The sequence below is a fragment of the Sphingomonas sp. GM_Shp_2 genome, from assembly GCF_026540875.1.
Lineage (GTDB): Bacteria > Pseudomonadota > Alphaproteobacteria > Sphingomonadales > Sphingomonadaceae > Sphingomonas > Sphingomonas carotinifaciens.
Map to the genome: position 1 here is coordinate 1 of NZ_JALNUQ010000031.1, position 45520 is coordinate 45520.

47 protein-coding genes and 1 pseudogene are annotated in these 45520 nt (G+C 68.3%); 9 read left to right on the forward strand and 39 right to left on the reverse strand.

Annotated elements, in window-relative coordinates; genetic code table 11:
- The 3 genes from OXR08_RS11520 to lptG form a co-directional block, all read left to right on the forward strand.
- The coding region (locus OXR08_RS11520; RefSeq protein WP_346731903.1) for a response regulator at positions 1-355 on the forward strand (355 nt) is incomplete at its 5' end.
- An 85-nt stretch (positions 356-440) separates the two neighbouring features.
- On the forward strand, positions 441-1664 hold the full coding sequence (gene lptF, locus OXR08_RS11525; protein ID WP_205411666.1) for an LPS export ABC transporter permease LptF: 1224 nt from the start codon (positions 441-443) through the stop codon (positions 1662-1664).
- A complete protein-coding gene (gene lptG, locus OXR08_RS11530; RefSeq protein WP_112383475.1) occupies positions 1661-2758 on the forward strand; it encodes an LPS export ABC transporter permease LptG in 1098 nt (365 codons plus the stop codon). The genes lptF and lptG overlap by 4 nt, the downstream gene beginning before the upstream one ends.
- 318 nt (positions 2759-3076) lie before the next feature.
- On the opposite strand, the gene OXR08_RS11535 is transcribed toward lptG, so the two are convergent.
- Positions 3077-4174 (reverse strand): fatty acid desaturase, encoded by a 1098-nt coding sequence (locus tag OXR08_RS11535; RefSeq protein ID WP_267349973.1) that lies wholly within the window; start codon positions 4172-4174, stop codon positions 3077-3079.
- A gap of 141 nt (positions 4175-4315) precedes the next feature.
- On the opposite strand from OXR08_RS11535, the gene OXR08_RS11540 reads away from it, so the two are divergent.
- Positions 4316-5494: an N-acetyltransferase gene (locus OXR08_RS11540; protein WP_267349974.1), complete on the forward strand. Its 1179-nt coding sequence runs from the start codon at positions 4316-4318 to the stop codon at positions 5492-5494.
- Here OXR08_RS11540 and OXR08_RS11545 read toward each other — a convergent pair.
- The 9 genes from OXR08_RS11545 to glnE all read right to left on the reverse strand — a co-directional run bounded on the left by OXR08_RS11545 (position 5484) and on the right by glnE (position 13320).
- Complete coding sequence (locus OXR08_RS11545) at positions 5484-5723, reverse strand: hypothetical protein (RefSeq protein WP_267349976.1); 240 nt, start codon at positions 5721-5723, stop codon at positions 5484-5486. The genes OXR08_RS11540 and OXR08_RS11545 overlap by 11 nt on opposite strands.
- A complete protein-coding gene (locus tag OXR08_RS11550; protein WP_149681858.1) occupies positions 5720-5989 on the reverse strand; it encodes a hypothetical protein in 270 nt (89 codons plus the stop codon). Before OXR08_RS11550 ends, OXR08_RS11545 begins: the two co-directional genes overlap by 4 nt.
- Positions 5990-6155: 166 nt before the next feature.
- The gene (locus tag OXR08_RS11555) at positions 6156-6944 is read right to left on the reverse strand and encodes a transporter (protein WP_267349978.1); all 789 of its coding nucleotides are present in this window, start codon (positions 6942-6944) and stop codon (positions 6156-6158) included.
- Positions 6926-7696, reverse strand: coding sequence for an exodeoxyribonuclease III (xth, locus tag OXR08_RS11560; RefSeq protein WP_267349979.1), 771 nt, complete (start codon positions 7694-7696; stop codon positions 6926-6928). Before xth ends, OXR08_RS11555 begins: the two co-directional genes overlap by 19 nt.
- A 10-nt stretch (positions 7697-7706) precedes the next feature.
- Positions 7707-8045, reverse strand: a complete 339-nt coding sequence (gene erpA / locus OXR08_RS11565; RefSeq protein WP_112383469.1) for an iron-sulfur cluster insertion protein ErpA — start codon at positions 8043-8045, stop codon at positions 7707-7709.
- Positions 8046-8091: 46 nt separating this feature from the next.
- Positions 8092-9273: a peptidoglycan DD-metalloendopeptidase family protein gene (locus OXR08_RS11570; protein ID WP_267349982.1), complete on the reverse strand. Its 1182-nt coding sequence runs from the start codon at positions 9271-9273 to the stop codon at positions 8092-8094.
- A gap of 116 nt (positions 9274-9389) precedes the next feature.
- Positions 9390-10190 (reverse strand): ferritin-like domain-containing protein, encoded by an 801-nt coding sequence (locus OXR08_RS11575; protein WP_267349984.1) that lies wholly within the window; start codon positions 10188-10190, stop codon positions 9390-9392.
- Positions 10187-10642, reverse strand: a complete 456-nt coding sequence (locus OXR08_RS11580; RefSeq protein WP_267350030.1) for a peroxiredoxin — start codon at positions 10640-10642, stop codon at positions 10187-10189. Before OXR08_RS11580 ends, OXR08_RS11575 begins: the two co-directional genes overlap by 4 nt.
- A gap of 2 nt (positions 10643-10644) precedes the next feature.
- Positions 10645-13320, reverse strand: a complete 2676-nt coding sequence (glnE, locus tag OXR08_RS11585) for a bifunctional [glutamate--ammonia ligase]-adenylyl-L-tyrosine phosphorylase/[glutamate--ammonia-ligase] adenylyltransferase (protein WP_267349986.1) — start codon at positions 13318-13320, stop codon at positions 10645-10647.
- A gap of 93 nt (positions 13321-13413) precedes the next feature.
- Here glnE and OXR08_RS11590 point away from each other — a divergent pair, with 93 nt between their 5' ends.
- Positions 13414-13569: a hypothetical protein gene (locus tag OXR08_RS11590; RefSeq protein ID WP_267349988.1), complete on the forward strand. Its 156-nt coding sequence runs from the start codon at positions 13414-13416 to the stop codon at positions 13567-13569.
- A gap of 54 nt (positions 13570-13623) precedes the next feature.
- Here the strand turns inward: OXR08_RS11590 and OXR08_RS11595 are convergent, their stop codons facing one another.
- The 3 genes from OXR08_RS11595 to OXR08_RS11605 all read right to left on the reverse strand — a co-directional run bounded on the left by OXR08_RS11595 (position 13624) and on the right by OXR08_RS11605 (position 15340).
- Positions 13624-14262: a sigma-70 family RNA polymerase sigma factor gene (locus tag OXR08_RS11595; protein ID WP_112383465.1), complete on the reverse strand. Its 639-nt coding sequence runs from the start codon at positions 14260-14262 to the stop codon at positions 13624-13626.
- 98 nt (positions 14263-14360) lie between these two features.
- Entirely contained in the window at positions 14361-14498 is a 138-nt protein-coding gene (locus OXR08_RS11600) for a hypothetical protein (RefSeq protein ID WP_162844014.1), read from the reverse strand.
- Between the two features lie 41 nt (positions 14499-14539).
- A complete protein-coding gene (locus OXR08_RS11605; protein WP_112383464.1) occupies positions 14540-15340 on the reverse strand; it encodes a response regulator in 801 nt (266 codons plus the stop codon).
- A gap of 270 nt (positions 15341-15610) precedes the next feature.
- Here OXR08_RS11605 and OXR08_RS11610 point away from each other — a divergent pair, with 270 nt between their 5' ends.
- From OXR08_RS11610 to OXR08_RS11620, 3 genes are all read left to right on the forward strand, one after another.
- Positions 15611-15790, forward strand: coding sequence for a NepR family anti-sigma factor (locus OXR08_RS11610; RefSeq protein WP_112383545.1), 180 nt, complete (start codon positions 15611-15613; stop codon positions 15788-15790).
- Between the two features lie 11 nt (positions 15791-15801).
- Positions 15802-17397 carry a histidine kinase dimerization/phosphoacceptor domain -containing protein gene (locus OXR08_RS11615; protein ID WP_112383463.1) on the forward strand — a complete coding sequence of 532 codons (1596 nt, stop codon included), beginning with the start codon at positions 15802-15804 and terminating at the stop codon, positions 17395-17397.
- 335 nt (positions 17398-17732) lie between these two features.
- Positions 17733-17867 carry an entericidin A/B family lipoprotein gene (locus OXR08_RS11620; protein WP_112383462.1) on the forward strand — a complete coding sequence of 45 codons (135 nt, stop codon included), beginning with the start codon at positions 17733-17735 and terminating at the stop codon, positions 17865-17867.
- A gap of 102 nt (positions 17868-17969) precedes the next feature.
- Here the strand turns inward: OXR08_RS11620 and tatC are convergent, their stop codons facing one another.
- From tatC to argS, 8 genes are all read right to left on the reverse strand, one after another.
- The gene (gene tatC, locus OXR08_RS11625) at positions 17970-18746 is read right to left on the reverse strand and encodes a twin-arginine translocase subunit TatC (protein WP_267349994.1); all 777 of its coding nucleotides are present in this window, start codon (positions 18744-18746) and stop codon (positions 17970-17972) included.
- Positions 18743-19171 (reverse strand): Sec-independent protein translocase protein TatB, encoded by a 429-nt coding sequence (tatB, locus tag OXR08_RS11630; protein WP_267349996.1) that lies wholly within the window; start codon positions 19169-19171, stop codon positions 18743-18745. The genes tatC and tatB overlap by 4 nt, the downstream gene beginning before the upstream one ends.
- Positions 19172-19196: 25 nt before the next feature.
- Complete coding sequence (locus OXR08_RS11635) at positions 19197-19433, reverse strand: twin-arginine translocase TatA/TatE family subunit (RefSeq protein ID WP_112383459.1); 237 nt, start codon at positions 19431-19433, stop codon at positions 19197-19199.
- A 124-nt stretch (positions 19434-19557) separates the two neighbouring features.
- A complete protein-coding gene (gene scpB, locus OXR08_RS11640) occupies positions 19558-20145 on the reverse strand; it encodes an SMC-Scp complex subunit ScpB (RefSeq protein WP_267349998.1) in 588 nt (195 codons plus the stop codon).
- Entirely contained in the window at positions 20142-20864 is a 723-nt protein-coding gene (locus OXR08_RS11645) for a ScpA family protein (protein ID WP_267350000.1), read from the reverse strand. Before OXR08_RS11645 ends, scpB begins: the two co-directional genes overlap by 4 nt.
- A 1-nt stretch (position 20865) precedes the next feature.
- Positions 20866-21870 (reverse strand): glycoside hydrolase family 3 N-terminal domain-containing protein, encoded by a 1005-nt coding sequence (locus OXR08_RS11650; RefSeq protein WP_267350002.1) that lies wholly within the window; start codon positions 21868-21870, stop codon positions 20866-20868.
- 41 nt (positions 21871-21911) lie between these two features.
- A complete protein-coding gene (locus tag OXR08_RS11655; protein WP_112383455.1) occupies positions 21912-22640 on the reverse strand; it encodes an SPOR domain-containing protein in 729 nt (242 codons plus the stop codon).
- Positions 22641-24365, reverse strand: a complete 1725-nt coding sequence (argS, locus tag OXR08_RS11660) for an arginine--tRNA ligase (RefSeq protein ID WP_267350005.1) — start codon at positions 24363-24365, stop codon at positions 22641-22643.
- 205 nt (positions 24366-24570) lie between these two features.
- Between argS and OXR08_RS11665 the strand changes: the two genes are divergently transcribed.
- Complete coding sequence (locus tag OXR08_RS11665) at positions 24571-24861, forward strand: hypothetical protein (protein ID WP_112383453.1); 291 nt, start codon at positions 24571-24573, stop codon at positions 24859-24861.
- Between the two features lie 195 nt (positions 24862-25056).
- On the opposite strand, the gene OXR08_RS11670 is transcribed toward OXR08_RS11665, so the two are convergent.
- The 18 genes and pseudogenes from OXR08_RS11670 to OXR08_RS11755 form a co-directional block, all read right to left on the reverse strand.
- Entirely contained in the window at positions 25057-26223 is a 1167-nt protein-coding gene (locus OXR08_RS11670) for a deoxyguanosinetriphosphate triphosphohydrolase (protein WP_267350007.1), read from the reverse strand.
- A complete protein-coding gene (locus OXR08_RS11675; RefSeq protein WP_267350009.1) occupies positions 26220-28388 on the reverse strand; it encodes an SPOR domain-containing protein in 2169 nt (722 codons plus the stop codon). The genes OXR08_RS11670 and OXR08_RS11675 overlap by 4 nt, the downstream gene beginning before the upstream one ends.
- Positions 28389-28604: 216 nt before the next feature.
- Positions 28605-30080, reverse strand: coding sequence for a cell division protein FtsZ (gene ftsZ / locus OXR08_RS11680; protein WP_267350011.1), 1476 nt, complete (start codon positions 30078-30080; stop codon positions 28605-28607).
- Positions 30081-30196: 116 nt separating this feature from the next.
- Positions 30197-31459: a cell division protein FtsA gene (gene ftsA / locus OXR08_RS11685; protein WP_112383449.1), complete on the reverse strand. Its 1263-nt coding sequence runs from the start codon at positions 31457-31459 to the stop codon at positions 30197-30199.
- A gap of 12 nt (positions 31460-31471) precedes the next feature.
- The gene (locus OXR08_RS11690) at positions 31472-32386 is read right to left on the reverse strand and encodes a cell division protein FtsQ/DivIB (RefSeq protein WP_112383448.1); all 915 of its coding nucleotides are present in this window, start codon (positions 32384-32386) and stop codon (positions 31472-31474) included.
- A complete protein-coding gene (locus OXR08_RS11695) occupies positions 32383-33309 on the reverse strand; it encodes a D-alanine--D-alanine ligase (RefSeq protein WP_267350014.1) in 927 nt (308 codons plus the stop codon). Before OXR08_RS11695 ends, OXR08_RS11690 begins: the two co-directional genes overlap by 4 nt.
- The gene (murB, locus tag OXR08_RS11700) at positions 33309-34199 is read right to left on the reverse strand and encodes a UDP-N-acetylmuramate dehydrogenase (RefSeq protein ID WP_267350016.1); all 891 of its coding nucleotides are present in this window, start codon (positions 34197-34199) and stop codon (positions 33309-33311) included. The genes OXR08_RS11695 and murB overlap by 1 nt, the downstream gene beginning before the upstream one ends.
- 4 nt (positions 34200-34203) lie before the next feature.
- Positions 34204-34404, reverse strand: a complete 201-nt coding sequence (locus tag OXR08_RS11705) for a hypothetical protein (protein WP_112383446.1) — start codon at positions 34402-34404, stop codon at positions 34204-34206.
- Positions 34401-35828: a UDP-N-acetylmuramate--L-alanine ligase gene (gene murC, locus OXR08_RS11710; RefSeq protein ID WP_267350019.1), complete on the reverse strand. Its 1428-nt coding sequence runs from the start codon at positions 35826-35828 to the stop codon at positions 34401-34403. Before murC ends, OXR08_RS11705 begins: the two co-directional genes overlap by 4 nt.
- Positions 35825-36970 carry an undecaprenyldiphospho-muramoylpentapeptide beta-N-acetylglucosaminyltransferase gene (murG, locus tag OXR08_RS11715; protein WP_267350020.1) on the reverse strand — a complete coding sequence of 382 codons (1146 nt, stop codon included), beginning with the start codon at positions 36968-36970 and terminating at the stop codon, positions 35825-35827. The genes murC and murG overlap by 4 nt, the downstream gene beginning before the upstream one ends.
- A complete protein-coding gene (locus OXR08_RS11720; protein WP_267350032.1) occupies positions 36967-38190 on the reverse strand; it encodes a putative peptidoglycan glycosyltransferase FtsW in 1224 nt (407 codons plus the stop codon). The genes murG and OXR08_RS11720 overlap by 4 nt, the downstream gene beginning before the upstream one ends.
- 5 nt (positions 38191-38195) lie before the next feature.
- Complete coding sequence (gene murD / locus OXR08_RS11725; protein WP_267350022.1) at positions 38196-39581, reverse strand: UDP-N-acetylmuramoyl-L-alanine--D-glutamate ligase; 1386 nt, start codon at positions 39579-39581, stop codon at positions 38196-38198.
- Positions 39578-40648, reverse strand: coding sequence for a phospho-N-acetylmuramoyl-pentapeptide-transferase (mraY, locus tag OXR08_RS11730; RefSeq protein WP_112383442.1), 1071 nt, complete (start codon positions 40646-40648; stop codon positions 39578-39580). Before mraY ends, murD begins: the two co-directional genes overlap by 4 nt.
- A gap of 3 nt (positions 40649-40651) precedes the next feature.
- A complete protein-coding gene (gene murF, locus OXR08_RS11735; protein ID WP_267350025.1) occupies positions 40652-42022 on the reverse strand; it encodes a UDP-N-acetylmuramoyl-tripeptide--D-alanyl-D-alanine ligase in 1371 nt (456 codons plus the stop codon).
- Entirely contained in the window at positions 42019-42156 is a 138-nt protein-coding gene (locus OXR08_RS11740) for a hypothetical protein (protein ID WP_267350027.1), read from the reverse strand. The genes murF and OXR08_RS11740 overlap by 4 nt, the downstream gene beginning before the upstream one ends.
- The gene (locus OXR08_RS11745) at positions 42153-43574 is read right to left on the reverse strand and encodes a UDP-N-acetylmuramoyl-L-alanyl-D-glutamate--2,6-diaminopimelate ligase (RefSeq protein WP_267350029.1); all 1422 of its coding nucleotides are present in this window, start codon (positions 43572-43574) and stop codon (positions 42153-42155) included. The genes OXR08_RS11740 and OXR08_RS11745 overlap by 4 nt, the downstream gene beginning before the upstream one ends.
- A 10-nt stretch (positions 43575-43584) precedes the next feature.
- Complete coding sequence (locus OXR08_RS11750) at positions 43585-45303, reverse strand: penicillin-binding protein 2 (RefSeq protein ID WP_112383439.1); 1719 nt, start codon at positions 45301-45303, stop codon at positions 43585-43587.
- A pseudogene (locus OXR08_RS11755) lies at positions 45300-45520 on the reverse strand (hypothetical protein); the annotation flags it as partial. The gene OXR08_RS11750 and the pseudogene OXR08_RS11755, both read right to left, overlap by 4 nt.

Here is a 45520-nt window from a genome sequence, read left to right on the forward strand (position 1 = left end):
CGTGCTGGCCGCCACGATGGGCGCGCTGGAGGAACTGGGCCACCACGCCCTGCCCTGCGACGATCCGCTGGCGGCGCCGGCGATGCTGGCTGCCAATCCCGACATCCAGCTCGTCATCTCCGACGTGCTGATGCCGCGCCAGACCGGCCCGGAGATGATCGCGGGCCTGGCCGGCCGCTTCCCCGACCTTGCCGTCCTGTTCGTCACGGGGTTCGCGGGCGAGGCGAATGCGGCGGTGTTCGGCGACCATGAGCTGCTCCGCAAGCCCTTCACCCTGGCCGGGCTGGAGCGCGGCATCGCCGCCGCCATGGCGCGCGCGGCGCACCGCCTGCCCTCCTCCATCGCGGCGGAGTGACGGGCGCGCAGAATTGGGGCTGACGCGCGAGCCTCGCGTTCGTATAGCCAAACTCCCCGCCCGCCCGAGCACCCTTAGCCACCGCATGAAATCCATCGACCGCTATATGGCCCGGCTGATCGCGTTGCCGCTGTTCGCGACGCTGGTCATCGCCGCGATGCTGCTGGTGCTGGACCGCATCCGCCGCTTGTTCGACTTCGTCGCGACGCAGGGCGGGCCGATCAGCGTGGTGTGGCGCATGCTGGCCAATCTGCTGCCCGAATATCTGGGGCTGGGCATTCCGATCGGGCTGATGCTGGGCATCCTGCTCGCCTTTCGCCGGCTCGCCACCTCGTCGGAGCTGGACGTGATGCGCGGCGTGGGCATGAGCTACACCCGGCTGCTGCGCGTGCCCTATATGTATGCGATCGTGCTGGCCGCGCTCAACCTGGCGATCGTCGGCTATGTGCAGCCGATCGCCCGCTATTATTACGAAGGGCTGCGCTACGAGCTGCGCACCGGCGCGCTCGGCGCCTCGATCAAGGTCGGCGAGTTCACCCATCTGGGCGACCGCATGACGCTCCGCATCGAGGAAAGCCGCGACAAGGGTCGCGACCTGTCCGGCATCTTCGTCCATGCGCAGACCGGCAAGGGCGACTGGATCGGCGTCACCGCAGAGCGTGGCCGCTTTCTTGCCACCGACGATCCCAACGTCATCATCTTCCGCCTGACCAACGGCACGCTGATCCACGACCGGCAAAGCTTTCGCGCGCCGCGCGTGCTGACCTTCTCCAGCCACGATCTGCCGATCGACCTGCCCAAGTTCGAGAATTTCCGCCAGCGCGGCGGCCGCGACCTGGAGTTCACCCTGCCGGAACTCGCCCGTCACGGGCAGGAGGCACAGTCGGAGGAAGCCCGCGACGGCAGCCGTGCCGAATTCCACTTCCGGCTGGTCGAGGTGGTGACGATGTTCCTGCTGCCGCTGCTTGCGGTGGCGCTGGGCATTCCGCCAAAGCGATCCACCTCCGCACTCGGCGTCTTCCTGTCGATCGTGATGCTCGTCACCTATCACAAGGTGAACCAGTATGCCGCGGACATCGGCGCGCTGGGCCGTGTCGATCCGCTGATCGCGCTATGGGGTCCGTTCGCGATCTTCGCAGGGATCGTCGGCTGGATGTACTACGTCACCGCCTATGTCCCTGGCGGCCAGCCGATCGGCATCCTGGAGCGCAGCTTCGCCAAGCTGGCCAAACTGTTCACCCGCTGGCTGCCGGGGCCGCGCCGCCGCGCCCGCGAGATGCGCGCGCGTGAAGCGGAGACCAAGGCATGAGGCTGTCCGCCATCTTCCCGTCGCGCACCATCGCCATCTACATGGGCAAGCTGTTCCTGGTCCGCACCTTTGCGATCATGGCGGCACTCGTGCTGGTCCTCCAGGCGCTCGACCTGTTGTCCGAATCGGGCAACATCCTGGCGGTGCCGGGCAATGGCGACGGCGAGGTGTGGCGCTACGTCTCGCTGCGTGCGCCGCAGATCATCTCCTTCGTGCTGCCCTTTTCGGTGCTGCTCGGCACCATCCTGACGCTGATCACGATGAACCAGAATTCGGAGGTCATCGCGCTGAAGGCGGGCGGCCTGTCCGCGCATCAGGTGCTGGCGCCGCTGCTGCTCGCCAGTGCCGGGGTCGCGGTGATCAGCTTCGCGTTCAACGATCGCATCACCCCGCGCGCGACCGCCACGCTCAACGCCTGGCAAAAGGTCGATTACGGCCCGTTGCCGATCGACAGCGGTGACCGCTCCAACGTCTGGGTGCGCGACGGCGACGACCTGTTGCAGGTGGACCTGATCCGCGGCCGCGGCGCCGCGACGCAGCTTGGCGGCGTCACCCTGTACGACCGCACCGGCGGCTCGCTGCGCAGCATCGTGCGTGCACCGCGCGGCCAGCGCGAGGGCAATGCCTGGCGGATCGGCCCCGGCACCCGCTTCGACGTGGCGAGCGGTCAGGTCACCCGCTTCGCGTCCATGGTCGTCGGCAACGGCGTCACCCCCGAACAACTGACGCTGGCCGGCGTCGATGCCGACAGCCTGTCGTTCCGTGGCCTGTCGGAGGCGATCGACGATCTTCAGAAAGCCGGCCGCCCCACCAAGGCGCTGGAAGGGTCGCTGTGGCACAAGCTGTCCGGTCCCCTCTCCGCCGTGCTGATGCCGCTGCTCGGCGCCGTCGCCGCGTTCGGCGTCGCGCGCTCGGGCAAGCTGTTCGTCCGCGCGATCATCGGCATGGCGCTGGGCTTTGCCTATTTCGTCGCCGACAATTTCGCGCTGGCGATGGGCAATCTCGGTGCCTACCCGCCCTTTCTGGCTGCCTGGGCGCCGTTTCTGCTGTTCTTTCTGATCGGCGAAGCGGTGTTGATCCGCACCGAGGAATAGCGGCTGGCCGTGTGAGCCTGTCTGCAGGTCGGTGGCGCACGGCATCATGTCTCTCGATACGCCGTCTCGCTACGCAGCTTCGCTGCTACTCGACGGCTACTCGAGACGAACGGATGTAGATCAGCTCCGCTGCCTCGGCACGTCTCCAAGCTGACGTCGTTTAACCCGAACCCTCCGTTCGTCTCGAGTAGGCACCGAGTAGTGGCGCAGCCACGTATCGAGGTGCCGTATCGAGAGACAGGCCACCGCCGGACCCAGCACGAAAAAAGGGGAGCGGCACCGCCACTCCCCCCGATCAATCCCGCACCGCGACCGCGCTTAGCGGCGAACCGTCATCGTACTGCGCACGATCTTGTTCACCAGTCCCGGCAGTCCCTTGTAGCTCGCCTTGTGATAGGGCGATCCCGGCTCCAGCGCGGCGGTCACCCGGCGGTGCGCCTCGCCCAGATTATGATAGGGCACACCCGGCAACAGGTGATGCAGCGCGTGATAGCGCAGGCCGACCGGCGCCCAGAGCGCGGGCAGCAGCGCCGGCGGCGGCACATTGACCGAGTCGAGATACTGCGCGGTCACCGTCATCGCCTCGCCGTCATTCTCCCACAGATGGGCGACCAGCGTGCGGACCTGATTCACCACCGCCACGCCCGATCCGATCGCCATCGCGATCAGGAAGCCGCGCAGCGGGATCGTGCCGGTGGCCACCATGGTGACGATCGCGATCGCCCAGATGCTGGCCGCGGTCTCGACGCGGTTCCACATCCGCAGCGCCTCGCCCTCGGGCATGCGGCGGCGGAACTGCGGGTTGATCGCCAGGGCCGAATAACGCTCGACCACGACGCGGCGGAAGCCGGGGATCATCAGCGAGAGGGGCGACAGGATCGCGAAACGGATCAGCAGGCCGAGCGGCGCGAGCGCGGACACCAGGATGAACACCGGCAGCGTCCACGGCTTCATCAACGCCAGCGGCAGATATTCCGGATCCTCGACCGTGCCATAGCGCGTCTTGGCATGGTGCAGGTTGTGGACCCCCTCATACATGAAGGAGGGCGTCAGCATCGGCACGCCGACCAGCGCGTTCCAGCCGCCGCGAAAGCGCGGCAGCGCGGCGTGCTTTATGTGGCTGATTTCGTGGATGAAGCTGAGCGCGCGGTAGAGCGCCAGCATCGACACCACGCCCGCCGCGATCACCAGCGCGGTCGAGCCGGCCGTCACCGCCACCGCCAGCGCGCCATAGCCGATCACGACCGAGGCGATCAGGTCGGCCCAATAGACGCCGGCGCGCGGCGCGATCAGGTCGCGCGTCAGCTCCGCCGCGGTCCGCAGCATCGACTTGTCGTCCGCGATACGGTGCAGCGGCACCTTGGTCGCAGCGGCACCGCCAGCGGTGCTCCGGGCGAGGGAAATCGTGGTGTCCATGACCTTTTCCATTGCCACAAGATAGTGGCGGGACCGTGGCATTTACAGCGCCGCGCCGCGGGCGGGCTGGCGGAATCCTCACTCGCTATGATCGACGGATGCGTTTAGGAGGCGCGACACTTATCGATTGCGGGAACGACCATGGCCGACACGTTGACGATCCGACCGGTGCTGACGCAGCGCGACCGCAAGGCGTTCGTCGACCTGCCCTTCCGCCTGTATGCCGGCGATCCCAACTGGGTACCGCCGCTCAAAGGCGAGGCGCTGGGCCTGATCACCCCTGAGAAGAACGGCTGGTACAGCCATGCCAAGGCACAGCTTTTCCTGGCCGAGGAGCGGGGGCGCGTGGTGGGGCGCATTTCCGCGCATATCGATACGCTGGCGCTGACCATGCCTGCCGAACAGGGCTTCGGTCCCGGGATCGGCCAATGGGGCCTGATGGATGCCGAGCGGCAGGATGTTTTCCAGGCGTTGCTGGCGGCGGCGGAAGGCTGGCTGCGCGAACAGGGCATGACCCGGGCGATGGGGCCGGTGTCGCAATCGATCTGGGAAGAACCCGGCCTGCTGGTCGATGGCTATGACCATGCGCCCACGATCATGATGGGCCATGCCAAGCCCGAATATCGCGGCTGGATCGAGGGAGCGGGCTACACCACGATCAAGCAGCTCTTCACCTACGAACTGGACATCACCCAGGAATTTCCGCCCATCGTGAAGCGGATCATCCAGTCGGGCGAGAAGAACCCGCGCATCCGCGTGCGCGAGGTGAACAAGGCCCGGTTCGAGGAAGAGGCCGCGATCATCCTCGACATCCTGAACGATGCCTGGGCGGACAATTGGGGCTTCGTCCCCCTCACCCCGCCCGAGATCAAGGATGTCGGCGTCAAGCTGAAGCCGATCGTGTTCAACGACCTGATCCGCATCGCCGAGCTGGACGGCAAGCCCGTCGCCTTCATGATCACGCTGCCCGACCTGAACGAGGCGATCAAGCCGCTGAACGGCAGCCTGCTGCCCTTCGGCTGGGCCAAGCTGCTGCTGTGGCTGCGCAAGCCGCAGGTGCGCACGATGCGCGTGCCCCTGATGGGCGTGCGCAAGGATTTGCAGTCCTCGCGCATGGCCAGCCAGCTGGCCTTCATGATGATCGAATATATCCGCCGCGCCTCGGTCACGAAATACGGCGCCAGCCGGGGCGAGATCGGCTGGATCCTCGACGACAATCAGGGGATGCGCTCGATCGCCGAGACGATCCAGAGCCGCGTCAACAAGACCTACAACGTCTACGCGCGCGACCTGAAAACGGGCGTGCCGGTCAGCGCGTGACCGGCATCAACCCTTGCGCGATCCATTGCCGCATCGTGCGGCACACCGGCCGCTCGCCCCGCGCTTGGCGGTAGCAATAGCGTTGCTGGCCGCGGGCGGGCTCCTCGGGCGCGGCCAGGGCGGCGGCCATCACCCGGGCGTCGATCCGCTCCGGCTTGGCCGCGGTAGCCGCGGTGCCGGCCGTTACGGCCAGCACCACCGCCACCATGCGCCATGCCCCGCGGGTCACTTCGCTTCCAGCGGATCGAAGCCGCGGGCCAGCCAGTCCGAACGGGTGCGGCATTCCTTGCGCGAGATCCGCGACCCGGTGACCGTGTCCTTGATGCAGTAGCGCAGCGTGTCGGCGCGCTCGGTGCGAGCCGTGCCGCGCTCGGGGCTGGCGGCGGCGGTGGCGGCAGCGGCGGCGGGTGCCTTCACCACCGGCGCGTCCTTGGCGGCAACGGCCACCGGCGCGGTCAGGGCGATGGCAACGGCGATCAGCTTGGCTTGGAACATGATGGTCACTCCCTTGAACACCGGGGCGGCGCCCCGATGTCCCAGGCAGTGCAGCAACCGTGCCAGTTCGCTAACACAGCGGAAATCCGCCATTTCTGAGAAAAAGGCCGAATTCGCGCTCGCCAAGTGATGGTTCGGCCCGCCAATTCGTGGCGAAATCGGCCGATCAGAAGTGGCGCGCGACCCCGCAGTAGAAGCGCGCCGCCGGTGCGCCGCCGGTCAGGCCGAACACCGATCCGACGTCGAACTGCACCTCGTCGCTCGGCTGCCATGCCACCGCAAGGCCCGCGACCGCCTGCCGCGAGGGCTCGACCGGGTCGTCGTCCCGCCGCCACTGCATCTCGCCGACCAGTTCCCAGGCGTCCGACACGTCATATTCCAGACCGATGACGCTGCCATAGGCGAGATGCCGGCCGGCACCGTCCTCGTCCGCCGCCGCATCGATCTCCGGCATCAACTCGAACTGGAGCGCATCGGACAGGTCATAGGTCATCGGCACCATCAACCCTGCCGACCATGTGCCGGCGCCCACCGGCGCCCGCCCGACGGGCAGGGTCACGATCGGCTCCACCGCGATGGCAAAGCCGTGCCCGTCCGGATTGCGCAGGTTGCGCTTATATTCCAGCGTGACGTCGCCGACCCGGTCGGCACGCCCGCCCCCGGCCCCGCGCTCGCGCACATGGCCGAAGGGGGTCCAGCCGACCGCAACCTCGCTCGACGCGTCCAGCCCCAGCCGCACCAGCGTATCGCCGAACAGCCAGGTGTCCGCATCGCTCCCCCGCTCCCAATCGGCCAGCGCGACCTCCACCATCACCGATCCCGGATCGACGGTGCAGGCCGGCGAACTGAGCCCCGGCCGATCGGGGCACAGATCGCGCTGCGCCTGGGCCACGCCCGGCAGGGCGACCAGCAGCACGGCCATCAGCAACGGGCGCATCAGCGCAGCGTCACCCAAGTGGGGGCATGATCGCTGGCCTTTTCACGCCCGCGATACGCCTTGTCGACGCCGGCATCGACCAGCCGGTCGGCGGCCTGCGGGCTGAGCAGCAGATGATCGATCCGGAACCCGGTGTCGCGCGCCCATGCCCCCGCCTGATAATCCCAGAAGGTCCACACCCCACCCTTGGGCGCACGGGTGCGCAATGCATCGGTCCAGCCCTGCGCCAGCAACCGGCGATAGGCGGCCCGGCTCTCCGGCTGCATCAACGCATCCTCGGCCATGGCGCGCACGGAGAAGGTGTCGTCGTCGTTCGGGATGACGTTGTAATCCCCCGCCAGCACGGCAGGGACTTCCTCGGCCAGCAACACCTTCGCGCGCGCCGCCAATCGCTCCATCCAGCGCAGCTTGTAATCGAATTTAGGCCCCGGCCGCGGATTGCCGTTGGGCAGGTACAGGGCGGCGACCACCAACCCGTCCACATCGCATTCCAGATAGCGGCTCTGCTCGTCCTCGTCCTCGCCCGCCAGCCCGCGCTGCCGCTCGACCGGCGTGGCACCCTTCGCCAGCACCGCGACGCCGTTCCAGCTTTTCTGCCCATGCCACACCGCGCCGTATCCGGCCGCTTCGATGTCGCCCAGCGGGAAGGTCTCGTCGCTCGCCTTCAGTTCCTGAAGGCAGACGATGTCGGGCTGTTCCTCGGTCAGATACTCGACCAGCCGCGGCAACCGCGCCTTGATGCCGTTGACATTATAGGTGACGATTTTCACGGACAACCGATCAGACGGAGAAGCTGGTGCCGCAACCGCAGCCCGAGGCCGCGTTGGGATTGGTCACCCGGAACGCCGCGCCGCCCAGCGACTCGACATAATCGACCTGCGCCCCGCGCACGAGGTCCAGGCTGATGCTGTCCACCACCAGGCGCACGCCATCGGTCTCGGTCACCGCATCGTCGCTGTCCGCCATGTCGGCGAACCCGAACTTGTACTGGAACCCCGAACAGCCCCCGCCCTCGACGGACAGGCGCAGGATGGCGGGCTTGTTCTGCTTGGCCGCGATGGCCGCGACGCGCGCGGCGGCGGCCTGGGTCAGCCCGATGGCGGATACTGCACTGGTCATGGCCGGGAGATAGGCGCCTCGCGCCCCCCCGGCAATGGCGTCACGCTCAATCCTGCGCGGCAGGGCCGTCGGTGGAAACCGGGATCTGGTGAACGCTGTGATCCTGCGAGGCGAGCAGGTAATCGGCGGTGGTCAGGAACGGCACCGGGTTCACCGCATGACCGTCCATGCGCACTTCATAATGGAGGTGCGGGCCGGTGGAACGCCCGGTCGAACCCATCAGCGCGATCAGCTGGCCACGGTGAACGCGCGCGCCGTCGGTGACCAGGATCTTGGACAGGTGGCCATAGCGCGTGGCGATGCCCTTGCCGTGATTGATCTCGACCAGATTGCCGTAGCCGCCGCGGCGGTCGGCATGGGAGACGATGCCATCGGCTGTGGCATAGATCGGGGTGCCGACGGGGCCGGGAATATCGACGCCGGCATGCATCGCCGCGGTGCCGCGGAACGGGTCGGAGCGGATGCCGAAGTTGCTGGTGAACTGCAGATTGGCGACCGGCTGGACCGAGGGGATCGCGATCGTCCCCTGCTGCAGGCCGTCCATCTTCTTCCAGCTCTGGAACAGCGTCCGGAACTGCTGGTCGGCATGCAGGTCGGCGGCGGCCTCGGCGCTGTTCGCCGGGATATATTCGCCGCCCATCGCCGGGCCCTTGGCCGGCGCGCTGCGCTTGGCGACACGCTCGGGCTTCAGGCCCAGCTTGCGGATGGCCGCGCTGGTGTCGGCATAGCGGCGATCGAGCATCGCCTGCGCCGGCACGGCAAGCGCCGCCTGCCGCGTCTCGACCTTGGTCAGCGGCGCCAGCACATGCGCCTCGACGCCGTCCTTTGCCGCCGGCACCGGCAGCGTCGCGGCGGCCAGCTCCTTGTTGTAACCCTCGCCGGTCATCACCGCGGTCAACAGCGCCTGGCGCTGCTCGACGCGCTGGGCGTGGACCTGGGCGGTTTCGCGGATCGCGGCGACCCGCGCCTGCATGCGCGCGATCTGCGACTCCATCTGCGCGATCTGCGCGGTGTTGTCATGATGGGCGACCGCGCCGGTCGCCGCCATCGCGCCGTAACCCGACAGGCTCAGCACCATCGCGCCGGCGGTGGCGACGCCGAACTGCGCACGACCGTGCAGGCGGAAACGGCGAACCGAGCGACCATCGTGGAACAGGATGTTGCGGGTGACGAACAGACCGCGGAGGCGGGTTGCAAGCCGAGCGGCCGATACCGGAAAGCTAATCATCGAACCCCGACAAGCTGCGTCATCCCGCGGCAAGGTCCCACGGAACGACTTCGTGCATCCAACGCTGTTTCGCAGCCCCACCGCGCCCCAGACGCGCAAAGGTTTGCCGTGGAACGTCAGTTCTGGGCAAGAGGCGCGTAGAAGTCTCGCGTCAGACCGGCTGACTCGCGCGCCGAGTCGTTGAACGGAGGCTTCAGCGAACCCCGGAAATAGCGGCGCACCAGCGCCTGCCAATGCGGTGCCGGGTCGATATCCTGTTCAGCGCTCACATAACCGAACCATTTCGCACCGAATCCGACGTGGCGGATCTCGTCAGTATAGATGCGGTTCAGAATGCGCGCGGAGGCGGTGTCGCCCGCCGCCTCGAACCGCGCCACCGTTTCGGGCGTCACGTCCAGACCGCGCGCTTCCAGCACCATCGGCACCACCGCCAGCCGCGCCATGGCGTCATGGGCGGTCGCCTCGGCCGCTTCCCACAAACCGGCATGGGCGGGCAATGCCCCGTACGGCGTACCCAGCCGGCGCAGACGTCGATCCAATATGGCGAAATGCATCGCCTCGTCCGCCCCGACCGATATCCAGTCATCGGCAAAGCGGCGCGGAAACTGCGCGCCGAAGCGCGCGGCCATGTCGAATGCCAGGTCGATGGCGGAAAATTCGATATGCGCGAGCGCGTGGAGCAGCGCGGTCCGGCCGCGCTCCGATCCACCCCGCCCGCGTTTGGGCATGCGGTTGGGGGGCAGCAGTTCGGGCCGCTCGGGCCGCGCCGGCACATCGGGCAGGGCTGCGTCGAACCGGTGTTCCAGCGCCCCGCGCCGCCAGCGCCGCGCGGTTTCCCGCGCCAGCCGCACCTTGGCCATGGGATCGGCGGTGTTCAGCACCGCCGCACAGGCCGCGCCCAGGCTCGTCGCGTTCACAGGCCCTGCACCGCCTCCAGCACCGCCTCGGCATGGCCCGGCACCTTCACCTTGCGCCACGCGCGCACCAGCCGGCCGTCGCGCCCGAACAGGAAGGTGGCACGCTCGATCCCCATATAGGTCTTGCCGTACAGCATCTTCTCGCCCCACGTCCCGAACGCGTCGCACACGGCGCCGCTCTCGTCGCTGAGCAGCCGGACCGACAGGTCGTGTTTCGCCGCAAACTTCGCATGTCTGGCCGCGCTGTCCTTCGACACGCCGACCACGCTTGCCCCCGCCGCCACGAACTGCGCGCTCAAGGCACTGAAATCCAGGGCCTCGCGCGTACATCCCGGCGTGTCGTCCTTGGGATAGAAATACACCACCGCGGGCAGCGGCAGGCTGTCCAGCGCCACGGTCGTGCCGTCCGCCGCGACGGCGCTCACCGCCGGCATCGCATCGCCCTCGACCATCGTCATGCCTTGCTCTCTCCACCCTGCCAGACGCGGGCGACCTCCTGCCGGGTCGTCTCCAGCATGGCAACCACCGCCGCCCAGTCCGCCACCCCCAGCGCGCGCGCGATCAGCGTCTGCGTCGCCGGGGCCGGCGGCTGCCCGTCGGGTGCCAGCAGCCGCAGCGCGACCAGCGCACGCGTCAACCGGTCATGCGCCCCCCGCATCCCCGCCGGCAGCACCCCCGCCTCCACCAGCGCCGCGATCGCTTCGCCCAGATGCGGGTCGAACCCGACCCGGTGGATCAACTGCGCCCGGTGCACCGCGAATTCCAGATCGACCAGACCGCCGGGCGACAGCTTCACGTCCAGCGGCCCCGATGGCGGCTTGTGGCGCATCATCTCGGCGCGCATCTCCTCCGCCTCGCCGGCGATGTCGCGCGCCGGCCGCTCGCCGGCCAGCACCCGGTCGACGATGGCCTGCGTCGCCGCACGCGCCGCCGCCGACCCGAAGATGGGCCGGGCGCGGGTCAGCGCCATATGCTCCCAGGTCCATGCATCCTCGCGCTGGTAGCGCGCGAAACTCTCCAGCGAGACGACCAGCGGCCCCTGCGTGCCCGACGGTCGCAGCCGGGTGTCGATCGGATAGAGCGGCCCCGCCGCGGTCGGTACCGACAGCGCCGCCGTCACCCGCTGCGCCAGCCGATTATAATAGAGCGTGGCACCCAGCGGCTTTTCGCCATCGGACTCGCCGGCAAAGTCGCCGGTGAAGAGGTACACCAGGTCGAGGTCGGACGCATGGGTCAGCGCCGCGCCCCCCATGCGCCCCAGCGCCAGGATCACCAGCTCGCTGCCCGGCACGACGCCGTGCCGTACCGCAAACGCATCGACGGTCGCGCGCGCCAGTACCTCGACCGCGGCCTCGGCCACCCGCGCATAGCCTCCCGCCACCGCCAGCGGATCGGCCGCCCCCGCCACCACCTGCGCCCCCAGCGCAAACCGCATCTCCCCCACCAACTGCCGCACGTGATCCAGCCGCCGCTGATAATCGTCCGCATCGCCGCCGCTCATCGCCGCGACCAGGGTCGGCACCGGCCCCGTCGGCTCGAACGCGGTGGCGTCGATCAGTCCGTCGAGCAGGGCCGGCCGCCGGGTCAGGTCGGTCGCCAGCGGCTGCGCATGGCTCAGGATCGCGATCAACAGCGTCGCCAGTCCCGGCCGCGCCTCCAGCAGGCGGAAGATGTTGATCGCGCTCGGCATATGTTCGAACAGCGCATCCAGCCGGATCATCGCGTCCGCCGGATCGGGGGCGGCGCCCAGCGTCTCGACCAGCGTCGGCAGCACCGCCTCCAGCGCATCGCGCGCCGCCGGACTGCGCAGCGCGGCATAACTGCCCCCGCGCCACGCCGCGATCCGCCGCGCCGCACCGTCCGCATCGGCAAAGCCCATCGTCGCCAGCCGCTCGGCCAGCCCCGCCCCCTCGCCCGGCAGGCCGACGCCCTCGCGGCCATCGTCCAGCGCATCATAGGTCCGCCCGACCCGCGTCACATGCGGCGCCAGCAAGTCGATCAGTGCCGCCCCATTCTCCAAGCCATGCAACCGTGCGACCTGCTCCAGCCCGTCGCCGGTCGGCAGCTTATGCGTCTGCCGATCGTCGATCATCTGCACCCGGTGCTCGATGGTGCGCAGCAGGGTGTACGCTTCCCCGAACGCTGCCGCATCCCCTTCGTCGATCCGCCCCGCCGCCGCCAGCCGCGACAGCGCCTCGCGCGTCGCCGGCGCCCGCAGATGCGCATCCCTCCCGCCATGGATCAACTGATGGATTTGCGCGAAAAATTCGATTTCGCGGATGCCGCCGCGCCCGCGTTTCAGGTCGTATCCCGGTCCGAACGCCTGCCCCTGCGCATGGTGATCGCGAATACGCCGCGTCAGATCGCGCACCTCGCGCACCGCACCGAAATCGAGCGTGCGGCGCCATACGAACGGCTTCACCGCCTCCAGGAAGCGGCGGCCGAGCGCGATGTCGCCCGCCGCGGCGCGGGCGCGGATGAACGCGGCCCGCTCCCACGCCAGGGCCTGGCTTTCATAATAAGCGATCGCGCCGTTCACCGGCAGCGCGATGGGTGTCGCCTCGGGCGACGGGCGCAGTCGCAGGTCGACCCTCAGGACATAGCCGTCTCCGTCGCGGGCCTGCAAAATCTCCACCACGCGCTTGCCTATCCGGACCGCCGCCTCTTCCGGCTCTTCCCGCGCGCGGCGCGGCAGGGTTTCCGGATCGAACAGGAAAATCGGATCGATGTCGGAGGAATAATTGAGTTCGCCGCTACCCTGCTTGCCCAGCGCGATCGCGACGAAGCCTTGCGGTTCGGCATCCGGCACCCGCTCGGTGATTGCGGTGCGGATCGCGGCATCCAGGGCATGGTCGGCGAAACCGGTCAGGGCACCGGTGACCTGACCGAGATCCAGGACCCCGGCCAGATCGCCCAAGGCGACCGTCAGCGCCAGGGCGCGCCGCTCCAGCCGGAGTCGCCGCCCGACCGGTTCGTCCGCACCGCGCCTGATGTCGAGGTTCAGCCGGCCGTCAAAGGCCTCGGCCGTGCGCTCCGGCTCGCGCTCCATCAGCATGGCCAGAAAAGGCGAATGCGCGCGCGCCCGCGCGGCAGCTTCGGCAATGGCGGCATGCTCGATGCGGTTCGTCATTCCTCGTCCCATGCAATTGTGCCTCTTGACATCCGGCAGGAAACTTGCGCCGCATCCGACCGTTCAGTCGGTATGGCACCGCAAGCATCCGGAATGAAGCAGGGTAACGGCATCATCGTCGCACGGCCGCGAGTGACCGACGCGATCGGTGCTGCGCTGCGCGATGCCTATACCGCGCTGCCGACCCGGAACGACGACTTCATGGCGCTTCTGCGCCAGCTCGACACCGCCACGACCCGCCCGAACTGAAAAAGGCCACCGCACGAATGTGCAGCGGCCCTTCCCGTCAGCGATCTTGATCGATCAGCGTCCGCGGCTCAACTCGTCCACATCGCCCATGATCGAGTCCAGCGCGGTCTTGCTGCTGTCCGTTTCATGCTCGCGCCGCGACGGCAATGTTCCATCGCTCAGGATCGATTCCAGCGCGACGCGACCGCGCGCCACCCGGCTCTTGATCGTTCCCACCGCGACGTTGCAGATTTCGGCGGCTTCCTCATAGGCGAAGCCACCCGCGCCGACCAGGATCAGCGCCTCGCGCTGGGGTTGCGGCAGGTGCATCAGCGCGCGTTGCATGTCGCCCAGTTCGACGTGGCGATCCTGACTGGCCGGTGCCGCCAGAATGCGGTCCGCCACCAGATCGTCCCACTCGCCCTTGAAGCGTGCGCGGCGCATCTGCGACAGATACAGGTTGCGCAGGATGATGAAGGTCCAGGCGCGCATGTTCGTGCCCGCCTGGAAACGCTTGCGCGCCGCCCAGGCCTTCAGCAGCGTTTCCTGCACCAGATCGTCGGCCAGATCGCGGCTGCCGGACAAGGATCGCCCGAACGCACGCAGATGCGGGATGACTCGCGCAAGTTCCGCCTTGAACTCGGAATCAGGTAGAGCAACGTGCTCGACCGGCGCGTCGCCTGGGAAATCGTCCCGCGGCTGGGGCTGGGTCATGGAAATCCGATCATCCGAAGGCGCTCGCGGTCGAACGCCCTCGCTACATAAGGAACCAGCTGGCCGAATGCCAGCGTCGTGCGTGCAGGCGACGGAGGTCAGCGCATCACCAGAAAGGCGAAGATGACAATTACCAGCACGAGCGAGACGGGCAGGATATACCGCGTCATATGCGGTGTGCTTCCTGCCCGAGCGCGCTCGCCATCGACATGCATGGGTTCGTTCGGATCAGCCATGCACCGTCAACGCACCAACATCGTTTTGGGTCCGTAATCGTTTAAATTGCCGGAACCGTGCTTTCGTCGAAGAACAGCGCCTGGCTGATCGCCGCCTTCACCGTGGACCGCTGGAACGGCTTGGTGATGAGGAAGGTCGGCTCCGGACGCTCGCCGGTCAGCAAACGTTCCGGGAAAGCGGTGATGAAGATCACCGGCACCTCGAACTCGGCCAGGATATCCTTGACCGCATCGATGCCCGAGCTGTCATCGGCAAGCTGGATGTCGGCCAGCACCAGACCGGGACGATCCTCCATCGCCAGCGCGACGGCCTCGTCGCGGGTCACTGCAACGCCGGTCACTTCATGGCCCAGGTCCCGCACGATCGTCTCGATATCCATCGCGATGATCGGCTCGTCCTCGATGATCAGGACGCGCGCACGCGTCTGCTTCTCGATCTCGGCCAGCGCCTCGGCGACCAGCTTCTCGACCTCGCTGGGATCGACATCGATCAGATAGGCCGCGTCCTCGGGGGTGAATCCTTCCATCGCCGTCAGCAGCAGCGCCTGACGCGACAGGGGCGTCATGCGCGCCAGGCGGGCACGGGCCACGGCCTCTCCGCCATCGGCGCTGCCGGTGTCGATGTCGAGTTCGTCATAGTTCGCCGACGACCAGATCCCCTGGAACATCCGGTACAGGCCGAGACGGGGATCGACGTCCCGCGGAAACTGGTCAGGCGCGGCGACGATCGCTTCCAGCGTGGCGCGGACATATTTGTCGCCATGGCTCTGGCTGCCGGTCAGGGCCCGGCCATAGCGCCGCAGGAAAGGAAGATGGGGCGCGAGTTGCTGTCCAAGCGACATGGGTATTCGGTACTCCCTGACGTGATCGCGGGCCTCTCATGTGTCCGGGGGCCCGCCGGTTTTCAATCCCGTTCGTCGAAATCGCCGTCGGACGCCGGATGAACCCTACGCCTCGCGGAATTTTCGCGTTGCGGCTGGAACCATCGACATCCAATTTGGTTTCCTCGCGTTATCAACTATGGCTCGCACACGTCGCGGAAGCACGGCGAGAACCGTTACCGCAGCGTCTGTTGCCCAAGTCCTTGGGTCGTGCAGGGGGAATTTTTGAGTTTGGGCACCGAGACGAAGAAGACCACGCCGTCCAGCAAACCGGGCCAGCCTGGCGATTCAGGCCAGCAGGGTGCGGACAAGGACCGGGACATGGGTGGCGCGTTGCGCTCGGTGTACCAGAAGGCGGTCGATGAAAAAATTCCGGACGAGATGCTTGATCTCTTGAGCAAGCTCGACTGAACAGAGGCCGTATGGCCATCGACACCGTTAACGCATCGGATACCGATGCATCGCCTTCCCGTCCGCCGGCATTGTCCCGGCTGACGACCGGGTCGAAACTCGTCCTGATCCTCAGCGTGGCGCTGTTGCTGCTCGCGCTGATCGCCATCTTCGCAACCTTGCAGACCACGCGACTGGCCGATGCCGAAGCGCGCGGTCGTCTGCGCGTTGCGGCGAACGAGGATGCCCGCGCCCTGGCGACCGAATTGTCAGGGGACATGACCGCATTGCGCGTCGCAGTCGGCGCGCTCGGCAACGATCCGCTGGACCTGCCAAGTTGTGCGCGCGCCCAGGGCGTCTTTGCGCAGCAATCCATGTCTGGCGCGCGCTTCCAGATCGTCGATCGCCGCGGCCGTGCCCTGTGCGGGGATGCGTTGCCCGCCGCCATGCCGGTGCGCGATCAGGCATCACCGGTCGGCGCCGACATCCTTCCCGATCAGGGCCTGGTCCTTTCGATCGAGGCCGGCGACCGCCGCGCGGCGGCACGCGCATTCTTCCCCCTGTCGTTCCTGCGCACCCTGGTGACCCGCAACACCCGCACCGACCCGGCGGAGAACGTCCTGCAACGGGGCGAAGAGGCGCTGGTCCTCGATCGGATCGATGCCCGTGGCCCGCTCGATCGGATGGAAACGCTGACCACCGATCTCGGGATCGCCGGATTGTCGCTGCGCACCAGCATGCGCAGTGCGCCGATCACCTCTTCCCTGGTCGTCGCGCTCGCCCTGCCGATCCTGATGTGGATCGCGGCGGTCGGTATCGGCTGGCTGGTCGTCGACCGGCTGCTGATCCGCCCGCTGCGCCAGTTGCGCCGCACCGTCGCCGCCTATGAGCCCGGCGAGGCGCTGGACATCAGTGCCGTGCGGGAGGCGCCGGCGCAGGAAATCCGCGACCTTGCCGAAACCTTCCAGGCGATCACCCAGACGGTGGCCATGCACGAGGAAGGCCTGGCCGAGGGTCTGGTGCGCCAGACGAAGCTGACCCGCGAGGTCCATCACCGGGTCAAGAACAACCTGCAGGTGATCTCCAGCCTCATCAACTTCCATGCCCGCGGCGCGAAGACTCCGGAGGCGACGGCCGCCTATTCCTCGATCCAGCGCCGCGTCGATGCACTGGCCGTGGTACACCGCAACCATTTTGCCGAGCTGGAAGAAAATCGCGGCCTGAACCTGCGGACGATGATCGGCGAGTTGGCCGCGAACATCCGCGCGACCGCGCCGGAACAGTCCCATGGCCTGGGGATCACGCTTGATGTCGATCCCGTGCTGGTCAACCAAGACGTCGCGGTCGCCGTCGCCTTCCTCATTACCGAGACGATCGAACTGGCGATGGGCTGCGACCCCACCGCGCAGATCCGTCTGGTGGTCAAGCCGATCGCCGAGGAACCGGGGCGTGCCCGGCTGCGGGTGGTATCGCGCGCATTGGTCGAGGACGACATGCTGCGCGACCTGGCCACCAACCGCTACGGCCGTGTCATGGAAGGTCTTGCGCGCCAGCTCCGCGCCAAGCTCCACCACGATCCGCTGACCGGTGCCTATGAGATCACCATCGCGATCGTCGGGCGCGACTGACCATCGGCATAGAGGCATCGGAAAAGGGCCGAAAAAATTTTCGGTAAAATTTCGAAACGCGTGGAACCCCAGAACCCGTTGCCTGTTCTACTCCCCGGATAGCGATCTTATGCCCCCCCCGCTCTCGCTGTCCACGACATGGGCCTGGAAGCGTCAACCCTCCCCCCCCCCGGTGGCGCTTCCAGGCCTACATTCGTTCTAAGGGCCGTGCATTCGTGCCGGGGCAGTGTCTGACCATCACCGGCAGATCATTTTACCTTCTCGTAACATCGGCGGAACGAACGCTTTGGCTCAGGCATTTGAATGGCGGTATTTACGCTGTTCAGGAGGTTCTTATGCGTAAGTTTGTTGGGCTGGCGCTTGTCGCTGGCGCGCTCATGGTCAGCGCTTGCAACACGGTGGAAGGCGTCGGCCGCGATGTCGGCTCGGCCGGCGATACGGTCGCCAAGACGGCGAACGACGCCAAGTAAGCCTGACAGGCGTCAAGCAAAACGGCCCCGCCACAAACCGTGTGGCGGGGCCGTTTTTATGTCCGGGTCTCGACCGACAGGCCGCCGGTCGGGGCCGAAGGCTCAGACGGTTTCGACATCCTGACCGGCTTCCTTGGCGCGCTTGCGCTCGGTGAACCAGATGCCGATGAGCGCCAGTTCGTAGAGCAGGCACAGGGGCACGGCGAGCAGGATCTGGCTCATCAAATCGGGTGGGGTCAGCACGGCGGCGATCGCCGTCGCACCCACGATGGCATAACGCCGCGCGCCCACCAACTGCTTGCGGGTGACGATCCCGGCACGCTCCAGCAGCATCAGCAACACCGGCAGCAGGAACGCCAGGCCGAACGCGAACAGGAACTGCATGACGAACGACAGGTAGTTACCGATAGCCGGCAGGGCTTCGCGCCGCACGCCGCCGACCATCCCGTCGAACCCCATCGAAAAATGCAGGGCCATCGGGATCGCGACGTAATAGGCCATCGCCGCGCCCATCAGGAACAGCATCGGCGTCGCGATCAGAAAGGGCAGCAGGGCGCGCTTTTCCTTGCGATACAATCCCGGCGCGACGAACTGCCAAAGCTGGTTTGCGATCACCGGAAACGCGATCATCATGGCCGCGAAGAAGGCGACTTTGACCTGTACGAAAAAGGCCTCGAATATCTCGGTGTAGATCACCCGGCCTTGCCCGACAGCCAGCAATGGCCGGGCGAGGAAGCCGAAGATCGCCTCCGAGAAATAATAGGATACGGCAAAGGCCAGCGCGATGGCGAGCATGCAATAGAGCAGCCGCCGGCGCAGTTCGATCAGGTGGTCCAGCAAGGGGGCGCGGCTGGCATCCAGTTCGTCGGTCTCGGTCAAGACGGGGCTCCGTCCGGCGTATGCGCGGTGGTGCCTGGCGCCGCCGGCACGATATGGGGCTTCTCGACGGTCACCGGGCGATCACTCGTGTCGTCGTGAACGGGATCGGTGCCACCGTGATGATCGCTGGGCTTGTCCAGCGACACCGGGGTCGCGGGCGCCTCATCGTCCAGTGCGGCCGGCGGCGCGGGCGGATGCTCGCGCATGATCCGCTCGTTCTCCGCGGCCCAGCGCTTCTCCATTTCCTCCAGTTCCGCCTCGCGGACCATGGTGTCGAAACCCTGGCGGAACTGGCGCGCGACCCCGCGTGCCTTGCCGACCCAATAGCCGACGACCCGCATCGCCTTGGGCAGATCCTTCGGACCGATCACGACCAGCGCCACGAAGGCGACCAGCATGAACTCGGTCGGCGCGATATCGAACATGGGGGCGCCGGGCTATGCGGTCAGATCAACGATCGTCGCGAACACGTTCGCCGTCACGATCGAACGCGGGCTCCGCGGCCTTCTTCGCCTCGATCCGCGCCGATGGCTTGGTTGAGGATTCCTCTTCCTCCGCCATGCCCTTCTTGAAGTTCTTCACGCCCTTGGCGACATCGCCCATCAGGTTCGAAAAACGGCCGCCACCCAGCAGCAGGATCGCCACCACGGCGAGAACGAGAAGATGGATCGGGCTAAAGCTGCCCATGGCACGTCTCCTGAAAACGAAGTTTCATGTAAGCGTTGCGCACGCGGCGGGCAATGGCCGATGGCGTGCGCTTGGCGGATGAGGGCGCTTTCGCCGCGGCATCTTACACCAGCGTGACAGTGGATCAGCCATCCTCGTCCGTCGGCGCCTCGGCGCGCATCTCCATCCGTTCGGCGCCCAGATCGACCGGATCGAGCAACCCGGCCGCGCGCAGATCGGCAAGACCGGGCAGATCGCGCAGGCTTTCCAGCCCGAAGCTCGCCAGGAAATCGGGCGTCGTGACATAGGTCAGCGGCCGCCCCGGCACCTCGCGCCGTCGGCCGGGACGCACCCAGCCGGCCTCCATCAGCACGTCCAGCGTTCCGCGCGACAATGCGACGCCGCGGATCGCCTCCACCTCGGCGCGCGTCACCGGTTCGTGATAGGCGATGATCGCCAGCGTCTCGGTCGCCGCGCGGGTCAGCCGACGCGGCTCGTCGCGCTCCCGGCGCAGCAGATGCGCCAGATCGGGTGCGGTCTGGAACAGCCAGCGATCGCCGCGCCGGGCAAGCTGGAAGCCGCGTTCGGCATGATGCTCCGCCAGGGTATCGAGGGCATCGCGCACCTCCGCGGCGCTCGCCTCCCCGCCAACATGCCGGCGGATCGCCTCGACCGTCATCGGCTCGGCCGCGGCGAACAGCACCGCCTCCACCGCGCGGACAAGGGCGCTCATGCCGGCGCCTTCAGGTAGAGCGGCGCGAACGGCGCATCCTGCCGCATCGCCACCCGCCCCTGCCGCGCCAGTTCCAGCGCCGCCACGAAGCTCGACGCCAGCGCCGACCGCCGCAGCCGCTCGGTCCCCTCGGGCAGGAACCGCTCGATCGCGGTCCATTCGATCCGCTCGCCCACCATCCGCGACACCCGTGCCAGCGCGGTCTCCAGCGTCATCACCTGCCGATCCGCCACCACATGCATCACCGGCCGATTGCGCGCGGTGACATGTCCGTAAGCGGTCAGAAGATCGTAGATATCGGCGCGCCAGTTCCCCTGCCGCTCGACGCGCAGCCCCTCGGGCGTCCCGCGCGCGAACACATCGCGTCCCAGCCGGTCCCGCGCCATCAAGCGCGCACCCGCCTCGCGCATCGCCGCCAGCCGCTCCAGCCGCAACTGCAACCGCATCGCCAGGTCTTCCGGGTCGGGCTCCGCCTCGGGCGGGCGCGGCAGCAGCAGCGAGGATTTCAGGAACGCCAACCACGCCGCCATCACCAGATAATCCGCCGCGACTTCCAGTTGCAGCGCGCGCATCCGGTTCACATAGCCCAGATATTGCTCGACCAGCGCCAGGATCGAGATCTGGCGAAGGTCCACCTTCTGCGCACGCGCCAGCGACAGGAGCAGGTCGAGCGGCCCTTCCCAGCCCTCCAGGTCCAGTGTGAGCTGCTCGCCGGCCACGTCACTCCACCAGCGACAGGAACGCGTCGCGCGTCGCGATCAGCGCGTCGAAATCACCCTCGCCCGCGCCGACGCTCGCCATCGCCCGGTCCAGTCGCGCCCGCGACGCCTCGCCGATCGGCCCCAGCCGCCCGGCAATCTCCACCATCTCGTCCATCCGCGCCCAGCAATCGAGCACCAGGTCGCATCCCGCCGCGATCGCCCCCGCCGCCTTTTCGCCGGCACTGCCCGACAGCGCCTTCATGTCGATATCGTCGGTCATCAACAGCCCGTCGAAACCGATCGCGCCGCGGATGATCCGCTCGATCACCACCGGGGACAGCGTTGCCGGCCGCGCCGCATCCCATGCCTCGAACACGATATGCGACGTCATTCCCATCGGCGCCCCGGCCAGCGAACGAAACGGCGCGAGATCATCCTCCAGCGCGGCGGCATCGGCGGTGACGGTCGGCAACAGATGATGCGAATCGACCAGCGCGCGGCCATGTCCCGGCATGTGCTTGACCACGCCGACCACGCCGCCCGCCGCCAGCCCTTCCAGCATCGCCCGCCCGAGCGCCGCCACCCGCATCGGCTCGCGGCCATAGGCACGGCAGGCGATCGCCTCGGTCGTATCGGCCTGCACCACGTCGAGCAGCGGCGCACAGTCCACGGTGATCCCCACCTCGCGCAGCATCAGCCCCAGCGCCTGACCATTGGCCCGCGCCGCCTGGATCGCCGACATCGGCGCCATCTCGTACAAGGCGTCGAAGGCGGGACCGGCGGGGAAGGCCGGCCATTCCGGCGGCCCCATGCGGGCGACGCGTCCACCCTCCTGATCGATCAGGATCGCCAGATCGTCGCGCCCGGCCAGTTCGCGCAACGAGTCCGTCAGCGCGCGTAGCTGCGGCCGGTCGACGATGTTGCGCTTGAACAGGATATAGCCGGCCGGCTCGACGCTCGCGAAAAACGCGCGTTCGTCGGCGGTAAGTACGGGGCCGGACAGGCCAAAGATGACGGGCTTCATATCACGGGTCTAGCGTGACGACGAAGCCCGCGCCACCGACCTCAGCTTGCGACGAAGCAGCTTTCCCCCGCCACCCGCAGCCGCCCGCAGATATCCGCCGCCTGGTTCGCGCTGCCCGCATTCACCCGCAGCCGGTACAGCGTCCGGCCGTTGATCGACACGGTTTCCACCGATTTGCCCAGCGCCGCGATATAGGAGAAGCGCTTGGAGAAGCGGCCCCAGGCGTCGTTCGCCACGGCTTCGCTCGGATAGGCGCCGAGCTGCACCAGCGATCCGCCGGTTCCGCCCCCTTGCGTCGGCGCGCGCTTCACCGTGACGGGCGCCGCGGCGACCAGCCGCCCACCCGATTCCGGCACCTGCGCCACCGCATTGCGGCCACCGCCTGCCTCGCTCGGCTTCTGGACGACGCGGGTGCCGTCGACCGGCTTTTCGGGCACCGCCGCCAGGTCGATCGCGCCGTTGCCGGTGCCGCCCTTGCCGGCGCTGGTGGCGATGGCGCTGTTGCCCTCGCCCTTCACCTTCAACCCGCCGGGATCGTTCGGGCGCACCTTGTAGTCGCCCTCCTGCGCGGCGATCACCGCGCCGTCGCCGGCCTCGCCGCCCCGCGTCTGCAAACGGTAGATGCCGAAGACGATCGCGGCCAGCACGCCCAGTCCCAGCACGACCAGGGCGACGACCTTGCCGATGCCGACGCCTTCCGGCTCATCGGGCTCCACCGTCTCCAGCCAGGGCAGGCGATCTTCCTCGCGCAGGTCCATCTCGTCCGCCATTCACTTCATCTCCGAGACGGCCTCGACGCCCATGATGGCGAGGCCGTTGCGCACAATCTGCCCGATCGCGGACGCCAAGAAAAGCCGTGCCCGCGTCGCCTCGGCATCCTCCACCACCAGGAAGCGGCGGTCCGGCCGGTCGTTGCCGACATTCCACAGCGCGTGGAAGGCAGCGGCCAGATCGTAGAGATAAAAGGCGATCCGGTGCGGCTCGCGCGCCGCCGCCGCCGTATCCACGATCCGCGGGAACTGCGCGGCCAGCTTCACCAGCGCCAGTTCCTCCGTATCAAGGCGGGACAGGTCGGCCTCCCCTTCCGCGATCCCCGCCTCGGTCGCGCGGCGGTGGAGGGACGCGATCCGGGCATGCGCATATTGCACGTAGAAGACCGGATTATCCTTGGACGCCTCCACCACCTTGGCGAAGTCGAAATCCATCTGCGCGTCGGCACGGCGGGTCAGCATGGTGAAGCGCACCACGTCGCGGCCTACCTCGCGCACCACATCGGCCAGCGTCACGAAATTGCCCGCGCGCTTGGACATCTTCACCGGCTCGCCACCGCGCAGCAGCCGCACCATCTGCACCAGCTTCACGTCGAAGCGCGTCTGCCCCCCGGTCAGCGCTGCCACCGCCGCCACGATCCGCTTGACCGTGCCGGCATGATCCGCGCCCCAGATGTCGATCAACTGGTCGGCGCCCTGCGCCTTCTGGAAGTGGTAGGCGAGATCGGCGCCGAAATAGGTCCACTGCCCGTTCGACTTCCGGATCGGGCGATCCTGATCGTCGCCATAGGCGGTCGAGCGGAACAGCGGCAGCTCCACCGGCTCCCAGTCGTCCGGCGTCTCGCCCTTGGGCGCTTCCAGCACACCGTCATAGACCAGCCCGCGGGCGCGCAGTTCGGCCTCCGCCGCCTCGGGCTTGCCTGCCGCCTGCAACGCCGCCTCGGACGAGAAGACGTCGTGATGGATGCCGAGCAGCGCCAGATCCTCGCGGATCATCGCCATCATCGCCGCCACCGCGCGCGTGCGGAACGTCGCCAGCCATTCGCTCTCGGGCGCGCCGACGAAGCGATCGCCGAACTCGGCCGCCAGGTCTTTGGCGACCGGCACCAGATAGTCGCCGGGATACAGCCCCTCGGGGATCGTCACCGTCTCGCCCAGCGCCTCACGGTAGCGCAGGTGCACCGAGCGGGCGAGCACATCGACCTGCCCTCCGGCATCGTTGACATAATATTCGCGGATCACCGTGTGGCCGGCGAACTCCAGCAGGCTGGCCAGCGCATCGCCCACCACCGCGCCGCGGCAATGGCCCATATGCATCGGCCCGGTCGGATTGGCCGAGACATATTCGATGTTGACCGTCACGCCCTTGCCGGACGGGGCGCGGCCATAATCCGCCCCCGCCGCCGGGATCGCCGACAATTCGCCGCGCCACGCATCGTCGGTCAGCTTCAGGTTGATGAAGCCCGGACCCGCCACCGCCACACTGTCCACATCGTCCAGCCGACCGAGTTCGGCGGCCAGGGCCTCGGCCAGCACGCGGGGATTGGTACTGGCCGGCTTGGCCAGCACCATCGCGGCATTGGTCGCCAGATCGCCGTGGCTGGCATCGCGCGGCGGCTCCACCGTCACGTTGCGACGATCCAGCCCGCCCGGCAGCGTGCCGGCGGCAACCAGCGTGTCCAGCGCCGCATCGATATGCGCGGCAAAGCGGGTGTAGAGCGTCATCACCAGGTCCGATCGAACAGAAAGCGGTGCGCTCTAGCCGAAAGCCCGCCGCGCTTCAAATCCCGGCCGGCGGTACGCTCACGGCGTGCAAAAGCTGCAACCGCGCACAGCGCCTTTGCATTTGCCGCCGATGCTGCACCGCAATATCCCGTCGACAACCCTGCGGAGGCCCCTGCGGCCGCCCGCCCAACCAGGAGCATCCACGATGCGCAAGACCATCCTCCTGGCCGCTGCGACGGCCGCCTCCTTCGCCACCGCCGCCGTTGCCGCGGACGAGCAGCGCTTCACCCATGACGGCCAGACTTATGTCTACACCGCGACGCCCGCCAAGTCGGGTCAGGTGATCGAGGGTCGCCGCTATCCGGGTGGCGAGCCCTTCCGCCTGGTGGTCCGCGACGGCCGCGTTTCGGGCTTTTCGGGCAAGACGCCCGTGTCCTTCCGCGCCGCCGACGCCAAGGGCGCGGTCAGCCGCGGCGTGGAAACCAGCGCACGCTGATCGCCATACGGCTATCGACAGCGAAAGGGCCGCTCCGGCAACGGGGCGGCTTTTTTGCGGGTAGCGGCATGGCTCAGGGTCGACATCGGATCGATCACACACCCCCGCTCGTCTCGAATAGTCGTCGCGTAGCGGCAGAGCCGCGTATCGAGAGACACATCGCCGCGTGCGGCGCTGTGTCGATGTCATCCAACCCTAGAACCCCTCGGGCAGATCGATCGGCCCCACCAGGTGGCGGTACCGCGCCACCGCATAGCGATCGGTCATCCCCGCGATGAAATCCGCAATATGCCGGCTGCGATCCGGCTCCGCCGCCGGCAACCGTTCGCGCCATTCATCGGGCATCGCGGCAGGGTCCGCCGAATAGGCCGCATAAAGCCCGGACACCACCGCATGCGCCGCCGCCGCCGCCTCCAACTGCCGGGGATGGTGGTAGAGATTGGCGTACATGAAGCGCTTCAGGTCGCGCTCCTCCTCGCGCATCTGGTCCGAAAACGCGGCCAGCGCGCGTCCGGCCCCGCGCACGTCCTCGACACTGCGCACGCCGCTTTCCCCGATGCGGCGCTGCGTCTCGGCGACCAGGTCGTTGACCATCGCGCCGATCTGCGCGCGGATCAGTTCGCTTGCCAGTCGCTTGGGCGGCACGTCGGGAAAGCGGGCGCACGCCGCCGACCATCCCCGCGCGACCAGCGGGATGGCGAGCAACTGGTCGAGCGTCAGCAATCCGGCGCGAAGCCCGTCGTCGATGTCGTGATTGTCGTACGCGATGTCGTCGGCGATCGCCGCGACCTGCGCCTCCAGCGAGGCATGGCTTTCCAGTTCCAGCGGAAAGTCCGCATCGGCCGCGCGCAGCGCCCAGCCGGGATGGCGCACCGGCCCGTTATGCTTGGCCAATCCTTCCAGCGTTTCCCAGCTCAGGTTCAACCCGTCCCAGCGCGGATAGGGCCGCTCGATCGTTGTCAGCGTGCGCAGCGTATGGCCGTTGTGATCGAACCCCCCCGCGCCCCCCAGCGCCGCCTTCAGCGCGTCCTCGCCGGCATGCCCGAACGGCGGATGCCCGATATCGTGCGCCAGGCACAGCGCCTCGGTCAGGTCCTCGTTCAGCCCCAGCGTGCGCGCCACCGTCCGCCCGATCTGCGCGACCTCCAGGCTGTGGGTCAGGCGGACGCGGAGATGGTCGCCGTCCGGCGCCATGAACACCTGCGTCTTGTGGCGCAGCCGGCGAAAGCTGATCGAATGGATGATCCGGTCGCGGTCGCGTTGAAACGCGTCGCGCGGGCCCCGCTCCAGTCCGCTCGCTTCACCATGCAGGCGCCCGCGCGTGGCGGCGGGGTCCGACGCCCATGGTGCGCGCCCCGTCATTTCGCGGGCAGCTTGGTGACGACCTGTCCGGCATCGCTGGTGAAGGTGAACGCGCTGACCCCCTGCTTGGACAGGGTGTTGACGAAGGCACGCGCCTCCGCCTCGGTCTTGAACGGGCCGGTCAGCACGCGATTGGTGGCGCGCAGCGGCGTGGAATAGCCCTGCTTGCCGGCAAAGGCATCGGCCGCCTTGCCCTTGGTCGCACTCCACGCCTTGGGCAGATCATTGGCGTTCGCGCCGCCTGCCACCTGCACCCAGATACGCGCCGGATTGGCGCGGGCCAGCTTCTTCTCTTCGGCGGCTTCCTTGGCCGCAAGGGCCTTCTTCTCCGCGGCCGCCTTCTTTTCGGCCGCCGCCTTCTTCTCGGCCGCCACCTTGGCCGCCGCAGCCTTCTTTTCCGCCGCCGTCAGCGGCTTGGGCTCGGTCACCTCCGGCTTGGCCGGCTTCTTCGCCGTCACCGCAGCCACCTTTACCGGCGCCGGTTTCTCATCCTCGGCATCGGGCAGCAGGGCCACCGCCTTGGCCCGCGTCGCGACATCCTGCGCCGTCCGCGCCTTTGCCTCGGCCAGCACCTGCTCCGTCGCCTCGCTCACCGGCGCCACCGCCCGAACCGGTCCCTCGACCCCCAGTTCGGCCGCCGGAATGGACAGCCCCGCAACGATCCGCGCGAGCACCGAATCGTCCCGTACGGCGGTCGCCGCACTGGTCTGCACCGGCACCCCTGCCGAAGCCCGCGGCGGATCCGCCGACGGCACCGGCTGAACCATGGCGGTTTGCACCGGAGCCGCTTGCGCTGGGGCTGGCGGCGCTGGAGTCGGCTGCACCGCGGCCGTCTGCACCGGTGCAGTCCGCACGGGCGCGACTGGTGCCGGCTCCGCGCGTGTCGCGGCGCTTTGCGCCACGGTCGTGGTCGGGGGAGCGGCGGGGGTAGTCTGCGGTGCCGCGGCGGGCGACGCGGTCGTGGTGGCGGGCACGGTCTGCGGCAGCGGCTGAACCGTTGCGAGTTGCGCGGGTGCCGGGGCCGTTCGGACGGGTGCCGAAGACGCCGCGTTGCCTTGCATAGTCGACTGCGGCAGCGGCTGGACCGTCGCGAGCTGCGCCGGCACAGGCGCGGTGCGCACCGGCGTGGACGGTACTGCGCTGCTCCGGGCGGCAACCTGCGGCAGGGGTTGAACCATCGTCATCGGCGCCGCGGCACGGGTGACCGGCGCCGCGGCCGGGCGCGCGGTCTGTGCGGCCAGTTCGACCCGGCGGGCGCGCTGTTCCTCGCGTTCGCGCCGGCGGCGGTCGCTGCGGCTTTCGGGACGGGCAGCGGGTTGCTGCACCGCTGCAAGCGCGACCGGCGCAGGCGTCGCGATCGCCGCCGGCAGCGGGGTCAGCCTCGGCGCCAGGCGCGCATCCGCAATCCGCTCCGGGGTCGGCAGCAACTCGCCGAAATGGACCGCGAAAGCGCGATCGACGGCATTCAGGGTCGGCAGGCGCTGGAAAAACGGCTGGATCCCTTGCGCCAGTTGCGGCGGCATCATCGTCGTCGCGATCTTCACCGCGCCGGCCTGATCCCCGGTCATCGCCAGAATGAAGGCGCGTGCCCGCCATGCCGCGCGGTCGCTGCTCCGCAGCAAGGGATCGAGCACCGCCAGCGCTTCGTCACGCTTACCCGAAATGCCCAGCGACAGGGCGTAGCGTCGCCGCGTCTCGTCCTCCGGATTGGTCTGAAGCGCGGTGCGATAATCCTGCTGCGCCCGCGCCTGATCGCCGATCAGGTCATAGGCAAAGCCGCGATCGGCCGCCATGCGGGCGACGGGCAGGCCCATCGATTCGGCCTGCGCGAAGTAGCGCAACGCCTCCCCCGGACGCTCCGAGCGCACCAGGATCGACGCCATCCCCGCCTTTACCCGCGGATCGCTCGGCGACACCTTCTGCGCCCGCGCAAACAGCGATGCCGCGCCACTCATGTCGTCCAGGTGCAGCGACATCTCTCCCGCCTGCACCAGCGCATCCACGTCGGTCGGGCGGGCGGCCACACGGCGCATCACCTCCCCCAACCGATCCGCTTCGGTCGTACCGGGCAATGGCTGAACCACTTCCTGAGCCAGCAGGGAAGACGGCGCCGCCAGCGCCAGCGCGAGCGCCAGAGCGGCGCGAGAGAGCATCGATGACGTCATGGGACCGAAGCCGCTAAAGCATGATGCGCCCCGCTTGACCAGCCCGTCAGCGTACGGTGGAAGCCCATCGGCCCGGTCCGCACGCCGAACGGCTGGGATCGGGCCGCTACCGCAAAGGGGTTGGAGCCGCCCTGTCACGAAAAAGCCGGATCGTGCATCCCGCGCGACCCGGCTTTTTGCCGTATCGGGCGCGGCGACCCGCCGCGCCCGCCGATCTTACTGGTTGTTCTGACGGTGCAGGAAGCGCGGAATGTCCAGAGGCTCGGCGCTGCCATTGTCGCTTTGCGCCGCGCCGCGCGCAGCATTCGACATCCGCTCGAACAACGTGCCACCCATCTTCACCCGCGGCGCCGGAGCAGCCGCCTGATCGGCGGCGCCCTCCCCGCCCGGTGCCAGCCAGCGCCGGCGGGACGGGTCCTCGCCCGCCACCGGTGCCGCCGGTGCCGGCGGCGCAGCAGGCGCATCCTGCGGCACGATGGTGTCGCTGCCCAGCACCAGCTCGTCCTTGTCGGCGGCGGGGGCAGGCGGTGTCGGGGCGGGTGCCGCCTGCGGTGCCACCGCGGCCGCGGCTGCCGGCGCCTGTTCGGGCGCCAGTGGCTGTACCGCCGGCGCCGGCGCGGCAGGCTCGCTCGGGCGGAAGGACGGCGTTTCGTCCGTCTTGCGGCCCATGCCGAAGCTGAAGCCGCGCGACGCTTCGGACGGGGCCGGCGTCGGTGCCGCCTTTACATCGGCATCGATACCGGTCGCCACCACCGATACGCGAATGCGGCCTTCCAGTTCGGGGTTGAAGGCCGAACCCCAGATGATGTTCGCATCGGGATCGACCAGGTCGCGGATGTGGTTCGCGGCCTCGTCCACCTCCAGCAGGCGCATGTCGTCGCCGCCGGTGATCGAGATGATGACGCCCTTGGCGCCCTGCATCGACACGCCGTCGAGCAGCGGGTTGGCGATCGCCTTCTGCGCCGCTTCGAGCGCACGGTTGTCGCCCTCCGCCTCGCCGGTGCCCATCATCGCCTTGCCCATCTCCTGCATCACCGACCGCACGTCGGCAAAGTCGAGGTTGATGAGACCGGGCATGACCATCAGGTCGGTGATCCCGCGGACGCCCTGTTGCAGGACCTCATCCGCCATCGAAAACGCTTCCTTGAAGGTCGTGTTCGCATTGGCGATCAGGAACAGGTTCTGGTTGGGGATGACGATCAGCGTATCGACGAACTTCTGCAGTTCCTCGATCCCGCCATCCGCTGCCTTGGACCGGCGATTGCCCTCGAACGCGAACGGCTTGGTGACCACGCCAACGGTCAGGATGCCCATGTCGCGCGCCGCCTTGGCGATCACCGGGGCTGCACCGGTGCCGGTGCCGCCGCCCATGCCGGCGGCGATGAACACCATGTGGCAACCCTCAAGCTGCTTGGCGAGGCTTTCGATCGTCTCCTCGGCCGCGGCGCGACCGATCTCGGGTCGGGCGCCGGCGCCCAGCCCTTGCGTGATCTTGGCGCCCAACTGGATGCGGTTGGGTGCGTTCGACTGCTTCAATGCCTGCGCGTCGGTGTTGGCGACCAAGAAGTCCACCCCCTGGACGTCCGCACGCATCATGTTCGCAATCGCGTTGCCGCCCGCACCACCGACGCCGATCACCGCAATGCGCGGCGTCAGTTCGTCGACTTCCGGTGCGATGAATTCGATGCTCATCCAAAATTCTCCGCCGTCCCGAAACGATACGCTGGGTTCGGGCCCCTGATTAACCTTTGTGCACCATGCTATTGCCCGGTGCCAATCGAAAAGCACGCGATTCGCGTGATCACTCGTCAATAATTTGCGCGCGCGGCCTGAATAAGCTTGCGGAAAATTCCAATTCCGCTTGGCCGGTGGACGGTTTGCCCCGTGGGGGCAACGCTGCGCAGATCAATTGGGTCCGCCGCTGCATAGAAAGCCAGACCTGCAAGCGTCGCGAAAGCCGGTCCGCCATGCGCTTCGGGCAGTCCGGTCAATCCGCGCGGCCGGCCGACCCGGACCGAGCGTCCCAGCGCCTGTTGCGCATAGTCGGCAACCCCCTTCAACTCGGCGCCACCGCCGGTCAACACCACCTGGCGCCCGACCGGGCCCTCGAATTTAAGGTGCTGGAGCGCCTTACGAATCTCGCCCATCTGATGTTCCAGCCGTTGGCGGATCACGCCGATCAACTGTGCCTTGGTGATCTGCATGCCATCGCCTGCCCCATCTTCCGCCGAGATCGGCACGACCGGGATCATGTCGTGATTGTCGCGCGGGGAGGCATTGGCCGAGCCGTGGAAGCACTTCATCCGCTCCGCCTGCTGACGCCTGGTGCCGAAGGCGGAGGCGACGTCGTCGGTGATGTCCGCCGCCCCCATCGGCAGCGAGCACAGCCCGACCAGCATCCCGCCCGCGAACAGCGACACGTTGGTGATCCCCGCCCCCATCTCGACCAGCGCGACGCCCAGTTCGCGCTCCTCTTCCGACAGGCAGGCAAGGCCGGTGGCGACGGGCGAGGCGATGATCGACTTCACCTCCAGATGCGCCGAGCGCACGCACAGGTCGAGATTGCGCACCGGCGAGCCGTCGGCGGCGACGACATGGATATGCACGCCCAGCCGGTCGGCATGCAGGCCCAGCGGCTTCTTCACGCCGGTCAGCCCGTCCAGCGTATAGAGCGCCGGTTGCGCGTGCAGCACCATGCGCCCTTGCGGATCGATCGAGTTGCGCCCGGCCTGGAGCAGCGCGTCGATATCGCCCTGTTCCACCCGGTGCCCGCCCAGCTCGAACTCCACCTCCGCCACGTCGGACACCAGTCCGCCGGCGGAGAAGCCCACCCAGACATTCTCGATGTTCAATCCGGCGATCCGCTCGGCCTGTTCGACCGCCTCGCGCACCGCCGCCTCGGTCGCGCCCATGTCGGCGATATAGCCGCGTTTCACGCCGCGGCTTTCGCGCTGGCCGGTGCCCAGCACGATCAGCTCGCCGCCATCGCCCTTCTTCGCGATCATCGCCGAGACCTTGGACGATCCGATGTCCAAGGCGGTAATCAGGCCTTCCGGTGCCACCTTTGCCATTGCCGTGCCCCTTTATGCGCCATCCGCGCTTGCGGTCATCGCCGGGGTGCCCCCTTGCGGCTCGGCGATGGCGTGATTCTGATTCATTCCCGGCTTGCGCGCAACGAGCTTTGCGGGGTCGCGCATGTCGAAACGCAACCACCCCCGGCCCAGGAGCGGCCGCGCGCCGTCCATCTCGGCGAACTTGACCAATGCGGCGCCCGCCCCGTCCTCGGGCAGCGCCAGCGTTTCGCCGCTTTCGAAGGTCAGGTCCCAGCGCCGGTTGCCGACCCAGGTCGCCGCCTTCACCCGCGGCTTGAGCGCCGGTGCCGCAGCCAGCAGCGCCTGATAGCTCGCCTCCTGCCGGTCCGCGCCGGGCCCGATGACCAGCGGCAGGTCGGGGATTGCGGCCGCGTCCACCGGCTCCAGCAACACCCCTTGCGCATCGATCAGCGTGAGTTGGCCATTGTCCTGCCACACCGCCGCCGGCGTCCGCTCCTCGATATCGACGAGCAGCGTGTCGGGCAGGCGGCGCGAGACGTGCGCGTCCTTGATCCAGCCATAGCGCAGCAGCTTCTGGCGCACCGCCTCCAGATCGACCAGCGGCATCGCCCGGCTCTGCTGGTCGAGCGCGACGGCATAGACCGACATGCGATCCATCCGCTTCAGCCCGGTCACCTCGATCTGTTCGACCCGGAAGCCGGCACGCCCGACCTGTTCGGCCAGCGCCGTGCCGATCATCCCCGGCACGCCGATCCACGTCGCGAGCGCCAGGGCCGCGATGCCCGCGCTCCCGGTGATCGTCCAGGTGACGGCCTTCTTTACCGTCTCTTCGCTCACCGGCACGCGTGCCAGGATGCGCTGCGACAGCGGCACCTTGCGTACCGGCTGGCGGCGGCGCGGTGCCGGCCGCTTGGGCGGTGGCCCGCGCTTGATCGTCCGGCTCACGGCGTCCCGGCCCCGGTTATCGCCTCGTCGACGATCGCCTGCACCAGTTCCGGATAGCTCATGCCCAGGTGGCGCGCCTGTTCGGGCACCAGGCTGAGCGGGGTCATACCCGGCTGGGTGTTCACCTCCAGCAGGAACAGGCCGTCGACGCCGCGCTCGTCGTCCCAGCGAAAGTCCGACCGGCTCGCCCCCTTGCAGCCGAGCAGGCGGTGCGCCTCCAGGGCCAGGGACTTGCAGGCATCCGCAATCTCGTCCGGAATCTGCGCCGGGCAGACATGCTCGGTCAGGCCATCGGTATATTTCGCGTGGAAATCATACCAGCCGTTCCGGGGCTTCAACTCGGTCACGCCCAGCGCCCGGTTGCCGAGGACCGCGGTCGTCAGCTCGCGCCCGCGAATATAGGGCTCGGCCAGCAATTCGTCGAACTCGGCCCACGGCCCCGCCGATCTCTGCGCGATCGGGTTGCCGTAATTGCCCTCGTCGGTGACGATCGCGACGCCGACCGACGACCCCTCGTTCACCGGCTTCAGCACATAGGGACGCGGCAGCGGATCGCGCTCGAACAGGTCGGCGGACCGGACGATCCGCCCACCCGGCATCGGCACGCCGTGCGGCACCAGCGCCTGCTTGGTCAGCACCTTGTCGATCGCGATCACCGAGGTGGACAGGCCCGAATGCGTGTAGCGCAGGCCCATCAGGTCCAGCATCCCCTGCACCGTGCCGTCCTCGCCGGGCGAGCCGTGCAGCGCGTTGAACACCAGATCGGGTTGTGCCTTCGCCAGATGCGCCGCCACGTCGCGGTCCATGTCGATGCGCGTCACCCGGTGGCCGAGCGACTCCAGTGCATCCGCCACGCCATTGCCCGACTGCAACGACACCGATCGCTCGGCGGACCACCCGCCCATCAGAACGGCGATATGCATCACTTCTCAACCCCTACGCGCTGGATTTCCCATTCGAGCGTGACGCCCGACTGCGCCTTTACCCTGTCCCGCACCACCTCGCCCAGCGCCTCGATGTCCGCGGCAGACGCGTCACCCAGGTTGAGCAGGAAGTTGCAGTGCTTTTCCGACACCTGTGCCCCGCCCAGCGTCAATCCACGACAGCCCGCAGCATCGACCAGCGCCCAGGCCTTGTGCCCGTCCGGATTCTTGAAGGTCGACCCGCCGGTCTTCGACCGCAATGGCTGCGACGCTTCGCGTGCCGCCGCGATCCGGTCCATCTCGGCACCGATCGCCGCCGGCTCGCCGGGGGTGCCGCGGAACACCGCCTCCACCACCACCGCGCCGCCCGGCAGCGCGGAATGACGATAGGTATAGCCCAGCCGCTCGGCCGGCCATACCGCCAGCGTGCCGTCGCGCGTCACCACCGTCGCCTCGACAAGGATGTCGCACACTTCGCGACCATAGGCGCCGCCGTTCATCCGCACGAAACCGCCCACCGTGCCGGGGATCGAGCGCAGGAACTCGACGCCCGCAATCCCTGCATCGCGCGCGGTCGAGGATACCAGGATACCGCTCGCCCCGCCGCCGCAGCGTAGGGTCACGTCATCCACCCGCGTGACCCTGGCAAAGGCCTTGCCCAGCCGGATCACCACGCCCGGCATCCCGCCGTCGCGCACGATCAGGTTCGACCCCAGTCCCAGCGGATACACGGGAACGACGGGATCGAGCGCCATCAGAAAATCGGCAAGGTCCGCGACATCGGCCGGCTCGAACAGCCACTCGGCCGCCCCGCCCGCCTTGAACCAGACGAGCGGCGCCAGCGGTGCATTTGGCGTCAGCCTGCCGCGAACCGCAGGCAGCGTCACCACGGCTTCACCACGGCCCGGCGCCCCAGAGCCGTACCCAGGCGCTCCACGCCGCGACATTCGCCTCCGCCGCACGACGCGTCGCTTCCTGCGCCTGCACCAGTGCGTCACCGGCCGCCGTCGCATGGCTCCCCGCCTCCAGTGCCTTGCGCTGCGCGTCCAGCATCTGCCGCTGAAGCCGGATCGAAGTGTCGAACCAGTCGCTCATCCCGCCTTCTCCTGCTTTGCCGCGATCGCCGTGGCCAGCCCGGCCGCCCATTTGGTGATGTCGCCGGCGCCCAGGCAGACGATCATGTCGTCGCGCCGGATCGTGCCCGCCAATTCGGCGGCCAGCGCATCGGCATCGGCAACCGTCGCGGCGGATCGATGCCCGCGCCGCTTCAGCCCCTCGACCAGCGCATCGGCATCGACCCCGGCGATCGGCGCCTCGCCCGCGGCATAGACCGGGGTCACCAGCACGCGGTCGGCATCGTTGAACGCGGTCTGGAAATCCTCCATCAGATTGCCCAGCCGCGTGAAACGGTGCGGTTGCACCACCGCGATCACCCGGCCCGCCGCGCCCTCGCGCGCCGCGGCCAGCACCGCGCGGATCTCCACCGGGTGGTGGCCGTAATCGTCGATCACCACCGCCTTGCCGCCATCGGTCGCGACCTCGCCCACCTTGGTGAAGCGGCGCTTGACCCCGCCGAACGCGTGGAAGCCCTTCTGGATCGTCGCGTCGTCGATGCCCAGTTCCAGCGCGACGCCGATCGCGGCCAGCGCGTTCTGCACATTGTGGCGCCCCGGCATCGGCATCTCGATATGCTCGATCGAGCGGGTCGATCCGTCGCGGTTGCGCACGATCGCCTCGAACCGGTTGCCGCCGGGAATGGGCGTCACGTTCACGCCGCGTACGTCCGCCTGTGCGGAAAAGCCATAGGTCACCACGCGCCGGTCGCGTACCCGCGGCAGGATGTTCTGCACCTCCGGATGATCCAGGCAGAGCAGGGCCGCGCCGTAGAAGGGCACGTTCTCGACGAACTCGACGAACGCGTCCTTGACCCGGTCGAAGCTGCCATAATGGTCGAGATGTTCGGGGTCGATATTGGTCACGACCGCGATCGTGCCGTCCAGGCGCAGGAAGCTGCCGTCGCTCTCGTCCGCCTCCACCACCATCCAGTCGCTGGCGCCCAGCCGCGCGTTGGAGCCATAACTGTTGATGATGCCGCCGTTGATGACGGTCGGGTCCACCCCGCCCGCGTCGAGCAGCGCCGCGACCATCGAGGTCGTCGTCGTCTTGCCATGCGTACCCGCCACCGCAACGGTGGATTTCAGCCGCATCAACTCCGCCAGCATCTCGGCCCGGCGCACTACGGGGATGCGCCGCTCCAGCGCCGCCTCGACCTCCGGGTTGGACCGGGTGATCGCGGTGGAAGTGACCACCACAGCCGCATCGCCGATATTGTCCGCTGCGTGCCCGATCGCGACCGGAATGCCCTTGTCGCGCAGGCCCTGCACGACATAGCCCTCCGCCACGTCGGAGCCCTGCACCGCATAGCCGAGATTCTTCATCACCTCGGCGATGCCGGACATGCCGATGCCGCCGATGCCGACGAAATGGATGGTGCCGATATCGGTGGGGACGCCCTTCATGCGCCCGCTCCCGCCAGCACCGGCTTGGCGCGCCCCACCGGCAGCTTCACCCGCGGCGCGTCCAGGCTCTCGACCAGATCGGCCAGATCGCTTGCCGCATCAGGCCGCCCGCACGACCGGGCCCGGCCGGCGGCGTTCTGGAGGGCGGCGGGGTCCAGCCCCAGCTTCTGCATCTGCTTGGCCAGTTCCACGGCGGTGAAGTCCTTTTGCGCGATCGTGCGCGCACCGCCCGCCAGCGTGATCTCGCGCGCATTGGCGGTCTGGTGGTCGTCGGTGGCGGAGGGCAGCGGCACCAGGATCGCCGGCCGCCCTGCCGCGGTCAGCTCGGCCAGCGTCGATGCGCCCGCGCGCGCGATCACCAGATGCGCCCAGGCCAGTTGCTCGGGCAGATCGGGCAGATAGGTCGCCAGTTCGGCCGGGATCTGATGTTCGGCATATTTGGCGCGCACCGCGTCGATATCCTCGACCCGCGCCTGATGCGTCACCTGCAACCGCCGGCGGAAGGTGACGGGCAGCATGGCGAGGCCGTCGGGCACCACGTCGCTCAGGATGCTCGCGCCCTGGCTGCCGCCGGTGACGAGCACGCGGAAGATGCCGTCTTCCTCCAGCAGCGGATAGGCCTTGGTGCGCAGTGTCAGCACCGCATCGCGCACCGGATTGCCGATCAGGTGCGTCTTGGCCGCATGCTTGGCCGCCAGCCGCTCGGTCTTGTCATAGGAAGTGGCGATCGCATCCACCTTGCCCGCCACCAGCCGGTTGACCCGGCCCAGCACCGCATTCTGCTCGTGAATCGCGGTCGGGATCTTGTCCGCGAACGCCGCCAGCAGCGCCGGCATCGCCGGGTATCCGCCGAAACCGATCACGGCGGCGGGCCGGAAAGTGCGGTACAGCTCGCGCGCCATTGCCCGGCCGCGCCACATCTCGCGCGTCGCCTTGGCCCATCCGATCGGCCCGCCGGCAAAGCGCCCGGCGGGCAGCACATGCGTCTGGATATCCTTGAACAGCCCCGGAAAACGCACGCCGCGCGCGTCGGAGACGAGCGCAACGCGGTGCCCGCGCCTGGTCAGTTCGGCGGCCAGCGCGGCGGCGGGAACCATATGTCCGCCGGTGCCCCCGGCGGCGAGAACGAAATGCCGGCTCATTCCCCGCTCCACCGCACGACATAGGGGCTTCGCGTCAGGAACGGGTTACGCCGGGTAAAGGCGAGCAGTAGCCCCATGCCGATCGACAATGCGATCATCGACGAACCACCATAGCTGATAAAAGGCAACGTCATTCCCTTGGATGGGGCCAGCCCCGTATTCACCGCCATCGACACCAGCGCCTGCGCACCGAACTGCACCGCCAGCCCGGATGCCGCATACAGCTTGAACTCGTCCTGTTCGTCCAGCAGCTTCACGAACACGCGTACCACGATCGCGAGAAATACGAGCGCGACGATCGAACAGGCGATCAGGCCGAATTCCTCGCCGATGACCGAGAAGATGTAATCGGTATGCGCCTCGGGCAGCCCGAACTTCGCGCTGCCGCCGCCCGGCCCGGTGCCCGTCCAGCCGCCCGCGGTCAGCGTGTTGTGTGCGGCGTTCACCTGGAAATGGTCGGACGCCCCCTCGCCTTCCGCATCGGGAAAGATGAACGCGTTGATGCGGTTGCGCGCGGTGCCATAGAACATATAGGCCGCCGCCAGCCCGGCGGGTGCCATGGCGGCGATCCCCACCAGATAGCGGGTCGGCGTGCCGGAGATCATCAACAGGGCCATCCACACCGCGCAAAAGATGATCGTTTGTCCAAAATCGGGCTGCAGCATCAAAAGCGTCGCCACTACCCCGGTCAACCCGCCGGTAATCCACACGACGGGCAGCGTCTTGTCCTTTGCGCGCAGCGACAACAGCCATGCCGTGGTCACGATGAACATCGGCTTCAGGAACTCGGACGGCTGGAACTCCGCCACGCCCAGGCTGATCCAGCGCCGCGCGCCGTTATGCTGCGCGCCCAGGATCGGGGTCGCCAGCAGCAGCGCGATGCACACTCCTGCGCCGACCAGCGCCATGCGCCGCGCGGTCGGCACCGGCAGCATCGACACGCCGAACAGCACGGGCAGCGACACGCCCACCCACATCATTTGCCGCCAGAAATAATAAAGCGGGGTCAGCTTGTGATGCTCGCCCGAATAGCGGACCGCGGTCGCGGGGCTGGCGGCGGCGACCGCGATCAGCCCGATCGCGATCAGGAACAGCGTCAGCAGCAGCAGCACCCGGTCGATATCCCAGAACCAGGTGCCCAGCGGCGACCGATCGCCGCGGCCACCGCGTCCCTTCATCGATGCGACCAGGCCCGGCGCCCGTGCCCTGCCCCTTGCCATATCGGTCACGATTGCGCCTCCACTGCCGCCCGGAACGCCGCACCACGTGCCTCGAAATCGCGGAACTGATCGAAACTAGCACAGGCCGGCGACAACAGCACGACATCGCCGGGCAGCGCGGCCGCCGCGGCATGCGCCACCGCCCGCTCCAGCGTCACCGCCTGCTCCACCACCGGCACCCGCCCCTGCAACAGGTCGAAGAACAGCGGCGCCGCCTCGCCGATCGTATAGGCCGCCACGACATTGCCGAAATAGGGCGCGCAAGGGTCGAGATCGTCGCCCTTGCGCTTGCCCCCGACGATCCAGTGGATACGGGCAAAGGCGCCCAGCGCAGGGGCGGCAGATTCCGGATTGGTCGCCTTGGAGTCGTTCACGAAGACGACGCCGCCCCGCTCGGCCACGCGCTCCATCCGGTGCGCCAGCCCCTGGAAGCTCGCCAGCCCCGCCGCGATCGCCTCCTCACCCACGCCGAGCGCGCGAACGGCGGCTATGGCGGCAAAGGCGTTCTGCGCATTGTGCCGCCCCTTCAGCGACGGCCAGTGCGACTGGTCCATCGCCACGTCCGCCGGAATGACGGTCAGACGCTCCGTCGGCACCTTGGCCGCGATCCCGGCCGACGCCGCATCGCCCGTCCCGACGATCGCCACCTGCCCCGCCGACTGCATCGCAAACAGCCGCGCCTTGGACGCCGCATAGGCATCGAACCCGTCATAGCGGTCGAGATGATCGGGCGTGACGTTCAGCAACACCGCGACATCGCAGTCCAGGCTCTGCGTCAGGTCGATCTGATAGCTGGACAGTTCCAGCACGTACACGCCACCCGCCGGCAGCGGCGCCTGCGCGAGGATCGGCAGGCCGATATTCCCGCCCAACCGCGCCGGAACGCCGGCGGTGTCGAGGATGTGGTGGATCAGCGCCGTCGTGGTCGACTTGCCGTTGGTGCCGGTAATGCCGACCACCTTGTGCGGCGGCAGATCGGCGCGCGCCTGCGCGAAGAGTTCGATATCCCCGATAACGGGAACGCCCGCTTCCCGCGCCGCCCCCGCCAATGGATGCGTATTGAGCGGCACGCCCGGGGATACGACCAATGCGTCGAAGCCGGTCAGGTCTGCAATAGGTTCAATACGCATAACCCCTCTCCCCGCCGGGGAGCGGGAGGGGCCCGTCGCACCAGCGACGGCAGGGTGAGGGGCCGCCCCAGACGCAGCACTGCTTGGCTGCCCCTCACCCCGGTGGGGAGAGGGAGCAAGGTCAGTCCGCTTCGCGGCATCGCTATCCCAGGCAACAACCTCCGCCCCGCCCGCCAGCAGCGCGTGCACCGTCGCCGCGCCCGAGCGCGCCAGCCCCAGCACCGCGAACCGCTTGCCCGCCCAGGTGCGTGCGACGATCACCGCAACTTCAACGTCGAAAGGCCGGCCAGCGCCAGCACGAAGGCGATGATCCAGAACCGGATCACCACCGTCGGCTCCGACCAGCCGAGTTGTTCGAAATGGTGATGGATCGGCGCCATCTTGAACACGCGCCGGCCTGTACGCTTGTAGAAGAAGACTTGCACGATCACCGACAGCGCCTCCACCACGAACAGCCCGCCGATGATGCCCAGCACGATCTCGTGATGCGCCGACACCGCGATCGTGCCCAGCGCGCCGCCCAGCGCCAGGCTGCCGGTATCGCCCATGAACACCGCCGCCGGCGGCGCATTGAACCACAAAAACGCAAGCCCGGCGCCGATCACCGCGCCGGTGAAGATCGCCAGCTCGCCCACCAGCGGGACGTGCGGAATCCCCAGATAGGCGGCGAACCGCGCGTTGCCGGCCAGATAGACGATCACGGTGAACGCCATCGATGCGATGATGACCGGCATCGTCGCCAGCCCGTCCAGCCCGTCGGTCAGGTTCACCGCATTGCCGAACGCCACGATCGTGAACGCCGCGAACAGCGGATAGGCGTAGCTCAGGTCCAGATACATGCGCTGCGTGAAGGGCAGATAAAGGTGCGGCCCGTTCTGCCCCATGATGATCCATGCCGCGATGCCGGCGATCAGGAACTCCAGGATCAGCCGCGTCCGCCCGGACACGCCCGCGGTCGAGGCTTTGCGCACCTTGTCGTAATCGTCCAGGAACCCGATCGAGCCGAAACCCAGCGTCACGAACAGGCATGCCCAGACATAGGGGCTGCGCGGGTCCATCCAGATGAAAACGGCCAGCGCCATGCTGGTCAGGATCATCAGCCCGCCCATCGTCGGCGTGCCGCGCTTGGCAAGGTGCGTCTGCGGGCCATCGGCGCGGATCGGCTGGCCCTTGCCCTGCCGAACGCGCAGCCAGCCGATGAACTTCGGCCCGATCAACAGCCCGATCAGCAGCGCGGTCGCCACCGCGGCCCCAGTCCGAAAGGTCTGGTAGCGAATAAGGTTCAGGACCCCGGGAAACCCGAGTTGCTCCGCGATCCAATACAACATGCGTTACGTCCCGCCCCGCAGGGCCGCCACGACGCGCGACAGCCCCACCCCGTTCGATCCCTTGACGAGCACCGCGTCACCCGGTGCCAGCCTGTCCGCCAGCACCGCCTGGGCCGCGCGTGCGTCGGCCACATGGACGAAATCGACCCGGCCCTCAAGCGCCCTGCCGAGCGGAGCCATCGCTTCGCCGACGAGCAGCGCCATTTCGACGCGCGCGGCAAGGATCGGTTCGGCCAGTGCCGCGTGGTAATCGTCGGACGCGTCGCCCAGTTCGCGCATCTCGCCCAGCACCGCGACATGACGGCCCGGCTCATGCGCCAGCACGGCCAGCGTGGCGCGCATCGACGCGGGATTGGCGTTGTAGCTTTCATCGATGACGAGGGCGGTCTGGCCGTCCGCCAACGGTGCGATGAACCGCGCCCCGCGCCCCGCCAGCCCGCCCAGTTCGGCGAGCGCCAGCCCGGCCTGCCCCAGGTCGCCACCCGCCGCGTCGACCGCGGCCAGCACCGCCAGCGCGTTGGACACCCAATGTGCGCCGGGCTGCGACAGGGTGAAGCTCAACTCGCGCTCCCCCACCCGCGCGGTGACGAAGCTGCCGCCGGTGGCCGCCCGCATGCTTTCGATCGCCCGCACATCGGCGCCCTTGTCGAAGCCGAAGGTGACGATCCGCGCCGCATGAGGCTGCGCCGCCGCGATCAGCCGGTCGCGGTGCGGGCTGTCATGGGGCACGATGGCGACGCCGCCCGGCTCCAGCCCCTGGAAGATCTCTCCCTTCGCGTCCGCAATCGCCTCCTCGCCGGAGAAGAAGGCGGTGTGTGCGGGCGCGATGGCGGTGACGATGGCGATGTGCGGGCGGACGATCCGGGTCAGCGCAGCCAGTTCGCCGGCATGGTTCATCCCCATTTCGAACACGCCCGCGCGCATCCCCTGCGGCATCCGCGCAAGGCTCAGCGGCACGCCGGTGTGATTGTTGTAGCTCTTGACCGACCGATGCACCCGGCCCCGCCAGCCGCGGTCGAGCGCCGCGAACAGTGCCTCCTTGGCGCTCGTCTTGCCGACCGATCCGGTGACGCCGATGATGGTCGCCTCGCTGCGCGCGCGCGCGGCGCGGCCCAGATCCTGCAATGCTTCGAAACTGTCGCCGACGCGTACATGCGGGTGATCGGTCGGCTCCGACACGATCACACCGGCCGCCCCTTGCGCAAAGGCCTGGGTCAGGAAATGGTGCCCGTCGGTCGCCTCGCCCTTCATCGCGACGAACAGGTCGCCGGGGCCGACCTCGCGACTGTCGAAGGCGACGCCGACCGTCTCGAAGGGGGCGGACGCGGTGCCGCCGGTGGCCGCGGCGATATCGGTGGAGGTCCACACCGTCACGGCGCATTCCCCGGCGGGGGCGCGGGCTGGGACCCTGCCCCGCCGCCATATTTCAGGCCCAGCTTGGGGCGTGCGGGCTTGGCATCGGCCCGGCCCTCGGGCGCGCCCGCCGGCGTCTTTGGCGTGCCGTTCATGCTGCCGCGCACTCCCGCGCGACCGTCACGTCATCAAACGGCAGCACCATGTCACCGACGATCTGCCCCTGCTCATGTCCCTTGCCGGTGATCAGCACGATATCCTCCGGCCCCGCCTCGCGGATCGCCGCACCGATCGCCGCGCGCCGGTCGCCGATCTCCGCCGCACCCGGTGCGCCGCGCATCAGCGCGGCACGGATCCGGGCCGGGTCCTCGGTCCGGGGATTGTCATCGGTCACGATCACGCGATCCGCCTGCATCGCCGCCACCTGCCCCATCGCCTCGCGCTTGCCCGGATCGCGGTCCCCGCCCGCACCGATCACGGCGATCAGCCGCCCGCCCGCGTGCGGCTTCAGCGCGGCGATCGCCGCCTCGATCGCGTCTGGGGTGTGCGCATAGTCGACATAGACCGGCGCCCCCGATCGCGCGATGGCGGCGCGCTCCAGCCGGCCGCGCACCGGCTGCAAACGCGCCAGATTGGCCACCGTCTGCCCGATATCGCCGCCGGTCGCGATCACCAGCCCCGCCGCCACCAGCGCATTGGCTGCCTGATATCCCCCGATCAGGGGCAGTTGCACGCGGTGGGTGGCGCCATGCTCGTCCTCGATCACCAGCCCCTGGCCGAGCAAAGTCGGATGCCGCTCGACCAGCCTGAGCGTGCTGCCGCGCGTGCCGACCGTCACCAGCCGGTTGCCGCGCGCCCGCGCCAGATCGATCACCCGCGCCGCCTCGACATCGTCGGCCCACACCACCGCCGTGCCGGCCGGGTCGAGGACCTCGGAGAAAAGCCGCATCTTGGCGGTTAGATAGGCGCCCATGTCGCCGTGATAATCGAGATGATCGCGGCTGAGATTGGTAAACGCCGCCGCCGACACGGTCAGCCCCTCGGTCCGGTACTGCGTCAGCCCATGGCTGGACGCCTCGAACGCCAGATGCGTGACACCCTCACGCGCCAGCCCGGCAACGTTCGACAAAAACGTCACCACGTCGGGCGTGGTCAGCCCGGTATGCACCCGCTCGTCCGCCGTCGTGACGCCCAATGTTCCGATCGAGGCGGCATGTTCGCCCGCCATCCGCCACAACTGGCGTGTCATCTCGACGGTGGAGGTCTTGCCGTTGGTGCCGGTCACCGCGACGTTGGTCGACGGGAACGGCGCAAAGAACCGCGCCGCCAGCCGGGCAAAGGCGGCCCGCGGCTCGTCGTCGGCGATATGCACCGCGCCCTCGACCCTGACGCCGCGCCGCGCGACCACCGCGACCGCGCCGGCGCGCACCGCATCGGCGATGAAATCCTCGCCATTCACCCGCGCGCCCTGAAATGCGCCAAAGATCGTTCCCGGCGCCACCTTGCGATGATCGATCGCAAAGCCGGTGACGACATCCGTCTCGCTACCGCCGGTCAGTTGTCCCAGCTTCATCGCACCATGCTCAATGCCCGGCCGCCGGCCGACGACTGGGATCGTCCCACAAGGTCGGCGTGATGTCCGATACGTCCACGTCGCGCGTCTCGTCGGGTACCACGCCCAGCATCGCGCCGATGCGCGATATGGTCCGCCCGACAACCGGGGCCGCGTTCCACGCTGCGGTCTTCCATCCAGAGGTCTCCTTCGTGCCGAGCGGCGAATCGAGCATCGCCAGCACGACGTAGCGCGGCGCATCCATCGGAAATGCCGCGGCAAAGGTCGCCACGTTGCGCGACCGGTCATAGCCGCCTGCCACAGCCGCCTCCGCCGTGCCAGTCTTGCCCCCCACCCGGTAACCGGGCGCGTCGCCCTTGCGACCGGTGCCGCGCTGCACGATCAGGCGCAGCATCTGGCGCATCCGGGCGCTGGTCTGCTCGCTGATGACGCGGCGTCCGACCGGCACATGGCCGGGCTGCACCTTCAGCAGGGTCGCCGGGCGCCAGATGCCACCATTGACCAGCGCGGCATAGGCATTGGCCAGATGCAGCGGCGTGACGGCGATGCCGTGGCCGTAGGCGGTGGTCATCGTCGTCGTCCGCGCCCAATAGGTCGGCAGCAGCGGCCGCCCCTTTTCGCGCAGTTCGATATCGGGCTTGGTGTCGAAGCCCAGCTTGCGGAACATCGCCTGCATCCGCTGCGGCCCGATCTCGTCGGCGACGCGCGCGGTGGCGATGTTGGAGGAATAGATCAGCGTTTCCGCCATGTTCAGCCAGCGCTTGGGATCGCCGCGCTCGTCATGGATGGTGTAGCCGCCGACATGCAGCGGATGCGTCGCATCGAAGCGCCGCTCGAACGAAGTGACGACACCGGTGTCCATCGCCGTCGCCATGGTAATCGGCTTGAAGGTCGATCCCAGCTCGAACACGCTCTGCGTCGTGATGTTGCGCAGCTCCTCGCTGCCCGCCATACCGACGCGGTTGGGGTTGAACGTCGGCAGCGACACCATCGCGATCACCTCGCCGGTCGCCACGTCCAGCACGATGCCGCCGCCGGCGCGTGCCGAAAAGGTCGTCATCGCGCGGCCCAGTTCGCTTTCCATCGCCGCCTGCACGCGCGTGTCGATCGACAGCGCCACCGGCTTGCCGCTGGTCGCCGGATTGGTCAGCCGCTCGTCCAGCACGCGCTCCATGCCGCTCATGCCGTGCCCGTCGGTCGACAGGAAGCCCAGCGCATGCGCCGCCATGGTCGATTGCGGATACAGGCGCTGCGTTTCGCGGTCGAAAACGATGGCCGGCTCGCCGATCGCGTTCACCTGCTCGACCAGCGCCGGGCTGGCACGGCGTTGGAGATAGGTGAAGCTGACATCCTTGGTCAGCAGGCCGTAGAAAAAGGCCTGGTCGCCCCGTTCCGGCATCAGCGCGGCCAGCTTGGCGGCGATCTCCATCGGATCGCCGATCAGCTTTTTGGGATGGACCGCGATCGTCCAGGCGTCGATCGTGCGGGCCAGCGGCGCGCCGTTGCGATCGACGATGTCGCCCCGCGCCGCCAGCGTCGCGATCCGCGTCGCCGCATCCGCCGGCCCCTCGAAGATCGCCAGCAGTGCCAGCCGCCCGATCACCACCAGCACCGCGGCGGCGAACAGCAGCATCAGCATCATCAGCCGGGTATGCGCCGTCGCCACCAGCGCCTGCCGCTGGCCCGACGACCGACGCGCCGTATCGGGTCGGGCGACCAGTACGCTCAACGCAGGCGCTTCGATTCGGCGCGGGCACCGGTCAGGATGTCACCCAGCGTGGTATCGGACAGGAGCTTGCGGTCCAGCATCGCCACCGCCTGCGGCCGCACCTTGGCAACCGCGGCGGCGCTCCGCACGACGGCCACCTCGCGCGCCTTGGTGGGTGCAATCGTGTTGGCCACGGCGGCATGCACGACCTGGGGCTTGGGCGTGGGCAGCGATGCCA

Bases quoted from the DNA above. Each gene is read 5' to 3' on its own strand.
- OXR08_RS11675 (WP_267350009.1), bottom strand. From the start codon at position 28,388: ATGACGTCATCGATGCTCTCTCGCGCCGCTCTGGCGCTCGCGCTGGCG.
- OXR08_RS11745 (WP_267350029.1), bottom strand. From the start codon at position 43,574: ATGAAGCTGGGACAACTGACCGGCGGTAGCGAGACGGATGTCGTCACC.
- OXR08_RS11595 (WP_112383465.1), bottom strand. From the start codon at position 14,262: ATGACCCAGCCCCAGCCGCGGGACGATTTCCCAGGCGACGCGCCGGTC.
- OXR08_RS11605 (WP_112383464.1), bottom strand. From the start codon at position 15,340: ATGTCGCTTGGACAGCAACTCGCGCCCCATCTTCCTTTCCTGCGGCGC.
- OXR08_RS11665 (WP_112383453.1), top strand. From the start codon at position 24,571: ATGCGCAAGACCATCCTCCTGGCCGCTGCGACGGCCGCCTCCTTCGCC.
- OXR08_RS11580 (WP_267350030.1), bottom strand. From the start codon at position 10,642: ATGGTCGAGGGCGATGCGATGCCGGCGGTGAGCGCCGTCGCGGCGGAC.
- OXR08_RS11600 (WP_162844014.1), bottom strand. From the start codon at position 14,498: ATGGCTGATCCGAACGAACCCATGCATGTCGATGGCGAGCGCGCTCGG.
- OXR08_RS11590 (WP_267349988.1), top strand. From the start codon at position 13,414: ATGAAGCAGGGTAACGGCATCATCGTCGCACGGCCGCGAGTGACCGAC.
- lptG (WP_112383475.1), top strand. From the start codon at position 1,661: ATGAGGCTGTCCGCCATCTTCCCGTCGCGCACCATCGCCATCTACATG.
- OXR08_RS11615 (WP_112383463.1), top strand. From the start codon at position 15,802: ATGGCCATCGACACCGTTAACGCATCGGATACCGATGCATCGCCTTCC.
- OXR08_RS11620 (WP_112383462.1), top strand. From the start codon at position 17,733: ATGCGTAAGTTTGTTGGGCTGGCGCTTGTCGCTGGCGCGCTCATGGTC.
- murC (WP_267350019.1), bottom strand. From the start codon at position 35,828: ATGAAGGGCGTCCCCACCGATATCGGCACCATCCATTTCGTCGGCATC.
- ftsZ (WP_267350011.1), bottom strand. From the start codon at position 30,080: ATGAGCATCGAATTCATCGCACCGGAAGTCGACGAACTGACGCCGCGC.
- OXR08_RS11705 (WP_112383446.1), bottom strand. From the start codon at position 34,404: ATGAGCGACTGGTTCGACACTTCGATCCGGCTTCAGCGGCAGATGCTG.
- scpB (WP_267349998.1), bottom strand. From the start codon at position 20,145: ATGAGCGCCCTTGTCCGCGCGGTGGAGGCGGTGCTGTTCGCCGCGGCC.
- OXR08_RS11720 (WP_267350032.1), bottom strand. From the start codon at position 38,190: ATGGCAAGGGGCAGGGCACGGGCGCCGGGCCTGGTCGCATCGATGAAG.
- OXR08_RS11655 (WP_112383455.1), bottom strand. From the start codon at position 22,640: ATGGCGGACGAGATGGACCTGCGCGAGGAAGATCGCCTGCCCTGGCTG.
- mraY (WP_112383442.1), bottom strand. From the start codon at position 40,648: ATGTTGTATTGGATCGCGGAGCAACTCGGGTTTCCCGGGGTCCTGAAC.
- OXR08_RS11570 (WP_267349982.1), bottom strand. From the start codon at position 9,273: ATGATTAGCTTTCCGGTATCGGCCGCTCGGCTTGCAACCCGCCTCCGC.
- OXR08_RS11550 (WP_149681858.1), bottom strand. From the start codon at position 5,989: ATGTTCCAAGCCAAGCTGATCGCCGTTGCCATCGCCCTGACCGCGCCG.
- lptF (WP_205411666.1), top strand. From the start codon at position 441: ATGAAATCCATCGACCGCTATATGGCCCGGCTGATCGCGTTGCCGCTG.
- OXR08_RS11695 (WP_267350014.1), bottom strand. From the start codon at position 33,309: ATGCATATCGCCGTTCTGATGGGCGGGTGGTCCGCCGAGCGATCGGTG.
- OXR08_RS11740 (WP_267350027.1), bottom strand. From the start codon at position 42,156: ATGAACGGCACGCCAAAGACGCCGGCGGGCGCGCCCGAGGGCCGGGCC.
- murG (WP_267350020.1), bottom strand. From the start codon at position 36,970: ATGAGCCGGCATTTCGTTCTCGCCGCCGGGGGCACCGGCGGACATATG.
- erpA (WP_112383469.1), bottom strand. From the start codon at position 8,045: ATGACCAGTGCAGTATCCGCCATCGGGCTGACCCAGGCCGCCGCCGCG.
- OXR08_RS11535 (WP_267349973.1), bottom strand. From the start codon at position 4,174: ATGGACACCACGATTTCCCTCGCCCGGAGCACCGCTGGCGGTGCCGCT.
- OXR08_RS11635 (WP_112383459.1), bottom strand. From the start codon at position 19,433: ATGGGCAGCTTTAGCCCGATCCATCTTCTCGTTCTCGCCGTGGTGGCG.
- tatB (WP_267349996.1), bottom strand. From the start codon at position 19,171: ATGTTCGATATCGCGCCGACCGAGTTCATGCTGGTCGCCTTCGTGGCG.
- OXR08_RS11650 (WP_267350002.1), bottom strand. From the start codon at position 21,870: ATGAAGCCCGTCATCTTTGGCCTGTCCGGCCCCGTACTTACCGCCGAC.
- argS (WP_267350005.1), bottom strand. From the start codon at position 24,365: ATGACGCTCTACACCCGCTTTGCCGCGCATATCGATGCGGCGCTGGAC.
- OXR08_RS11540 (WP_267349974.1), top strand. From the start codon at position 4,316: ATGGCCGACACGTTGACGATCCGACCGGTGCTGACGCAGCGCGACCGC.
- OXR08_RS11670 (WP_267350007.1), bottom strand. From the start codon at position 26,223: ATGACGGGGCGCGCACCATGGGCGTCGGACCCCGCCGCCACGCGCGGG.
- ftsA (WP_112383449.1), bottom strand. From the start codon at position 31,459: ATGGCAAAGGTGGCACCGGAAGGCCTGATTACCGCCTTGGACATCGGA.
- glnE (WP_267349986.1), bottom strand. From the start codon at position 13,320: ATGACGAACCGCATCGAGCATGCCGCCATTGCCGAAGCTGCCGCGCGG.